The organism is Kiloniella sp. (assembly GCF_048259265.1).
Lineage (GTDB): Bacteria > Pseudomonadota > Alphaproteobacteria > Kiloniellales > Kiloniellaceae > Kiloniella.
The window spans coordinates 1-57,671 of sequence record NZ_JBLXHT010000006.1 but is presented as its reverse complement, the minus strand read 5'-3'; the positions used below and the strand labels follow the sequence as shown (position 1 = coordinate 57,671).

Annotated in this window: 42 protein-coding genes and 1 pseudogene; 25 read left to right on the top strand and 18 right to left on the bottom strand. The window is 46.6% G+C overall.

Annotated features, from left to right (window positions below; genetic code table 11):
- Nucleotides 1-16: 16 nt before the first annotated feature.
- Together ACN0QW_RS11085 and bcp are read left to right on the top strand one after the other, a co-directional pair.
- Entirely contained in the window at nucleotides 17-2,974 is a 2,958-nt protein-coding gene (locus tag ACN0QW_RS11085; protein WP_417431468.1) for a bifunctional [glutamine synthetase] adenylyltransferase/[glutamine synthetase]-adenylyl-L-tyrosine phosphorylase, read from the top strand.
- Nucleotides 2,975-3,079: 105 nt separating this feature from the next.
- Nucleotides 3,080-3,550 (top strand): thioredoxin-dependent thiol peroxidase, encoded by a 471-nt coding sequence (gene bcp, locus ACN0QW_RS11080; RefSeq protein ID WP_417431466.1) that lies wholly within the window; start codon nucleotides 3,080-3,082, stop codon nucleotides 3,548-3,550.
- 78 nt (nucleotides 3,551-3,628) lie between these two features.
- Here bcp and ACN0QW_RS11075 read toward each other — a convergent pair whose 3' ends face one another.
- Nucleotides 3,629-4,342 (bottom strand): hypothetical protein, encoded by a 714-nt coding sequence (locus tag ACN0QW_RS11075; protein ID WP_417431464.1) that lies wholly within the window; start codon nucleotides 4,340-4,342, stop codon nucleotides 3,629-3,631.
- A 246-nt stretch (nucleotides 4,343-4,588) separates the two neighbouring features.
- Between ACN0QW_RS11075 and ACN0QW_RS11070 the strand changes: the two genes are divergently transcribed.
- A complete protein-coding gene (locus ACN0QW_RS11070) occupies nucleotides 4,589-5,398 on the top strand; it encodes a ferritin-like domain-containing protein (RefSeq protein ID WP_417431462.1) in 810 nt (269 codons plus the stop codon).
- 102 nt (nucleotides 5,399-5,500) lie between these two features.
- Here the strand turns inward: ACN0QW_RS11070 and ACN0QW_RS11065 are convergent, their stop codons facing one another.
- The 3 genes from ACN0QW_RS11065 to dctP form a co-directional block, all read right to left on the bottom strand.
- On the bottom strand, nucleotides 5,501-7,066 hold the full coding sequence (locus ACN0QW_RS11065; RefSeq protein WP_417431460.1) for a TRAP transporter large permease: 1,566 nt from the start codon (nucleotides 7,064-7,066) through the stop codon (nucleotides 5,501-5,503).
- Nucleotides 7,059-7,757 carry a TRAP transporter small permease subunit gene (locus ACN0QW_RS11060; protein ID WP_299373466.1) on the bottom strand — a complete coding sequence of 233 codons (699 nt, stop codon included), beginning with the start codon at nucleotides 7,755-7,757 and terminating at the stop codon, nucleotides 7,059-7,061. The genes ACN0QW_RS11065 and ACN0QW_RS11060 overlap by 8 nt, the downstream gene beginning before the upstream one ends.
- Before the next feature lie 136 nt (nucleotides 7,758-7,893).
- Nucleotides 7,894-9,057, bottom strand: a complete 1,164-nt coding sequence (gene dctP / locus ACN0QW_RS11055; protein WP_417431457.1) for a TRAP transporter substrate-binding protein DctP — start codon at nucleotides 9,055-9,057, stop codon at nucleotides 7,894-7,896.
- A 516-nt stretch (nucleotides 9,058-9,573) separates the two neighbouring features.
- Between dctP and ACN0QW_RS11050 the strand changes: the two genes are divergently transcribed.
- The 4 genes from ACN0QW_RS11050 to ACN0QW_RS11035 all read left to right on the top strand — a co-directional run bounded on the left by ACN0QW_RS11050 (nucleotide 9,574) and on the right by ACN0QW_RS11035 (nucleotide 15,982).
- Nucleotides 9,574-10,971: an MATE family efflux transporter gene (locus ACN0QW_RS11050; RefSeq protein WP_417431455.1), complete on the top strand. Its 1,398-nt coding sequence runs from the start codon at nucleotides 9,574-9,576 to the stop codon at nucleotides 10,969-10,971.
- A 172-nt stretch (nucleotides 10,972-11,143) separates the two neighbouring features.
- Nucleotides 11,144-12,685 (top strand): PAS domain-containing sensor histidine kinase, encoded by a 1,542-nt coding sequence (locus ACN0QW_RS11045; protein WP_417431453.1) that lies wholly within the window; start codon nucleotides 11,144-11,146, stop codon nucleotides 12,683-12,685.
- A gap of 246 nt (nucleotides 12,686-12,931) precedes the next feature.
- On the top strand, nucleotides 12,932-15,421 hold the full coding sequence (locus ACN0QW_RS11040; RefSeq protein WP_417431451.1) for a cation:proton antiporter: 2,490 nt from the start codon (nucleotides 12,932-12,934) through the stop codon (nucleotides 15,419-15,421).
- Nucleotides 15,422-15,469: 48 nt separating this feature from the next.
- Nucleotides 15,470-15,982, top strand: coding sequence for an MATE family efflux transporter (locus tag ACN0QW_RS11035; RefSeq protein WP_417431449.1), 513 nt, complete (start codon nucleotides 15,470-15,472; stop codon nucleotides 15,980-15,982).
- Nucleotides 15,983-16,375: 393 nt separating this feature from the next.
- Here the strand turns inward: ACN0QW_RS11035 and ACN0QW_RS11030 are convergent, their stop codons facing one another.
- From ACN0QW_RS11030 to ACN0QW_RS11020, 3 genes are all read right to left on the bottom strand, one after another.
- Nucleotides 16,376-17,047 (bottom strand): hypothetical protein, encoded by a 672-nt coding sequence (locus ACN0QW_RS11030; protein WP_417431447.1) that lies wholly within the window; start codon nucleotides 17,045-17,047, stop codon nucleotides 16,376-16,378.
- A gap of 145 nt (nucleotides 17,048-17,192) precedes the next feature.
- Nucleotides 17,193-17,999, bottom strand: coding sequence for a DUF3800 domain-containing protein (locus ACN0QW_RS11025; RefSeq protein ID WP_417431445.1), 807 nt, complete (start codon nucleotides 17,997-17,999; stop codon nucleotides 17,193-17,195).
- A gap of 289 nt (nucleotides 18,000-18,288) precedes the next feature.
- Nucleotides 18,289-19,155 (bottom strand): LysR family transcriptional regulator, encoded by an 867-nt coding sequence (locus tag ACN0QW_RS11020; protein WP_417431443.1) that lies wholly within the window; start codon nucleotides 19,153-19,155, stop codon nucleotides 18,289-18,291.
- Nucleotides 19,156-19,320: 165 nt separating this feature from the next.
- Between ACN0QW_RS11020 and ACN0QW_RS11015 the strand changes: the two genes are divergently transcribed.
- Nucleotides 19,321-19,629 carry a hypothetical protein gene (locus ACN0QW_RS11015; RefSeq protein ID WP_417431441.1) on the top strand — a complete coding sequence of 103 codons (309 nt, stop codon included), beginning with the start codon at nucleotides 19,321-19,323 and terminating at the stop codon, nucleotides 19,627-19,629.
- A 282-nt stretch (nucleotides 19,630-19,911) separates the two neighbouring features.
- On the opposite strand, the gene prfB is transcribed toward ACN0QW_RS11015, so the two are convergent.
- The 3 genes from prfB to ACN0QW_RS11000 form a co-directional block, all read right to left on the bottom strand.
- Nucleotides 19,912-21,049 (bottom strand): peptide chain release factor 2 gene (prfB, locus tag ACN0QW_RS11010; protein WP_417431439.1). Its coding sequence is split into 2 segments (ribosomal slippage): nucleotides 19,912-20,979 and nucleotides 20,981-21,049, totalling 1,137 coding nucleotides; the frame shifts between segments, so codons are not numbered across the junction.
- 87 nt (nucleotides 21,050-21,136) lie between these two features.
- Nucleotides 21,137-23,575 (bottom strand): penicillin-binding protein 1A, encoded by a 2,439-nt coding sequence (locus ACN0QW_RS11005; protein ID WP_417431437.1) that lies wholly within the window; start codon nucleotides 23,573-23,575, stop codon nucleotides 21,137-21,139.
- 176 nt (nucleotides 23,576-23,751) lie between these two features.
- A complete protein-coding gene (locus ACN0QW_RS11000) occupies nucleotides 23,752-24,993 on the bottom strand; it encodes an N-acetylmuramoyl-L-alanine amidase (RefSeq protein ID WP_417431435.1) in 1,242 nt (413 codons plus the stop codon).
- A gap of 555 nt (nucleotides 24,994-25,548) precedes the next feature.
- On the opposite strand from ACN0QW_RS11000, the gene ACN0QW_RS10995 reads away from it, so the two are divergent.
- Nucleotides 25,549-28,503: an Rne/Rng family ribonuclease gene (locus ACN0QW_RS10995; protein ID WP_417431433.1), complete on the top strand. Its 2,955-nt coding sequence runs from the start codon at nucleotides 25,549-25,551 to the stop codon at nucleotides 28,501-28,503.
- 103 nt (nucleotides 28,504-28,606) lie between these two features.
- Here the strand turns inward: ACN0QW_RS10995 and ACN0QW_RS10990 are convergent, their stop codons facing one another.
- Nucleotides 28,607-29,749: a pyridoxal phosphate-dependent aminotransferase gene (locus tag ACN0QW_RS10990; RefSeq protein WP_417431431.1), complete on the bottom strand. Its 1,143-nt coding sequence runs from the start codon at nucleotides 29,747-29,749 to the stop codon at nucleotides 28,607-28,609.
- Nucleotides 29,750-29,758: 9 nt separating this feature from the next.
- Entirely contained in the window at nucleotides 29,759-31,366 is a 1,608-nt protein-coding gene (locus ACN0QW_RS10985; RefSeq protein ID WP_417431429.1) for a gamma-glutamyltransferase, read from the bottom strand.
- Nucleotides 31,367-31,426: 60 nt separating this feature from the next.
- On the opposite strand from ACN0QW_RS10985, the gene ACN0QW_RS10980 reads away from it, so the two are divergent.
- The 6 genes from ACN0QW_RS10980 (at nucleotide 31,427) to aat (ending at nucleotide 37,066) form a co-directional block, all read left to right on the top strand.
- Nucleotides 31,427-32,791, top strand: coding sequence for a M48 family metalloprotease (locus tag ACN0QW_RS10980; RefSeq protein WP_417431427.1), 1,365 nt, complete (start codon nucleotides 31,427-31,429; stop codon nucleotides 32,789-32,791).
- Between the two features lie 145 nt (nucleotides 32,792-32,936).
- Complete coding sequence (locus ACN0QW_RS10975; RefSeq protein ID WP_417431425.1) at nucleotides 32,937-33,761, top strand: DsbA family protein; 825 nt, start codon at nucleotides 32,937-32,939, stop codon at nucleotides 33,759-33,761.
- A 302-nt stretch (nucleotides 33,762-34,063) separates the two neighbouring features.
- A complete protein-coding gene (gene aroQ / locus ACN0QW_RS10970) occupies nucleotides 34,064-34,519 on the top strand; it encodes a type II 3-dehydroquinate dehydratase (RefSeq protein ID WP_417431804.1) in 456 nt (151 codons plus the stop codon).
- Complete coding sequence (gene accB, locus ACN0QW_RS10965; RefSeq protein ID WP_417431423.1) at nucleotides 34,519-34,965, top strand: acetyl-CoA carboxylase biotin carboxyl carrier protein; 447 nt, start codon at nucleotides 34,519-34,521, stop codon at nucleotides 34,963-34,965. The genes aroQ and accB overlap by 1 nt, the downstream gene beginning before the upstream one ends.
- 21 nt (nucleotides 34,966-34,986) lie before the next feature.
- On the top strand, nucleotides 34,987-36,336 hold the full coding sequence (gene accC / locus ACN0QW_RS10960; RefSeq protein ID WP_299381041.1) for an acetyl-CoA carboxylase biotin carboxylase subunit: 1,350 nt from the start codon (nucleotides 34,987-34,989) through the stop codon (nucleotides 36,334-36,336).
- Between the two features lie 61 nt (nucleotides 36,337-36,397).
- The gene (gene aat / locus ACN0QW_RS10955; RefSeq protein ID WP_417431421.1) at nucleotides 36,398-37,066 is read left to right on the top strand and encodes a leucyl/phenylalanyl-tRNA--protein transferase; all 669 of its coding nucleotides are present in this window, start codon (nucleotides 36,398-36,400) and stop codon (nucleotides 37,064-37,066) included.
- Between the two features lie 190 nt (nucleotides 37,067-37,256).
- Here aat and ACN0QW_RS10950 read toward each other — a convergent pair whose 3' ends face one another.
- Nucleotides 37,257-38,156, bottom strand: a complete 900-nt coding sequence (locus ACN0QW_RS10950; protein WP_417431419.1) for a DMT family transporter — start codon at nucleotides 38,154-38,156, stop codon at nucleotides 37,257-37,259.
- Between the two features lie 157 nt (nucleotides 38,157-38,313).
- Between ACN0QW_RS10950 and ACN0QW_RS10945 the strand changes: the two genes are divergently transcribed.
- Nucleotides 38,314-39,210, top strand: coding sequence for a LysR substrate-binding domain-containing protein (locus ACN0QW_RS10945; RefSeq protein WP_417431417.1), 897 nt, complete (start codon nucleotides 38,314-38,316; stop codon nucleotides 39,208-39,210).
- A 191-nt stretch (nucleotides 39,211-39,401) separates the two neighbouring features.
- On the opposite strand, the gene ACN0QW_RS10940 is transcribed toward ACN0QW_RS10945, so the two are convergent.
- The 5 genes from ACN0QW_RS10940 to ACN0QW_RS10920 form a co-directional block, all read right to left on the bottom strand.
- Nucleotides 39,402-39,902 (bottom strand): DUF2155 domain-containing protein, encoded by a 501-nt coding sequence (locus ACN0QW_RS10940; protein WP_417431415.1) that lies wholly within the window; start codon nucleotides 39,900-39,902, stop codon nucleotides 39,402-39,404.
- A 27-nt stretch (nucleotides 39,903-39,929) separates the two neighbouring features.
- Entirely contained in the window at nucleotides 39,930-40,160 is a 231-nt protein-coding gene (locus tag ACN0QW_RS10935) for a hypothetical protein (RefSeq protein ID WP_417431413.1), read from the bottom strand.
- Between the two features lie 42 nt (nucleotides 40,161-40,202).
- Entirely contained in the window at nucleotides 40,203-40,652 is a 450-nt protein-coding gene (gene mlaD, locus ACN0QW_RS10930; protein WP_299381045.1) for an outer membrane lipid asymmetry maintenance protein MlaD, read from the bottom strand.
- Between the two features lie 82 nt (nucleotides 40,653-40,734).
- Entirely contained in the window at nucleotides 40,735-41,115 is a 381-nt protein-coding gene (locus ACN0QW_RS10925) for an NADH:ubiquinone oxidoreductase subunit NDUFA12 (RefSeq protein ID WP_299381046.1), read from the bottom strand.
- Nucleotides 41,116-41,314: 199 nt separating this feature from the next.
- Complete coding sequence (locus ACN0QW_RS10920; RefSeq protein ID WP_417431410.1) at nucleotides 41,315-42,154, bottom strand: hypothetical protein; 840 nt, start codon at nucleotides 42,152-42,154, stop codon at nucleotides 41,315-41,317.
- A 305-nt stretch (nucleotides 42,155-42,459) separates the two neighbouring features.
- On the opposite strand from ACN0QW_RS10920, the gene ACN0QW_RS10915 reads away from it, so the two are divergent.
- From ACN0QW_RS10915 to ACN0QW_RS10875, 9 genes and pseudogenes are all read left to right on the top strand, one after another.
- Nucleotides 42,460-43,365, top strand: coding sequence for a DMT family transporter (locus ACN0QW_RS10915; RefSeq protein WP_417431408.1), 906 nt, complete (start codon nucleotides 42,460-42,462; stop codon nucleotides 43,363-43,365).
- Nucleotides 43,366-43,978: 613 nt separating this feature from the next.
- On the top strand, nucleotides 43,979-47,635 hold the full coding sequence (locus ACN0QW_RS10910; protein WP_417431406.1) for a vitamin B12-dependent ribonucleotide reductase: 3,657 nt from the start codon (nucleotides 43,979-43,981) through the stop codon (nucleotides 47,633-47,635).
- Nucleotides 47,636-47,768: 133 nt separating this feature from the next.
- Nucleotides 47,769-49,043 (top strand): tyrosine-type recombinase/integrase, encoded by a 1,275-nt coding sequence (locus ACN0QW_RS10905; protein ID WP_417431404.1) that lies wholly within the window; start codon nucleotides 47,769-47,771, stop codon nucleotides 49,041-49,043.
- Nucleotides 49,043-51,094, top strand: a complete 2,052-nt coding sequence (locus ACN0QW_RS10900) for a hypothetical protein (RefSeq protein ID WP_417431402.1) — start codon at nucleotides 49,043-49,045, stop codon at nucleotides 51,092-51,094. The genes ACN0QW_RS10905 and ACN0QW_RS10900 overlap by 1 nt, the downstream gene beginning before the upstream one ends.
- Nucleotides 51,091-53,100 carry a tyrosine-type recombinase/integrase gene (locus tag ACN0QW_RS10895; RefSeq protein ID WP_417431400.1) on the top strand — a complete coding sequence of 670 codons (2,010 nt, stop codon included), beginning with the start codon at nucleotides 51,091-51,093 and terminating at the stop codon, nucleotides 53,098-53,100. Before ACN0QW_RS10900 ends, ACN0QW_RS10895 begins: the two co-directional genes overlap by 4 nt.
- The gene (locus tag ACN0QW_RS10890) at nucleotides 53,097-53,597 is read left to right on the top strand and encodes a hypothetical protein (protein ID WP_417431398.1); all 501 of its coding nucleotides are present in this window, start codon (nucleotides 53,097-53,099) and stop codon (nucleotides 53,595-53,597) included. The genes ACN0QW_RS10895 and ACN0QW_RS10890 overlap by 4 nt, the downstream gene beginning before the upstream one ends.
- Before the next feature lie 31 nt (nucleotides 53,598-53,628).
- The gene (locus ACN0QW_RS10885) at nucleotides 53,629-54,015 is read left to right on the top strand and encodes a DUF6262 family protein (RefSeq protein WP_417431396.1); all 387 of its coding nucleotides are present in this window, start codon (nucleotides 53,629-53,631) and stop codon (nucleotides 54,013-54,015) included.
- Complete coding sequence (locus ACN0QW_RS10880; RefSeq protein WP_417431394.1) at nucleotides 54,012-56,105, top strand: AAA family ATPase; 2,094 nt, start codon at nucleotides 54,012-54,014, stop codon at nucleotides 56,103-56,105. Before ACN0QW_RS10885 ends, ACN0QW_RS10880 begins: the two co-directional genes overlap by 4 nt.
- Nucleotides 56,106-56,369: 264 nt before the next feature.
- Nucleotides 56,370-57,467 (top strand): annotated as a pseudogene (locus ACN0QW_RS10875) (IS3 family transposase).
- Nucleotides 57,468-57,671 lie beyond the last annotated feature (204 nt).

Sequence of the window (57,671 nt, the reverse complement as noted above, 5' to 3'; positions counted from 1 at the left end):
CAAGCTAGCGGCGCTCATGATACTTTCATTTTCCTATTCCGAAGAAACTTTACCCAAAATATCCTGTTCCAACAGGGCCGAACGCGGCTTCTCTAACTGGAATGAACGTATCGAGCGCATCGAAAATTCTGATTTAAAGCAGGATCTTATCCACTTCCAAGAGATTCCGAAAGTGAAATCGCTGCTTGCAGCTATCTTCTCAAACAGCCCTTATCTTTCCGATTGCCTTCTGGGAGATATGGAATTCCTCTGCCAGCTTTTAAAGCAGGGACCTGAAAAAAGTCTGACAACTATTCATCACGACCTTTTACAGAAAGTGGCAATTTCGACGGACCGTCAACAGGTTATGGGGGAACTCCGTCGGGCAAAAAAAAGAGCATCGTTAGCCATTGGGTTCGCAGATATCACAGGACAATGGACCGATCGGCGTGTTGTAGAGGAACTTACCGGCTTTGCATCGACAGCCATTTCAACCGCAATTTCCCATTTGTTGTTGGAACTGCACGAACGCGGACAAATTGAACTTAAAAATACTGACCTACCCGAAGACGATTGTGGGTATGTTGTCATGGCCATGGGAAAGTTGGGCGCTTGGGAGCTAAACTATTCGTCAGATATTGACCTCATCATCCTCTATGATCCCGAAAAAATCAGCTATCTTCACCATCGCGGCGTACAAGAAGGAATGGTGCGAATGACGAGGGATTTGGTGCGTTGTCTGGATGATCGAACCAAAGACGGCTATGTTTTCCGAACCGACCTTCGTCTCAGACCAGACCCCAGCGCTACGCCTTTGGCCCTCTCGTTCAATGCTGCTATGACCTACTATGAAACGACAGGCCTCAATTGGGAACGTTGCGCCATGATCAAGGCCAACCCTATCGCCGGAGATGAAGAACTCGGTCAGCGCTTTATCAATGAAATCAAACCCTTTGTCTGGCGCAAGCACCTCGACTTTGCTGCCATCAACGATATCCACGCGATCAAAAGGCAAATTTATGCCCACAAAGGGGGCAGCAAAATTGCGATCAAAGGGCACAACATCAAACTTGGCCGGGGTGGTATTCGCGAAATAGAGTTTTTTGCGCAGACCCAACAGCTTATTTGGGGGGGCCGCAATCAGGATTTACGAAGCAAATCAACAGTGTTCGCTTTGGAACAACTTCACAAAGCCCATCTGATTTCGCTTAAAGTGCTTCAAGATATGACTGAAGCTTACTGGTTTCTACGCCGTGTCGAAAATAGGTTACAGATGGTAGATGACCAACAAACCCAATTTTTACCAGATACAGACGAAGAACTAGCTGATATCGCTGCTTTCTTGGGGTACGATAATGCAGATGAATTCAGCGAAGAATTATCAAATCACCTTCATGTCGTCGAAAATTATTACGCAGCTCTGTTTGAAGAAGATCATACCCAGCACGACACCACAAAAAATCTGGTCTTTACAGGACAAGAAGCAACACCAGTGTTACTTACAGAATTGGAAAATATCGGCTTTCAAGATGGCGTGCGTGTTTTTCAAATCATCACAAAGTGGAAACAGGGAAAATATCGGGCTGTACGATCCGAACGTTCTCGACGATTGATCACGGAAATTGTTCCGGTTCTGTTAGAAGCATTTGGAAAATCTTCGGCACCGGATACCGCTTTAAACAAGTTTGATGACTTCTTGTCTGGTCTGCCAACCGGGGTTCAGCTTTTCTCTATGCTGCAAACAAATCCCAATCTACTGGATCTATTAGCAGAAATCATGGGGTCTGCCCCTGCTCTCGCAGATCGTCTCAGCAATTCCCCTGCCCTGTTGGAAGCCGTTTTAAGCGACGATTTTTTTGCTCCCTTACCAGAATTACCTGACTTACAAAATCAACTGGAACATTTATTGGAAGAGGCTAGGGATTTTCAAGACATTCTCGATGAGACCCGTCGATGGGCAAATGATCAAAAGTTCCGTATCGGACTTCAGATTCTCAGAACAACTTGTTCCATCGAACGTTCCAGTAAAGACCTTTCCAACATTGCCGAAACCAGTATTACGTCGTTACTGCCGCACGTCCAAAGCGAACTGCAAAAAAGGCACGGCGAAATACCCAAAAGCAATTTTGCCATTCTGGCCATGGGTAAACTTGGTTCGCAGGAAATGACCGTCACATCAGACCTAGATCTGATTAGCCTCTATAATCTTAAAGAAAAAGATAGCCATTCTAACGGGGACCGTCCGCTTGATCCAACACAATACTTTGCCCGCCTGACCCAGCGCTTTACTAACTCTTTGAACGTCATGACACCCGAGGGGCGTCTGTATGAAATCGATATGCGCTTACGCCCTTCTGGCGGTTCTGGACCGTTGGCTTTATCGCTAGAAGCTTTTGAGAAATACCAACGGAACGAAGCTTGGACATGGGAACATATGGCCCTGACCCGCGCCCGATCCGTTGGACACAATCAAGTGTTTTGTGATCAGATCAACAACGTCATCAAATCAATACTCTGCACTGAAAGAGACCCACAAAAATTGGTCGATGACATTGCCAACATGCGTCAACGTATCGCCAAAGAAAAACCAGCGAAAAGCCAATGGGATATCAAACTCGTCGAAGGCGGACTAATTGATCTCGAGTTTCTGTCACAATATCTGCAATTAAGATATGCTCATGCTGATCCATCTGTATTGGACACGAACACCAAACAAGCTTTCAAACGCTTGGGCAAGGCCGGTTTTATCAACTCTGCTGACACATCCGACCTATGTGATGCCTTTGACCTATACCATCAACTGCAAAACCTGTTCCGCTTGACCACAGGCGAATATCTGAACGAAGATAAAACACCCTCCGAAGTTTTATTCCGCCTGGCAAAAGCCTGTAACGAGCCCGGATTCCCAGAACTGAAAGAACGATACTTTCAGACAAAAGACCATGTCTCGAGAATTTATAAGCAGACGATAGCTGAAAGAGCAGCACAAGCATGAGCAACTAAACCTGTTTCATAATCACTCAACTTGAAAGAGCAAACCTTGTCATGATGGAATACAGACGATAATCATCACACAACATAATTTAAAAGGATCACCAGTATGACGCTCGAAATTGGCGATATTGCCCCAGATTTTACCGCTCCTATTCAAGGTAATGGCGAACTAACGCTTAGCTTGCTCAAAGGTCAGGCTGTTGTTCTTTATTTCTATCCCAAAGATTCCACCCCTGGCTGCACCACAGAGGCGTGTGATTTTCGCGATGCGCAGTCCGATTTTGCAAAACTGAACGCAAAGGTCATTGGTGTTTCAAAGGATAGCATCAAACGCCACGATAACTTTATTGCCAAAAATACCTTGAACTTTGATCTTGTCGCAGATCTCGACGGAGAAATTTGTGAAGCTTACGGCGTATGGGTTCTGAAGAAACTCTATGGTCGAGAATACATGGGTATCGAACGCGCAACTTTTTTGATTGATGCTCAAGGTGTCGTGCAGAAAATCTGGCGTAAGGTAAAGGTGAAAAACCACGTCGCGGAAGTCAAAGCAGCCTTGGAAGAGTTGGCTTATTAGCAGATCAAATATCATTCCCCCCAATAAGATAAGGGTGTCAATAAATCGCCTACATCTTATTGAGGGAAATTTATAGTGTTATTTTAAAACGCTATCTGGAGAAAACCCACACCAAGCTGCCATTTTACGATAGGCCGCAGAAAACCCGCTCAGGGAACCAACGTACAAATCACCTCCAGAATAGTCATCCAGCAAGACCACTTTGTCTCCCTTGGCAAATCCGCGTAAAATATCTTGTTCTTGCCCATTTCCACTGACATTTGCATAGGGAATTCCCTCTTCATCTATGCCAACGTAAGCTGAGGATTCATAACTGCGGTTCGTGTCCCCACTGTTAATGACCCAAAGAACAATCTGATTTTTTTGAAGATACGTTGGGTATCCCCGTGCCGTAGCTTCTTGATATTCCACATAGGGCATCGCATTAGGGGGCAAAGCATCCCCGTCGGATATAGAGACAGTAATAGAATCATCGCCGTCCCCACCGGTGCGGATAGAACAAATGGTTCTCAGCTCCCCATCTTCGGTAACAAATGTCTCCGCGTTTGCCTGCCAGTCTTTGTATTGTTCATACAAAAAACCTTCTTTGGTCGGGCGTTCACCTTTGTAAGCGACAGAAATTGCAGCTCCAGAGGTTCGAGAATTGGCTGCTGTCATTTCCGGAGCTGCTTCGACGATAGCATCAAACAGCTTATGGGCGACTAATCCTTCTGCGAAGACAGGCGTGGTCAGACCTGAAACTCCCATAACTGAACTCAATAAGACTGTATATATTGTCAACGACATCTTCATACGCACATCCCCCTGATTGCCTGCCCCAATAATTACATAACCAATAGATTACACGATCACTCGATTACGTGAAGGGTGATCTAACTCTCTTACAATAGCGTTAATGAGAGAGTTCTCATCAGACTAGAACAAGCCACAGCCAAGCCTCATAAAGCAAAGGTCATTTTTTGCTTTCAACGATTTGTCTATCCAATGTTTTTCTGCCATTTTCCCTGCAAACAATGTCGTAAACATAGCAGGTACCTGATGGCTAATATCCCCACCACACTCTCAGAAGCAGCCCGTATTGCCTTAACGACAGCCAATTCCATCGAAAAGGCAAAACTTAGTCGTCGCTTTGCCTTAGCTTGGCAACAAGGTGACATCAAAAATATCGGTAACGCCGAGATTCCAAAAGAGCCCGCGCGAGAAGAAGCCCCCATCCTTGTCCCTCCGCAAGAGGTTCCCAGAAGAAAGATTACCCCCGAAGTAGAAGGTCGTGTCGCCCTACTTCACGCCCTGACACATATAGAGCTTCATGCGATAAACTTGTGTTGGGATATCATCGTTCGCTTTGCCTCGACGGAAATGCCCAAAGGCTTTTACGATGATTGGGTTTCCGTCGCAGACGATGAAGCACGGCATCATCTGTTGCTTTGTGAAAGACTTGACCAACTGGGGTCCCATTATGGGGCGTTACCTGCCCATGCCGGGTTATGGCAAGGTGCAGAAGTCACAGAACACAACCTCAAAGCCCGCTTGGCCGTTGTTCCCATGGTACTGGAAGCCCGCGGAATTGATGTCACACCCGACATGATCGACAAGCTTAAGCTCGTCAAAGATTATGAAAGTGCGGGCCGCCTACAGGTCATATATGACGATGAGATCACCCATGTTGCCAAGGGTAAACGCTGGTTTGAATATCTGTGTCAACAAGACAATGAGGACCCGGTTGAAAGCTGGCAAAACATTATCCTGACACTCTTCAAAGGGCGGGTAAAATCACCCTTTAATGTCGAAGGACGCAATCAGGCTGATTTTCCAATCGATTTTTACGGCCCCATCGCCGATCTGTAGATTTGCCATAGAAATTAGTCCTAATCCAATACCGTACAAATCCATGAACTTTGGCTCCATGTACTGAGAGAAACGCCTCTCAGCACATGAAAACCAGCCAGATTATCCGTAAACTAATTCTGGCAACCACGTCACAATTGCCGGGAACAGGATACACAGCACCAGCCCCACAACCTGTAAAGCAAGGAAAGCAAGCGATGATCTAAAGATTGTCGCCATTGATATTTCTTTTGGCGCAACACCTTTTATATAAAACAAGGCATAGCCAAACGGGGGACTTAAAAAGGACATCTGCATATTAATCAGATACAGAACCCCAAACCACAACGCGACCTTGTCTCCCTCGACAGCAGGAAACCCAAACAGACCATCAAAGGTCAAACTTTTGATGATAGGCACAAAAATCGGAACCGCGAGTAATAGAATACCAACCCAGTCCAAAAACATCCCCAAGATGACCAAAAGCACCATCATTACAAATAGAATGCCATAAGGGGATAAGCCCGACCCTAAAATTGCATCATTGATAAACGCCTGACCTCCTTGAAGGATATAAAACCCGACAAAGATAGAAGCTCCAAAAATAATCCAGAGAACCATTGCCGAGGCTTTAACAGTTGTCACTGATGCTTCTCTCAAAGCAATCAGATCAAAGCGACCATGCATAATCGCAACGATTATAGCCCCGAAAGATCCAATACCTGCAGCCTCTACAGGGGTTGCAATTCCAGCAAACAAAAGTCCCAGAACAACAACAATAAGTGATAACGGCGCGACCAGCTTTAACAACAGACGCATTTTTTCAGACAGGCTTAACCTTTCGTTCTCGGGTATTGCGCGCCCCAAATCTGGCTTCAAATAAGATCGAAGCAAGACATAGCCAATATAAAGGCCGGACAATAACAAGCCAGGAGCCAACGCACCGAGATAGAGTTCTCCCACAGATTGCTGAGCAACAACCGCATAGAGAATAGCCAGAATAGATGGCGGGATTAGAATACCCAGCGTCCCACCGGCCATAATAGACCCCAAGGCAATTTCAGGATCATAATTCCTTTTAAGCATCGCAGGCAGGGCAATGATACCCATTGTAACAACCGCAGCACCAATGACCCCAACCATCGCGGCCAATATTGTCGACGCAAGAATGGTTGCAGCAGCCAACCCACCATTAAGCCCGCCCATCCACTTATAGACAACATCGAACATCTCTTCGATCAAGCCGGCACGTTCTAGCATCGAAGCCATGAAGATGAACAAGGGTATTGCCGCCAAATCAGAGTTCGTCATCATGGGGAAAATACGTGACGGGATAATGTTCAGCATGATCTGATCACCAACCAGATATACAAAAACAACCCCAAGACCCCCGGTAACAAAGGCCAAAGGCAGCCCCATCATCAACAGAACAAACAGACTGCCAAACATAATGTAGGTTAGTGTGCTGATATCCGTATCAGCCAAAATTCCCGCAGAACGGAAAAGGAAATATTCATCTTCATAAGGATCAAAGAAGAGAATATTAACGAGCTCCACACCTAATACACAGAACGCCGCAAGGGTTGAAACCACCATAAATATGGTGCCATAGCGCCCGATTGAATTGTTAAGTGGCGAAGGTGCACCCATTTTATTTTGCTGTGAAGAAATACCGTTAACATCAGCCATTAAGCTGCCCTCCCTGCCCTAATGAGCGAAAGGTCATGATGTCTTTTGTCAGTTTAGCGATACCAGCAAATAAAATCAGTACCCCACCCAACAACATCATTGCTTTCACAGGCCAATACTGGATTGCCCATGTTTCAACGGTTGTTTCATTCATTTGATAAGACTGTTCAAAGAACGTCGCTGACGTACCAACCAGTGCAAGGATAAAAACAAAGAAAAAGACGGATGTGAAAATATCCATCCCGACACGCCCTCTCAATGGAAGCTTGATATAAAGAACATCCACCCGGACATGCCCCTCTTCTTTCAACGTAAATGCGCCAGATATCAGATATTGCATGCCAAATAAAAGAAAGCTGGCTTCATGCACCCAGATGGTCGGCATGTTAAAAAGATAGCGCATAATAACTTCGTAAAAATACGCAATGACCGCGTTCACAGTCCAAAAAGCACAAAGATATCCCGAGGCAACGCTGATTTTATCTATAGTACGGGTAAAAGCATTTTCTTTATACTGAATGACCCCCGCCTCGTCCTGAGGAAGACTAACTCCATCTGTGTCTTGTCGTGGTTTTCCTTTGTGCTTTTCCTGTACATTTGCCCAGTAAATCAAGACCAGCGGCATTACAGCCAACCACGTCCAGTAAAGCCAATGCGGCAACACGAAACCAAAATCTGGTCCGTCCGTCATGGGTACCTCCCAAATACTTCTGATAAAATGACGAGCTGATAATCATGCCTGTGCGAACGAACAGAATAGTTGGCCCTTCAGAACCAACTATTCTGTCGTCTGCATTGTCAGCAAGGATGACAAACTTAAATTAAGATTACAGGCTCTGCCCTTTAATATCAGAGGGAGAAATATACCCCATAATACCGTTCATCATATAATCGAGCTGAATCTTGAACACAGCAGATGCATCAGCATCTTTTTTCGCCCACTTATACCAAATCGGGATCGCTGCTTGACGGAATTTGTCCAGATCGGCCTGTCCCATACGAGACACAGAACTGCCACTGTCTGTGAATTTCTTTAGAGCCTCTACATTACGTTTTTGGATAGAAACATAATGATCAAGGGAATAGGTTTTAACCTGATCTTCTACAAACTGTTGCATGGCAGGAGAAAGCTTGTCCCAAGCCCGTTTATTAACAGTCAAATCCATCAAGTCAACGGGCTGATAAACAGACATCAATCCCGGAGGGCCAAACAGGATATGTTTTGTAACCTGCCCAAAACCTAGATCCCAGTTGACCGCAGGCCCGACATAATCAGCCGCATCAATTGTACCTTTTTCCAGCGCCGGGAAGATATCAGACCCTGGTAAGCTTACAGTGCTAGCCCCAAAAGACTGGAACACTTCTGAAACCATGCCACCGGGAACCCTTAGCTTCAGCCCCTTGAAATCTTCGACACTACTGACAGGCACTTTAGAATGAATAATATTTGCGTCATGTTGAATAGGCCCGACATAGACCAAACCAAACTTGGCATAGATCTCTCTTGCCTTTTCCAACATCCCCAATCCATAGAACATCGTGTCCCACTGTGCGGGTTGGTCTGGACCAACAGGATAAGAGGATAAGAAAACAGAGGCCGGGATTTTCCCTGCCCAATAGAGCGTAAAGGGGTTCATTCCCTGTAGAACCCCGTTACGAACTGAATCAAACAAGGCATTATTATCTGCAGCGACAGATTTTGCAGCAAAAGGCTTAATAGATAATTCACCACCAGAACGTTCTTCAAAACTCTTACACCACTCTTCAAACAAGGTGTAACCAGTCGTCCCCGCATCCCAAGTGGATTGTACTTTCCACTTGTGTCCAGCGGCTGCATTCGCATCGCTGATAAAAGGTGCTGATAGCGTAGCCCCACCCGCAACAGCAGCCGTGGTGCCCGCAAACTTTAAAAAGGAACGCCGGGTTGAAGTATTTTGGGTATCAGATGTTTTTCCCTTTGGTGACAGGTCTTTATTGATCTTATTGTTCACTTGTTAGTCCTCCCATTGATTCAGTTCAATTTTATTAGTTGCTTTTATAAATAATGTACTGAGCTTCATTTTTTTAAATAAAGACTAGTATACCCACCTATAAATAGCTAGAAGAGAGCGACCTTGCACAAACAATAAGATTCAACAAAAAATATCTAAGATTTTGCAATTTACTATTAATAAAATAAATAGAATATAGCGTTAATAAAAATAGGATTTTTTTCTAATCCGAACTATTTTAATTACAAATAAACCTCTGATATAACTTAAAATTTAAAAATTTATTATTTGACACTTAAAATCAAATAATATGTGCCAAACATTCTCAAATAATGTTAATCAATACACATACTCAAATTTATGCATGCCTTTTGATCTTCGGAAATCGTCCCATGAAAGCAATTCTGATCAAAACATACCTGTCAAATTGGGTATAATTAGCAATACGCAAACCCTTGTTTTCTATATGTAAAGCTTCACCGATTATAAATATTCTATTCCTCAAAGGATTTCCCTGTGAGCAACGCTTCTCAACCCCAGAAAAATTTCTTTCTCTCTGGTTCTTTGCCTCTTTTATTCGTTAAAACAGCAACCCCAATTATTCTGGTCATGCTGGTTAACGGCCTCTTTACAGTGGTCGACGCTTATTTTCTCGGTGAATTTGTGGGGGCCGACGCCCTGACAGCAGTCACCATGATGTTCCCCGTTTTCATGCTCATTGTCGCACTATCAACATGGGTATCAGGTGGTTTCTCCTCTGTCCTTGCCCGTCTACTGGGGGCCAGAGAATTTGGCAAAGCCAGCACAGCTTTTACCAGCGCCTATATGCTTTCCGGGGTTGTCTGTCTTATTCTTATCGCCATTTTTAGCTTTGGCGGCGATCAGATGATCCAGTGGGTCACCAAGGGGTCTGAGACATTAAGCGCGATGGGGTATACCTATATATCCATTCTTATTTATGGATCCCCGCTCATCTTTATCCTAACCATCAGTGTCGATGCTTTCAGGTGCGAAGGCAAACTCGGCTTCATGACCTTTATCTCGGTTCTCTCGACCTTGTTAAATGTGCTGTTTAACTACCTGCTTATTGTCCAAATGGATCTGGGGGTCGCTGGCTCTGCTTATGGCACCTTGCTCGCGCAAACGCTTTCATTGATCGCGGTTATTCTTTATCGCTACAACACATCATCAGCTATTTCCCTTATATTTTCACCCGTCGAAAGAATTACATCCTTTTGGCGCGACTTCCTTGCCTTGGGTGCCCCGCAAAGCCTTTCCTATCTAGGAATTTCCTTGTCATCCGGCGCGGTATTTTATTCGCTTCAAAAGTGGGGCGGCAGCAATTACGAAGCCACTGTTACGGCTTATGGCATCACAACACGTATCCTCACATTCAGCTTCCTACCATTACTTGGCTTGAACCTTGGTTTTCAAACCATTGCCGGGAACAACCAGGGCGCGCAAATATTCCCACGCGTCAACAACAGTCTGAAAATTGCAATCGTCACAGCATTCAGCTACTGCCTGTCATTACAACTGGTTTTCCATTTCATGGCAGGGCCTTTGGGATCAATATTTGTCGATGACCCCAAAATTATTGCCGAAACAGCACGTATACTACCGCTAATCACCCTGTTTTATTTCGCGTTCGGGCCCAGCTTGATTCTATCCGGTTTTTTCCAAGCTATTGGGGACGCAAAAAGATCTGCCCTTATCAGCCTGACGAGAACCTACTTTTTCTCTATTCCGCTAACCTTTGTGCTTCCCTTGTATTTTGGCGAAGTGGGGATCTGGTATGTCGGGCCTGTGACTGAAATTCTCATGACAATTCTGACCCTGTTCATACTTTCCCACAATGCAACACGAACAGGATACAAGTTGGGGTTATTCAGAACAGATCCCGCACCTTCATAGGTTGAAATCAAGTACAAAATATTTAATTTTAATCCAACAAGGGGAGCGCAATTATTTGCGTTCCCCTTGTAACTTCTGCTACGTTTTATTTTCTTATTTAAACACAAGCTCTTCAAAATAAATCAATCAAGAACAGAGCTTTAAAAAGTTTGTTGCTATAAGAGGACGAGAATTGCCAACCCCGGAATTTTTATTCACGGACTTCAAGCTTGATTCAGCAGAACTTCTGGAAGCCATTTTCTCTGCTTCAGGGACTTATTTTGTCATCACCGATCCCCAAACTGGTCTAATCCACGCCATTAGTGATGCCTGGCTTAAAACCCTGAAGTACAAAAGGGAAGAGGTCGTGGGGCGAACATCTCAGGAGCTTAATATCTGGTTAGGGCCGGAAAAACGGGCCGAGATGATCCGACGTATAAAAACTGATAAGCCTGTGAGCCGCTTTCATGCATGTCTAAGGGGCAAAGACGGTTCATTGCATGATTTTTCAGTATCTATTCAATCCGTTGTTCTTAAGAATAAAAACTACCTCTTGTTTTGCGGGTATGACATTACCGAAGAAATAAAAGTTAAAAATTCGGCGGTATCTTCCCGAAAAATGCTGGTCGACGCGCTGGAGGCAATGAGCGAAGGTTTTGTCCTCTACGACCCCAATGGGATTCTAGTCATTTGCAACAGCAAGTTTAAAGAATTTTATGGCTACAGCGACGACGAAGCAAAACAGGGGGTCGTAGGTTACGATCTTGGTAAGCTGGACATAGAAAGAGGCACCGTCAATGTTATCGAAGGCGATGAACAGGACTATATAAATCGACGGACGGATCTTGATAAAGGACCGCCAAAATCAACGGTCGTGAAGCTTCGGGATGGGCGGTATCTTCTTTTAAGTGATCGTGTCACCGAAGACGGCTATATCGTCAGTATACAAAAAGACATTACCGATATTAAAGAAGCAGAGTTCGCCTTGATGCGGGCAAGAGACGAAGCCCACATTGCCAACAATACCAAGTCTGAATTCTTGGCACACATGAGCCATGAATTGCGAACACCATTGAATTCCATCCTTGGCTTTACCCAAGTCATGCGAGATGAATTGCTTGGTGATCTTGGACACCCCAGATATCGGGAATACATCAATGACGTCCACCATTCCGGCGAACACCTTCTTAATTTGATCAACGACGTTCTGGATATATCCAAAGTTGAATCAGGGAAGTTTGAGCTGAATGAAGATGTACTGGATCTGAAAGATACCATTTCGGCCTGTATGCAAATCATCCGAGGGCGGCCCGATGCTGCGGCCCTGAATATCGAAGTAACAGCCCCCAAAGAAAAAGTTTATTTTCGCGGGGATGAACGCATCATGCGTCAGATCCTGCTCAACCTGCTTACCAATGCCGTAAAATTCACCCCGAGTGACGGTAAAGTTCTTCTCGATCTTAAGAAGAACAGTGATCACAGTATCAAACTGATCATCAATGATACAGGCTGCGGTATTGAAGAAAACGATATCCCGATCGTACTTGCCCCCTTTGGCCAAGCCCGCATTAATGCCCGTACGGCACACGAAGGAACTGGTCTGGGCCTTTCCCTCAGCAAGATGCTGACAGAACTGCACGACGGAACGCTGTCGCTGACAAGTAAAGTCGGAAAGGGCACACAGATTACATTGGACTTTCCTGTCGAAAGATACGTTGATCCTGCATCAATTTGAGGGTTGGTTGAGACGAGACAAAGGTTTGGGTAAGTTCTGGTTAAGAGAGTTGGAGTCCGCTTAAAGGTTACCTCAGCCCAACCCAAGGCTTGGAAAACTCCCCTCGTTTGTCCCCAATAGCTGTGTCAACCAAATAAAAATGCACTTGTTTGTTGATTATTTGCAGAAAAACTTGGGGCAAATTGTAAAGCGACATATATAGTTACTTTAGAAAATACAAATGCCTAACGTCACGGATAACAGCGCTTGCCAGTTTCAGATATTGTCCTAACCATTTCAGCCCTTCTTATCGTCATCGCCTGTACCCAGCCGTTGGCCAGAAGAACAGGTTTGCCCTTTACCGTGGTACTAGGTTTTATCGGTGTCATTATTGCCTCTGGCGCAAGCTGGCTTCTCCACACTCGCCTGACGGATCAGTTTAACGAAGTCGCCGCACTGGTCGTCAACATCCCGGTCTCATCGGCAACTTTTTTGGATGTTTTACTGCCGATCTTGCTCTTTCAAGGGGCGATCACCATTGATGTCAGGCGGCTGGCAAAAGATACTGTCCCCGTTATCTTCCTTGCCGTTTTGGGCGTTTTTGTCGCTATAGCCTTAATCGGCGGCGCTGTATCCCTGGTATCCAGCGCGCCACTTGTGGTCTGCCTTTTGTTCGGGGCCATTGTTGCCACAACCGACCCCAGCGCGGTTATCAGTCTTTTTCGAGACCTCGGTGCTCCTGAACGTCTGACCCGATTGGTCGAAGGCGAAAGCCTTTTAAATGATGCCACGGCCATTGCCGCCTTTGGTGCATTTCTAACTCTTATTATTTCAGGGGGTGGCTATGAATTCGGTCTTCTCGTCCAACAACTTGGGTTTGCGTTTCTTGGCGGGATAATCACAGGTACAATCTGTGGCCGCATAGCGATCTCTCTGATTTCTTGGCTTAGCTCTTTTCGTTCTGCCCAGCTAACAATTACCGTCGCCTTACCTTTTGTAATCTATATTCTGGCCAAGAACTATATCGAGATATCCGGTGTTGTCGCCGTGGTCACCAGCGGCCTTGTCCTCAGCGCCATGGCACGTCCCCGGTTTGAACCGGAAACCTTCAAGTTCTTTCAAGAAACCTTAGAACAACTGGCATGGTGGGCAACCGGTCTGGTTTTTATTCTTGCCGCCCTTGTTGTGCCGGATCTGTTATCGGATTTTGCTTTTGCCGACCTATTGATTATTCTCACCGCAGTCATCGCGGCACTGGTTGCAAGGGCCTTGATCCTGTTTGGGTTTTTTCCATTTTTAACAGCGTTAAAAATCACACAACCAGTTGATAACCCCACAAAAACGGTCATTGTCTGGGGGGGACTACGCGGTGCTGTTACACTTGCCCTTGCCTTGTCCGTCACAGAAAACCCATTGATAGATCGTGAAACACAGCGCTTCATTGCAATCCAGGCCACTGGTTTTGCTCTATTTACCCTATTGATACAGGGGCCAACATTAACGGCCTTGATGAAATGGCTAAAACTTGACCAGCTCGCCCCGATCGAACGCGCCTTTCGGGTCCAAGTCTTAACTCAATCCCTGTCAACGGTACAATCCAGCCTAAATAGTTTTGCCAGCCGTTTTCAACTGGATCCAAAATTGACCCGGCAAACAGCCGAACAATATATCAACCGCTTATCACGCATCGCAGATGACAAATCATATGAACACGAAATTAACGACAACGATAGACTGATCATTGGCCTGGTGGCCTTAACCAATCAAGAAAAGTCGCTTTTGTTTGATCAACGAATAAGCGGCATTCTCCGCCATGACCTTGTCGATAGATATTTACTTGTCATCGAAGACATGATCGATGCGTCAAGGGAAAGCGGTCGCGAAGGATATATTTCAGCCGCAAAAAAACCTTACCGGCACAGCACACGGTTCAAGTTGTTAAGCTGGGCACATACCCATCTGGACTTTAATCGTCCAATAGCATCGCATATTGGTAAACACTTTCATTTTTTACTAATCAACCGCATTCTTGTATTAGAACTGAAAAGCTTCCTTGATCGAAGACTTCAAAGTCTGTTGGGAACACAGACCGTTACGCTGTTACAGGAAATCCTTGATCAACGATTGGGCAGCATTGAACGGCACTTGGCCGCATTACGTCTGCAATATCCTAAATTTGCCCGAACCCTTGATCGACGAATATTGGAACGCATCGCTTACAGGGATGAATTGGAACAAATAAAAAACCTTCGCGAAGCCGGAATAATAAGTATCGACTTGGCACGAAGCCTGACAAGCGAAGCAAATTTCTTTCATGCCACAAGGCGATCGCAAACCCATGTTGATATCAAGGCAAAAACTGTCGAGCTTTTAACATCTTTTCCAGTGTTCAAAGATCTGGACGTTTCTGAATTATCCCAAGTAACGAAAGAGCTACAAACCCGCGTTCTCGCCGATGGAGCCTACGTCTTCAAAAAAGGAGACCGCGCCGATGGTCTCTATTTCATCGAAAGTGGCGCAGTTGAGATTAGTGTAGGGGACGAGATTCACCGCCTTGGTTATGGCGATTTCTTTGGCGAAATGGCCCTTCTCAACGAAACCAGTAGAAGTGCATCAGTTAAATCCATTAGCTATTCCCACCTACTATTTCTGGAAAAAGATACATTTCACGATTTGGCCCGTGCCCATCCGGATTGGCGAAGCACCCTTACCCAGATTGCGGATAAAAGAAGAATGATGAACCAAGGAAAGAAATAAACTGACCTGTGGAATAAATCCTATTTGAAATAATCAGAAAGTTTCCCCGTGGCCCAAGCCAGTACAAAAAGCACTAAAAAGCCCCGGGAAAGAAACCTCGTTCGCGGCAGTATTCCCGACCATTTCAAAGCCTTGGCAATACCCGCTGGCATCGGGATGATGCTCATCGGCGCGCTGTTACTCCTGCTCGGCGGCAAGTTCTTGCTGGGCCTCTTCACTCAGGACCCAGACGTCATCTCCACCGGATTTGACTACCTACTCCTCGCCGCCCCCATGCTACCCGCCTACCTGACCCTCTTTGCCATGATGTCCTTTTTCCAAGGCATCAAACGCCCGATCTGGACCGTATGGATCGGGGTTTACAGACAAATCTTCGCCTCAGCAGGGTTCGCCGCGCTCTTCATCTACGTCTTGAACTGGGGCACATGGGGCGTCTGGGCCGCCGTCTTCACCGCCGTCTGGAGCGGCCTGCTGCTCTCCACGATTATCCTGATCATCGTTGCAAGAAAAAGCATTCAAGGGTTGGGCGGACCGGGGATATTGAGGACGTATGAGAGTTAGGTAGATCTAGAGTTTGATTTAGCCGCTTTGTGCCAGAAGCGGGCATTAAATAACAAGGTCGTAAAACGCTTATGGTAATTTCCACGTAAGAATAATCACTAACCAAGTATATATAATCTTCCTTAATTACTTTTCTTTATTGGCTTGATATACATCCCATGACCATCACATTTTTCATTTTTACATTTAGATTCTATCGTCATTTCTTTGCAAATTGGGCACATAACTTCTTTAGATTTTTCCATGATAATTCCTTTATTCAGATTAAGTGCTTATTTAGACAAAAGCGGCGATTAAATTGGCCCTAAACTGACTTTTAATACACTGGGTTCTGTTCGTAGTTACTGCAAAATTTATTACTTAGTTGGTTTTAGCTCTTGTACTAACCTCGGCTTAGAGCTGTTTCTGCAATACTTCACAAACACGCTTTTCCATCTCTGTTTTATAGTCAGGATTACTGTCAGGCCAATTAAGTTCAACCCATGCTCCACTTTCTGCCATTTCTGAAGATACGTTGAAGTAAATACCTCTAGTGATCAATGCATCCAAAAGGTATTCGGCACCATCAATGTCCTCATAATAATTGCATGCATGAAGCCCCCAGCATTCATTAATGAATGGATCAACTACTTCATAGATAAATTCGAGCGCTAAGTCGTCATATCTAAGACCATCCTTTGGAAGAAAATGCTGAATACTATTTCGAATACACCCAAACTCATCAAACTTCTCTCTATTTGAAAGAGTATTTCCTGTTGTAGACAATAATTTATCGGGAAGAGCGCTATATTGAGTTGTCCTGCCGTGCCTATAGAGATTATCCATATTTAAGGATGGGCCATTAGTGGAGTTTTTCGGTAGCTTCTCGAAAATCAGTAATGGATTTTCTTGAGCTATACGAGCTTTGATCAATATTTCAGCAGCGTGTGCAGCCTGTAGAACCGACAACTCGGGCCATCGATCATTATCCATACTCATATACATGGCATGATGGGTCGCATGAGCGAGAGCACCCAATCCAAGATCCAGCATATGAGACGAGATTGCGTTGTTATCAAGTTCCATTTTGTTCCTTTAAAGTAAGAATGTTCTCGACTAATTCACTATAAACTCTTACATAAAAGAATTATGAATAAGGTCACTAGTCGCATGTTCGAAGAGGTTTGGGGATGAAGAGCTCGTTATAACCAATTAGTAAAATAAATTAAATTTATACTTCAAACAGGCTTTCACCGCGAAAATCATTTAGAAGTTCTTTTACCTCGTCAGGAACTTGGGCTCTTTCAAGACCATCTATAACTTTGAACCCATAGTTATATAGTTCTTTGGTATCAGGGTGGTGATAAAAACGCTTGTGTAATTCAATAAAATACTGCGGCTCAGGAATATTAAAAAAGCTGTCGTTTATATCTACAGCTCGAAAAAGGGCATGGGCAACTAGGTCAGAGATTTGAAAAAGCGGTTCATCTTCTTTAGTAACCGCTCGAATTTTTCTTGCGGCAATATTTCTTAGTAGTTTGTTTCCTGGATAATAAGCATTCGCCTGGCAATATCTTACATAGTTGCCCAATCCCTTATAATCGAAAGGTCCTTTTTCAAAAAGAATGTCTACATCATTTGGTTCAATTCCCTGGCTTGCAAGGTATTCACCTACGCATTCCAATAAGTAACCAGCACACTTATTGTGAAACCTCATCACATCTGCATCGATATATTCTTTATACCCCCCTAACGTCGATTTCCTAGAAATTAGACCGAACAACATTATGGGTTGTCGAGCAATTGTCCGGGCGAAATATTTCTTTTGGGCGTGATTAAGCCTATTACAATGCAAAAAATCTGTTTTAAATGAACTTGAAATATCCGTAATTACATTACTAAGTTCTTCGTAAGTGTCGTTTTTAATTAAAGTAGCACCAAAAACAAAATAAGGTGTAGCGCCACTTTGAGTGTCATCTCGAACCCTCTCGATCCCAGCATCACCACTTTCATCCACGAAAAGGGTATAATCTGACATTTATTGCCTCCGTATCCTATTGCAATATTATTGATGACGCCGGTCTGGACATTGTTTTCTCATAAATGATTGAACTCTACTAATTTAAACGTCTGCTTTGGGTCGATAGCGGAAGCTCCAATAACAAATTAAACATTATATAAAATAGCCCAATGCACAACCTTAAGTGTTATTGAAACATCTTTTTAAACAATAATCTTCTTGCGCCTAAACAGGTTGATCCAGCTATAGCGATTTCCAAAATTGAATCGGTACAGCTTTAAACTATCATCTGAACGGCCCACTCCCCTTACCCTCCAAAAGCACCACGGATATAGGTCGCCAGTTCTTCTGCCAGGACTTTGTTCGGGCCGTCGGCAAGGTACATGTTGATGCTGCATCGGGGTAGGGTTGGGAGTTCGCCACGGTGGTCGATGACTTCGATGCTAGGGTCACTGAAGGTTGAGAGTTCGGGGCGGATTGCGAAGTCTGCCGCGACAGCCACCGAGGTGGAATCTTCGCTGTCCGTATCGACCGCGTCCAGCCAGGGAATATTGGCCTTTTCCAAGGCATCAATCATGGACCGCCGAAAGGCGCAGCCGCGCACCATCGCGACAGGTAAAGGACGCGCCATCCATGCATGGCCCTTTACAGCCCCCGTCCATAACAGAGGCTGCACAGTCAACAGTTCACCATTCGCGGGCAGTTTCTGGTCTTTGTCATAGACCTCTGTTGTTATAATCAAATCTTGCTGGCCGTGTTCGATTTCAGTGGCCAGATCAATTGATCCCGCCGTTTTCAGTTTGACCTGCACGCGGGGAAAGTCACGGTTGAACTGTTTAAGAACACTTGGAATATGCGGCCTGATGACATCGCCCGGCACACCAAGGCAGATACTACCTTCGTATTTGGGGGCTGTTAATCTTCCCCAGATTTCATCGTTCAATTCCAGCATGGACCGGGCATAGCCAAGCAACTGGTCGCCCTCTGCTGTTGGCCGGATGCCACGTCCGCTATTACGATCCAGCAAGGGCAGACCAACACTTTCTTCCAATCGTTTGATCTGCATACTGATCGTCGACTGCGTCATATGCAGCTTGTTCGCCGCCGCTGTCATACCGCCGGTTTCACTAACAGCGATAAAGCTGCGTAATGTTCCAAGGTCAAAATTTCTCAATCTACTGCCTTTCCCGTGTTCGTCTGATATCAGAAAATCACGCTATCAATTTTTGTGATGATATCCATCAACACTATTCACTTCCATAATACTAAATCCGTGACAATATATCAATAACATTGATCACAAACACCAAGGCCATCACATTTTGTAATGGAGGATAAAATGCTAAAACAAACCGGTCATAGCTTGAGCACATGTCATACTGTGGGCACCAACGGCGCTTGCGGGGCTTCTTTTTCTCAGGATCAAAAGACCTTCTCATCAAGCACAAAAGAAGCGGCAACAGTATTAGATCGCCTCCTTGCCCGAACTCGTAACTGGTTGGCAACGGCTTTTGAAGTTCGGAAAGAGCGCCGCGTTTTGGCTGACCTGACATCCGAGCAACGAGAAGATGTCGGCTTGAGTAAAGAACAGGTTCGTCAGGAAAGTAGCCGTGCCTATTGGGACCTACCAACGGATCGTGTGGAATAAACCCTTTATCATCAACGCACGATAAAAGAATTAGATCGCACTGCTTTCTTTGCGCTTAATGTCAGAGAGAACAGAGTGATCTAATCGGGAACAAGCGTTAAGTTTAACAGGCAATACCTTGCCTTACCTTGCTTCAGCTTGTTTTTGGGCTAAACAAACCTGCTGTTTGATTATGCTAAAACAAAACCCGATAGGATTTCTCCTATCGGGTTTTTCTCAATATAAACGGTATCGAAAACATCAAGCTTTAATCAACTGGCTTTAGGAACTCGCCGAATTTGATTAAAGAAGCTCGTCGTGATCTTCGTCTTCTGTCGTACCGCCTTTGAGCTTGGATGCCAAAGATGCTTCAAGGAACATATCAATATCACCGTTTAGCACAGCGCCAGAATTACTGGTTTCCGCCCCTGTACGCAGGTCTTTCACCATTTGATATGGCTGTAGAACGTAAGATCTGATCTGTCGTCCCCAACCAATTTCGGTTTTTGAATCTGCTTCGGCCTGTGCAACTTCTTCACGCTTTTGCATTTCGTGTTCGAACAAGCGCGATTTCAACATGTTCATCGCGGTTGCGCGGTTTTTATGCTGAGAACGGTCATTCTGACACTGTACAACGATACCCGTGGGCTCGTGGACAATACGGATTGCTGAATCAGTGGTGTTCACGTGCTGCCCACCCGCGCCGGAAGCACGGAAGGTATCAACGCGAATATCCTTGTCCAGAATTTCGATATCAAAGCTGTCATCAATAACCGGATAAACCCACGCAGAGCTAAAAGATGTATGACGACGGGCTTGTGAATCATAAGGGGAAATCCGCACAAGGCGATGAACGCCAGCTTCGGTTTTCAACCAACCATAGGCATTATGGCCCTTGATCATTACCGTCGCGGATTTTAAGCCAGCTTCTTCACCGCTGCTTTCTTCCAGCCATTCAACTTTATAGCCATGCTGTTCAGACCAACGCGTGTACATGCGCAAAAGCATTTCAGCCCAATCCTGCGCCTCTGTCCCGCCAGCACCAGCATTAACCTGTAGATAACAATCATTGGCATCGGCTTCGCCAGACAGCAAGCTTTCCAGCTGCTTCTTATCCGCCAGTTCTTTCAGGGCGAAAATCTGGCTTTCACCTTCATCAACAGAATCCTGATCGCCCTCGTCATCGCCCATCTCGATCAGCAAGGTGGCTTCTTCCACGTCGCTTTCGATCTTGCGCACAGCGGCAATCGACTGTTCCAGATGGGTACGCTCTTTCATCAGCGCTTGGGCAAGCTGCTGATCATTCCAGAGTTCAGGGTCTTCAGCACGAACATTAAGTTCGTCTAATCGTCTAAGTGCGGCATCCCAGTCAAAGATGCCTCCTCAGCAGGATCAGCGACTGTTCAATATCGCTAACCGCCGCTTCGATCTCGGCGCGCATGTTTATACGGCCTCCTCATCAGCTAATTTTTAAAATAAATAGTTCGGTTTTTTCCAACCGTTTCGTCTTCTACCTGTTTCAGGCGGGTTAGTACAACCCCTCGGTTGTTAATCCATCGGTCACAGACAAAAGCGGATTGTCATTCTCTTCGCCAGCACCTGAGAAATTAGGCGATGGCACGTTTCCCGGCTTGAAAGCCTCAACGATGACATTGCTATCATTTGCCCCGGCAAGACGGCCTGTTTCAGCGTTAATTCTGACCAGTCTGATACCCGCCGGAACACGGAAAGGCGTTGCAGGGGCATCTTTCAAGGCTTCTTCCATAAAGGACTTGAAGATTGGCGCGGCAGCACTTGCGCCCTGTTCTCTGGCCCCCAGCGTTTTGGGGTTATCAAAGCCCACATAGGCCCCGACTGCCAAATCCGGAGAGAAACCAAGGAACCAGGCATCAAAGCTTTTATTGGTTGTCCCCGTTTTCCCGCCAAGCGGCTTGCCAATAGATTTAATTCTGCGCCCTGTACCACGTTGCACCACACCTTCAAGCATAGACACAACCTGATATGCGGATGCGGGATCAACGATCTGTTCGCGCGTATCCGGCAATGTGGGAACAGATTGATTCTGCCACTCACCATCGCTGACACAGGGTATACAATTTCGGGAATCGTGTCTGAAAACCGTTTTCCCACGCCGATCTTGAATGCGATCAACCAGTGTTGGTTCAATCCGCTTACCGCCATTAACCAGCATGGCATAAGCCGTGGTCATCTGTAGCAAGGATGTTTCCCCGGCCCCCAACGACATGGACAGCACAGGTTTCATATTGTTCTCAATGCCAAAACGTCTGACATATTCGACAATTTTGTCCATGCCAACATTCTGGGCCAGACGAACTGTCATCAGGTTTCGGGATTTTTCCAAACCAACCCGCATACGGGTCGGGCCATAGAACTTTTTGGTATAGTTCGCTGGTTTCCATTTACCAAGACCTGCCCCCTGATCTAAGGAGAACGGTGCATCCTGTATAAGCGTTGCAGGGGTATAGCCATTATCCAGACCGGTGAGGTAAATAAACGGTTTAATCGCAGAACCCGGCTGTCTAATCGCCTGTGTTGCGCGGTTGAATGAACTCCGCGAAAAGGAAAAGCCACCCGACATGGCTAAAACTCTGCCCGTGTGCGGATCAATGGCGATAAGCCCACCGTTCACATCCGGAATTTGACGCAAGGCAAAAGTATTTTCGGGATAGTCATTCCCCTTTGGTGTTTTGCTAACACCCTCAACAAGAACAACATCCCCCAGTGACAACACATGCCCCGGTGTACTCGGCACGCCGCCGAAGCGTTGATTTTTGAGCCACTTACGCGCCCATTTCAACTCGCTCATGGGAATAGTGCCACGGGTGCCGTCAACAAGACCGATGGAAACGGATTTTTTACCAACTTCCAAAACCGCAGCAAGCTGCCAAGGCTCTGCCCCCTTGGGTGTGGGGATCGCTTCCAGCTGTATTTTCCATCCGTCCGGCGATTCCGGGTCATAAGTCGCAACCGGACCTCGCCACCCATGACGGCGATCGTATTCAATCAATCCATCGCGCAAACTTTTCTGCGCAATCTTTTGCAGCCTTGGCTGCAACGTCGTGCGAACAGACAACCCGCCTTCGTAAAGCCCGTCTTCCCCATAAAGGTCGATCAACTCACGGCGCACTTCTTCTGAAAAATAAGGTGCGTCAATAACTTCGGTTCGATCCCGCTTGATCACCTTTAACGGGGATTGCCATGCAGTTTCAGCTTCGACCTGGGTAATCTTGCCGTTTTCAAGCATACGCCCGATAACCCAGTTACGCCGTGCGAGGGCTGCGCCGTGACGACGTACAGGGTGATAGTTGGACGGTGCTTTTGGTAGCGCAGCCAGATAGGCAGCTTCTGCAATTGTTAGCTCATCAAGGGATTTGTTGAAATAGTTCAGCGAAGCCGCCGCGACACCATAAGATCGATAGCCAAGAAAGATCTCGTTCAGATACAAATCCAGAATACGCTCTTTTTCAAAAGCATGTTCAATTCGATAGGTCAGGATCGCTTCTTTGATTTTACGTTCATAAGAAACTTCGTTGGTCAGCAAAAAGTTCTTTGCGACCTGTTGCGTAATCGTCGACGCACCGATCAACCGTTTGCCTGACCCAATATTTTTGATGTTGGTCAGCATGGCACGGGCAAGCGAGAAATAATTCAACCCACCGTGGGTATAAAAGTCTTTATCTTCCGCAGAAAGAAAGGCGTCTTTAACACGGGTCGGAACCGCTGTGATAGGAACATAAATACGCTTTTCCTTGGCGTATTCTTCCATCAAACGACCATCACCCGCATGGACACGGGTTACGGTTGGCGGATCGTAATCTTTAAGATCTGTATGTTCCGGCAGACCTTTGCCATATTCGTAAAAGGCATAGAGAACCACGCCCCCGCCAGCAATTGCCATCACAATTCCCAAGCCAAACAAATAGCCTAATATCTTCAGAAACTTCACGCCTTAAATCCTAACCAGCATCAATGCATACTCGGCAAATCTGCCTCAAAACTATGACAATCATATGGCAAAACAGACAATCGCCTGCCACACTTTTTGCCCCCACAACGTCAAATTGGAACGATCATGGGATAAATTCTTTCCTGTTATTATAACAGAAAGCACAGAGAAGCCAGTTATTGCGCGTTATAACTTTCCAGTTTACCGAAATATTGATCGACTGCCCGGCCAATTGCGGCCACCAATTTTTCCTTGTGCTTGTCGCTTCTCAGTAATCGCTCTTCCTGTCTGTTCGACATGTACCCAAGCTCGACCAATACAGATGGAATTATGGGTGATTTCAACACGGCAAAACCTGCTGAGCGATGGGGACGTCCCAACAGCTTGGCTTCCCTTTTCATCTCACCAACCAAAACGTTTGCAAACTGCTTGCCTTGATTGTTGGTTTCGCGTTGCGCAAGATCGATTAAAATTTTGCTGACATCTGCGGATTGCTCACTCAAATCAAAGCCTATGATAATATCAGCTTTGTTCTCTTTTGCGGCCAAGGCTTCGGCTTCTTTATCCGACCCGTTTTCAGACAGGCTATAAACCGAGAAACCGCGAACCCGGCTCGACGGATGCTTGTTCGCATGCAGAGAGATAAAAAGATCTCCATGGGCTTTTTGTGCGATTCCAACCCGTTGTCGAAGGGCCAAAGATGTATCCGTGCTCCGGGTCATAACAACCTTGTAACGCCCTTTACTCTCCAGGTTTTTTTTCAGGCTTTTTGCATAACTCAGGGCGAGCTTCTTTTCTTGTATACCCGACACACCAATAGCACCGGGATCAACGCCCCCATGGCCGGCATCAACAACGATGATTTTTTTTGCGTTCTTCGGTTTTTTAGGTGCGGTCAAAGCGGGTGCAATCGGCGTTGCCGCCACCTGTGTTTCTTCCTTTAGCGGCGTCGCAGATGTCAGCTGACGTTTCTGTTCACCCGATGACTTATAGGTTGCCGCGGTAATACGTTTGATATCCACGACCAGTCGATGTTTATGCCCGTCTTTTGGCGGTAGCAAAAAGGCCGAGGTAATAGAAACAGGATATCGTGCATCCAGAACCACGCGACTAATATTCGGTTCAAACAAACCAAAACGGAGTGCCTGTACAGCCCCTGTTGCCCTAGGAACCTTGTTCTTAGGCACCTTCCAGTTCAATTTGGGAAGGTCAATAACAATGCGGTACGGATCTGGAAGCGTGAAAATCCGATAAGCCGGTTCTTCGGATAATTCCATCACAAAACGGGTTTTATCCGGATGCTTTCCGATTCGTATCGCATCCAGATCAGAACTCTGTGCACCTACTGTTACGAAAAGAGCAACCAAGGTCAGGAAAAGTCCCGCCAGTCTGGTACAGCTAAAAAACCTAACGTTCATGCGCTCTTTATCTCAAATATCACTGTTTAACACCAAGCTATTTTCGGTTTGATTCAAGTATGTTACTCGAAAAACATACTCAAAACAGACCCCTATTATCACGCAATTTTAAAATGAATCCAAAAAAGTGAAATTACCTTCTAGCACAGAGGGAGCGGTCCTGTTAGTCTACAGGCAGAAAATTCTACGCTGATAGCGGGACAATATCCCAACTTACAGCGTGTACTAATGCCTCAGGAGGCTCTGTTAGCCAGAAGCTTCAGATTTCGGTCTTTATAAAAGACGCCCTGAGAAGCAAGTACAACAAGCCAAACTGATGGGGCAAGGTTTTACAAAAACAACTACCCCCTCAACACTTTTTAACTTAATCGAATCACCTGAATTTTATGGGTGATTCTCAAGCGAGAGCGTTCCCGTTCTAAACTACGGATACGCAGGATAAAGAAACGGTAATGAACGCTCTTGGTCATATAAATTCATCGACAATGATGTTCCGTGCGCCGCCTTTGATACGGCTTACCAAAGGCGCAGGCCGCACGCTGGAGTTACTCACGAATGGCAAAGCGTATGCTAATCGATGCCACCCACCCGGAAGAAGTCCGGGTAGTGGTACACAACGAAAACAAACTTGAAGACTTTGATTTTGAAACCCAATCCAAGAAACAATTAAAAGGAAATATCTACCTCGCTCGTGTAACCCGTGTTGAACCATCTCTCCAAGCTGCATTCGTAGAATACGGTGGAAACAGACATGGTTTTCTTCCCTTCAGCGAAATCCATCCGGACTATTATCGTGTTCCGGTTGCCGATCGCGATAGCATCATGGCTGAAGAAGCTGTTATTGATGTTCAGGAAGAAGATGAGAGCAATACGCCACCAGCAGAAGAAGATACTTCTGATGTTTCTTCAACCTCCCTCGAGAGTGTAGAAAAGCAACAAGACGACACCATTGAAGAAATCGCCGGGGAAACCTCTGTCGATAGCATCAATGAAGACGAGTCTGACTTTGAAATAAAAACAAAGTCTCGCGTAAACCTCATGAAGCGTTATAAAATTCAAGAGGTCATCAAGCGTCGTCAGGTTATTCTGGTTCAGGTCGCAAAAGAAGAGCGTGGCAACAAAGGCGCTGCGCTAACCACATACCTGTCACTTGCTGGTAGATATTCGGTTCTGATGCCCAACACCAACAAAGGTGGCGGGATTAGTCGTAAAATAAGCAATCCAAATGACCGTAAGCGTCTAAAAGATATTCTTTCCGAATTAAAGATTCCCGAAGGGATTGCTGTGATCGTTCGTACTGCTGGTAGCCAGCGTACGAAAATGGAAATCAAACGCGATTACGAATACCTTATTCGCCTTTGGAATGAAATTCGCGAAAACACGCTAAAATCCGAAGCGCCAAGCCTGATTTACGAAGAAGCGAACCTGATTAAACGGGCGATGCGCGATCTCTATACCAGTGATATGGAAGAGATTTTGGTCGAAGGTGACCGCGGATACAAAATGGCCAAAAGCTGTATGCGTTCTTTGATGCCAAGCCATGCCAAGAAGGTTAAGCACTACAAGGGCATGCAGGTTCCGCTCTACCACCGTTTTCAGGTAGAGACACAGATTGATGCCATGCATAACCCGATTGTACAGCTAAAATCAGGTGGATATCTGGTTATCAACCCAACCGAAGCGTTGGTGGCCGTCGATGTTAACTCTGGCCGTGCAACCAAAGAGCGTCATATCGAAGAAACTGCTTTCAAAACCAACCAGGAAGCAGCTGATGAAGTCGCACGACAGGTACGCCTGCGTGATCTAGCCGGACTTCTGGTTATTGACTTCATCGATATGGATGACCAAAAACACAACCGCGAAGTTGAACGGCGTCTAAAAGACGCCATGCAAGCAGATCGGGCACGTATCCAGTTGGGGCGGATCAGCCCCTTTGGATTGTTGGAAATGTCCCGCCAACGGCTGCGCCCAAGCATTGTTGAAAATTCAACTGTAGCTTGCCCGCACTGTGACGGGATAGGAACAGTCAGAACCACAGAATCTGCTGCCCTTCATGCGCTTCGTGCTCTGGAAGAAGACGGCATCCGTAAAGGCAGCGGCAAAATTGCTCTCTACGTTCCGACCGAAGTTGCACTTTACATTCTGAATCAAAAACGTTCACGTCTGATAGACATTGAACAACGATATAACTTTGCCGTTGATATCAATGCTGATGACAGTATCGTCATTCCGAACTTCCGTTTGGAACGACTAGTTGCAAATAACGACGGACCAGTTGATGAAATCATGCCGCTTGAGCCTGTAAAATCGACACAGGTAAAATCGACAAGAAAGCTTGATGAAGAACGTTCGGAACGCCCAGAACGTAATAACGACCGTCAAGATGGAGACCTTAAGCGTCGCCGTCGCCGCCGTCGCCGCAAAGACCGTCCTGAATCTTCGGATGCTGACGGCGAAATTAATCTGGATTCAACCCTCGACGCCGCCCAGACGGATAGCCAGACCGCTGATAGCGATCAGGATACCGCACGTAACGAGGACGGATTTGACGATGATGGACGTCCACGCAAGCGTCGTCGCCGCGGGAAACGTGGTGGACGCAGAAGAACCAGACGTCCTGAGGGTGAAGAAGAACTGCAAGACGGATCTGAAGCCCAGGAAAATGCAGGCGCTGTAGAATCAGACACCAATCAGGATACAGAGAACTCGTCCGAGGTTAGCGCAGAAGCAACAGACGAAGCTACTGCTTCTACCGAAGACAAACCGTCTGATAACGAAAAACCAAAACGTCGTCGCGGTCCTCGTCGCAGAAAACCCACATCAACGGACACATCTGCAAAAGAAGATGCACCGCAAAACAGTGTAGCCACATCAGAACACTCTGCGTCTGATGCTGCATCAACTGATACAGCATCTTCTGGCAAGGACGTCAGCGAAAACGCTTCTTCTGACGAAGCACAGCCAGCTTCCGATGCTGAAGAAAAGCCAAAGAAGCCTCGTGCGCCACGCAAACGGGCTACAACGACAAGGCGGCCTCGCAAGAAGGTCGAAGCTGAAGCCGCAGATACGCCAGTAGAGACAACAGCAGATACAGCAACTGAAGTGACACCGGAACCAACCGTTGCCGCAGAAGAAAAAGAGACTGTTGCTGCCGCCGCTGCTGTAAAATCAGAAAAGACATCAGAGGACGCGCCAAAGGCTAAACCACGAACCCGGGCAAAAGCCACAACAAAAACTGGACGTCCCGTTGGACGCCCCAGAAAGAAAGCAGCTCCAGCAACCAAGGCAACGACAGAGAAGACAACAAAATCTTCTTCTAAAGTCAAAACCATTCCGATTGAAACACCCGTTTCAAAACCGGAAACCAAGTCAGAGCCTAAAGCTTCAGAACCCAAACCTGTCGCAGAAGCTGCCGTAAAGAGCCCCCCCGCTAAAGCGGAGACTGCCGTACCTGCTCAGCCCACCGGCCCCAAGAAAAAAGGCTGGTGGAGCAGAATAACTGGTAACTAATTCCAGTTAGCGCTAACACATAGAAAAAGCCCCGGATTAATTAATCCGGGGCTTTTTATTTTCTGGTTATTTTCTGATTATTTCAGGTAACGGAACAAACAGCTTATCGCCAGCTTTTAAGGCGCTTCACTGCTTCAAGCATTGTTTGTTCCGTTCCGGCAAAAGAGAACCGCATAAAGTGGCTTCCATTAAAAGGGTCAAAATCAACCCCTGGCGTCGCCGCTATACCTGTTTCAGCCAAAAGGCGTGAACAGAAAGACTGACTGTCATTGGTACGCTTGCTGATATCGGCATAGATATAGAACCCACCGTCAGCTGGTGCCAAATTATCAAAACCGACACTTGGAAGCTCGTTCAACAATATTTCCCGATTACGGGCGTATTGTGCCACATAACTCTCGAGAACATCATAGCACTTAAAGACTGTAGCACCCGCTATTTGAGATAATGTCGGCGGGGATATAAAGAAATTCTGAGCAAGACATTCCTCTGCACGCAACATGTCTTCGGGTAGGATCATCCACCCCAGCCGCCATCCTGTCATAGAGAAATACTTAGAAAAGGAGTTGATGATAAATGCATCATCGGTAAATTTCAGAGCTGTCGTTTCCTGCGTCCCATAACTAATACCGTGATATATCTCATCAGAAATCAACCGGACCTCATTCGCATCACAGTAATCTATAATACTTTTCAAAGCCTCTTCACTCAGCATTGTACCTGCCGGATTAGACGGGCTGGCAATAATAACACCATCCAATTCGCCTTGCGCTGCCAACAGCTCGGCCGTTGGCTGAAAGCGTTCTTTTGGACCGACCTCGATCAGGACAGGTTCAATATCCAGCGCGACGAGGATATTACGATATGCAGGATATCCCGGTGCTGCTAATGCAACCCGGTCGCCGGGGTTAAACGCAGCAAGAAAAGACAACAGGAAACCCGCCGAAGATCCCGTCGTCACCATGACACGTCTGGGATCAACCTTTTGCTTGTACAAATGCATATAGTGATCTGCGATTCCCTGTCGTAACTCGGGAATCCCCATCGCATCTGTATAGCCAATCATCTCAGTATCTAGGGCTGATTTGACTGTCTCGAGAACATAATCAGGAGCTGGTGTTGCTGGTTGACCAAGAGAAAGATGAAGAATGTCTTCACCCGCCGCAGCACGTTCATTTGCTGCGCGTAAAACATCCATCACGATAAAGGGAGGAATATCCCCCCTGTTCGAAAGCTTCAATGCCATACTTCTGTCCTATCGTGCCAAACGGCTCAAGCCATACCCGCGTTTATCCGCGGCAGAACTACAGGTTTCAGGATTAAACTTTAAACTTTTTGCACAATGGCTAGAATTAACACGGCCAAATTCCGGGGCTGGTCTTGCATCATGACCTTTGCTTTTAAGGCTTTCAATGATGTCACTTGAACTATCTTTCTCGTAAAACACAACATCCGGCTTACCGCTATGGTGTAATCGGGCAGAAGACTCAGCTTCTCTTAGCGCGACTTCCCCCAACAAGGTATCCGCCATGACTTTCCCCAATGCAGAGGCACTGACAGCTCCGCCCGCAGATGTACCGGCATATCGGGAAAAAGTGGTTGGATCGTTTGCAACAACAACACTAACAACGGTATCTAGACCATCCGCAGCAGACCTAGGTGGTGCGGGCAAAACAACCCCCATGTCCTGAAGCATGCGGCCGGAACCGAACAGGCCGTTCAATGTAAAGCTACAGGCAATAGCATTGTTATATTTATCGATAACAGAGAAACCAGCTGCATAGGGGTTTCCAGACGCAGCTATTGGCTGAAATGGCAATGCAGATACTGGTGTCGAGTTACCTGAACTATAGCTTTCAAATACATTTTCCAGCGCTTCTTCTCCAAGGGTTGCCTCTACAGGAATCTGCCCCGAGACTACACCAGCACGTACAACGTGCGCTCTTTTCAATGCTTCGACAAACATGTGCGCTCTCTCACCTTGAGAAGCATCAACGTAGTTATCGCTCACATGTAGTTGCCCCAGCAAGTTTGCAGTCACAAGCGCGCTTCCGGAATAGTCACCAGAAAAATAGGCCAAATCGTCTTTGACTTGTACGGTAAGTGGCTCTTCAAAAGTTGGTAGGTAATTTCGAATTTCATCACTAGTTAAGGGCAGACCTGCGTTTGTTGACGCCTCGGCATAGCGTCGGGTCAACGCCCCGGCATACAAATATCCTGCCCCCTGAGCTCTCAATCCCCCAAGAAGTCCTGATAATTCAGCTTGAACAAGCTTATCGCCTTCGCGTGGTAGCTTGCCATCTTCGCGTGCAAACTTACTCAAAAGTTCTGCATTAACCCCAAGTCGTTGATTAGCAAGGGCCAGATCATAAGCAAAGGAACGGCTAACAGGGTTTCCAAAGCGCGCCAGATTCTCTCCGTATGCAACAAGCTGCTGCCAACGAACAGCCCCGTATTTAGCATGCAACGCAGCCATTACACGGGGTGCTTTTGGAATAACACCGCCAGACGCAGACGATTTCGGAAGAAAATTCAAGGCAACAGCTTTGTTTTCTTCCTTGTCATAATAAGAACACGCCCCGCCCGCAGCGATACCAACACGCGATGGCATGGTAACAGCCATGGTAAAATACATTGCAACAGCGGTATCAGCAGCCGTCGCACCATTTCCCAACAGCTCGCGTCCAACCTGAGCAGCCCTTGGTTCATCAGCTGATACAACGCCAGCAAAACCTTCGACAACCTGAAGATTTCCTTTTGCAGTTTCATCCGCAGTTTCACAAGCTGAGAGTAGCATTCCCCCCAAACATGCTGTTAAGATAGCGGAGTGAAGTTTTGTTTTACCGAAAAAGGTGTCTTGCATTACTGACGCTTTGCCCCCAATTGACTATACGAAATCTTATAAACTTGTGAGAACTGTCCGTTGAATGAACGACCAGCCCGCCTGATTTTACGCATCATTGCTTTTATTGCCACTGTTACTTTTACCTTTCCAGCAAAAGCACAGGGATTGAACCTGATCCGTGACGCTGAAACAGAACACGCTCTGAGGGTTTATTCCACCCCAATCTTTCAGGCTGCTGGTATCAGCCCGCAAAGTGTAAGTATTTTCATCGTCAATGACAAAAGCCTTAATGCTTTTGTTACATCAGGTAACAGGATGTTTATCAATACGGGCCTGTTAATCAAGGCCAAAACGCCTTCGGAAGTCATTGGTGTGATTGCGCACGAAACCGGACACCTTGCCGGTGGGCACGTTGCTTTTCGTGGCGACAGTGTCGACAAAGCGCTGGTTACAACCTTTGCCAGTTACTTGCTGGGTGTTGGGGCCGCACTGGCCACAGGCAAAAGTGAAGCAGCTGGCGTTATAATCGGTGCAGGGCAATCATTAGCCCTTAGAAATTTTCTGAGCTACACTCGCCAACAGGAATCCGCCGCTGATCAGGCTGCTGTGAAGTATCTGCGCGCCACAGAACAGTCTGCCGCTGGCCTGCGCGATTTCATGGGGGTGCTGCGGGGACAGGAAGTACTGCTCAGCCAAAATCAGGATCCCTATCTGCGCAGTCACCCCCTGTCACAACAAAGATACAACTTTTTGGATAATGAAGTTCTGAAGTCACCATATTCCGATAAAACCGATTCGCTCGAGATTATCCAACTCCACAAACGGATTGTTGCCAAACTTGTCGGCTTTTTAGATTCTTCAGCAAAAGTACTCAGAAAATACCCGCGGGAAGACATGTCGCAAGAAGGGCGATATGCCCGTGCTATTTCATATTACCGATCTACGGATATAGACAATGCCCTGCGGGAGCTCGACAGCTTGCTGGTTGATTATCCGAACGACCCATATTTTCTGGAACTCAAAGGTCAAATCCTGTTTGAATTTGCCCGTGGCAAGGAAGCAGCCCCCTATCTTCAAAAGGCTGTAGAACTGGCCCCGGATGCAGCCCCCATAAAAACGTTGTACGTGCGCGTCCTTGTTGAAGAAAATACCCCCGAAAAAGACACGATAGCTCTGGAACATATTCAAACCATTCTGGCACAGGAACCGAATAACGCAGGCGTTTGGCGACAGGCGGCAATCATCTATGGACGCCGGGGTGACAAGGGCATGACAACACTGGCCCTCGCCGAAGCCGCCTATGGCAGAGGAAAATATGCCGAAGCCGTTATCCAGTCAGGACGCGCACGCGATTTACTCCCCAAAGGATCACCTGCTTGGTTACGTGCTTCGGATCTGAACAGCACAGCAGAACGTAAAGATAAGAAGCGTAAAAACAATTAACCGAATTCAAATATCCTCACGCACAAGCGTAGAACGTAATCGTTCACATTAAAGTTCTTTGCCATTCACGGGAAAGTTCTTTGCATATTCGTAGGAATTTCATCATTATAGCCACATTATGTGCCATTAAAAAAAGTCGAAACCAATGCTCCTAAGTAAAAAAAATCATACGTCCTATAACTGGGCAACTCTTCGCAAGTCAGTTTTAGCGGGCAGTATTGCCCTATCCACAACAGTTGCCTTGGGAACAATTGGTCACGCACAGGACGCCACAGATAGTTCAACGGTTTTTCCCTTGAAAACAGAAGAACAGACAAAGGCCTTTGAAGAAGCTGTCAAAGAGTATCTCTTGCAAAACCCAGAGGTCATAATCGACTCTCTGACCCGCTATCAAGAGCTACAGGCCCAACGCGAAGAAGAGCAAAAGCAGCTTGCGATTACCAGCAACCTAGAAGATCTCCACAACTCCCCGACGTCTCCCGTCTTAGGGAACCCTGATGGTGATGTTGTGCTTGTTGAATTCTTTGATTACCGCTGCCCCTATTGCCACAAAGCAGCCTCTATCGTTAAACAACTTGTCGAGGATGATCCCAATCTGAAAGTTGTCATGAAAGAGTTTCCGATCCTCAGCCCGGAATCCATGATTGCCGCCCGTGCTGCACTGGCCGCGATGAAACAGGGGAAATACGACGCATATCACTTTGCCTTAATGGACAGTGCGTCGGACCTTTCCCAAGAAAGACTTTTTGCCTTGGCGGAAGATCTTGATCTGGACTTAGATCAATTCAAAGATGACATGAAAGCCGAAGAAGTTGGGCAGGAAATCCTTAACACCCGTGCTCTAGCACAACGAATTGGCGCGAACGGTACCCCCGCATTCATCGTCGGAACAACAAGCGTCCCACCGAACACCTCCTTCGAAGAATTCAAAGCACTCATACAGAGTATCCGCGCAAAAAAAGCCAGCTAACACCGCATTAATGACACCCCTCCCCGTTAAGGGGAGCATCTCACGGGAAGTTTGCCCGAATAACCACCCGAGGGGAATTCGGTCAGAGGTTTTTCCTGTGACCGCCCCCAAAACCATACGGGACACATACAGAAACCACTCTGAAATTCGTATGGGCAGCCACACCCGATTTTTGTTTTCTCTCTTACGGTTAAGGCAATCTTACGGATTGAAAAAAAGCGATAACAATTGACGCAATTGATTGCACGATCTGCACTGCTATGTTACCCCTAATCAATTCATTTAACTGAAATGAATGGTGCATACCTTTGCCGTCAGTGTTGCTTTTAAACGGACCCAATTTGAATTTGCTGGGTACCCGCGAACCAGAAATTTATGGTTCTGAAACCTTAGAAGACCTCAATACGCTTTGTCACAAACGTGCCAAAGCTCTTGGGCTTTCTTTGGCGTGCAAGCAATCCAATTGGGAAGGTCAGCTTATTGACTGGATCCACGACGCGCGTGATACACACGAAGGTATCATCATCAATCCGGGTGCACTTACCCATACATCAATCGGATTACTGGATGCCCTAAAGGGTGTCGGGCTACCCGTTATTGAGGTACATATCTCTAACATCCATCGTCGCGAAAGCTTTCGACATCAATCCTATGTATCACAAGCCGCCCTTGGGGTTATTTGTGGTTTGGGACGTCAGGGCTATCTTTTGGCTATGGATGCGATGGCTAACGTTTTAAACAGCGAACAAGATTTATAATGTCTAAACTTGAAGTAAATGAGAAGGTTATCCGTACCCTCGCCGGCTTGCTGGATGAAACGGACCTGAGCGAAATTGAATATGAAGCAGACGGTCACCGTATCCGCTTAGTCCGAGGCGGAACCGTTGTTCACGCTGCAGCCCCCGCAGCGGTTGCACCCGCTGCGGCCCCTGCCGCTGCACCTGCGGCAAGTGATGCTGGCGGCATACCTGCTAACGCCATTACCTCACCAATGGTCGGGACAGCTTATCTCTCTGGAGAACCTGGTGCCCCAACTTTTGTAAAGGTAGGTGACAGCGTAACAGAGGGACAGACGCTTCTTATTCTCGAAGCAATGAAAGTCATGAACCCGCTGCCTAGCCCTAAATCAGGCGTCGTAAAACAGATCCTCGTCAGTGACGGTCAGCCAATCGAATTTGGTGAGCCACTGATGGTTATTGAATAATAGCTGACACAAGAAGGCTTCATGTTCAAAAAGATCCTCATTGCCAATCGCGGCGAAATTGCCCTTAGAATTCTTCGGGCTTGTCGCGATATGGGCATCGAAACTGTTGCAGTCCATTCCACAATAGATTCCGACGCAATGCACGTTCGCCTTGCTGATGAGTCCGTTTGCATTGGTCCTGCACCAAGTAAAGACAGTTACCTCAACATTCCAGCAATTCTTTCTGCTGCAACAATGACGGGCGCTGATGCTATTCATCCCGGCGTTGGCTTTCTTTCCGAGAATGCTGGCTTCGCCGAAATGGTAGAAGAACACGGCTTTACCTTTATCGGTCCCTCCCCCGAACACATTCGGATTATGGGCGATAAAGTTGCCGCGAAGGAAACAGCTATCAAGCTTGGTATCCCGGTTGTTCCAGGATCCGACGGTGCACTGGAAAGTGCCGAAGACGGCATTAAAATTGCCAAGGAAATCGGCTACCCCGTCCTGATCAAAGCCCGTTCTGGTGGCGGTGGTCGCGGCATGAAAGTCGCCAATAACGATGATGAACTTCGTCAAGGTTTCCGACTAGCACGTACCGAAGCCAAGTCTGCCTTTGGTGATGATGTTGTCTATATGGAAAAATATCTGGGGACACCCCGGCATATCGAGATCCAGTTACTAGGCGACGGTCAAGGTGGCGCAATCCACGTGGGCGAGCGAGATTGCTCTCTTCAACGGCGTCATCAAAAAGTGCTAGAAGAAGCGCCATCGCCAATGCTAACGGACGAAGAACGTAATCGTATTGGTAAAATTTCTGCCGATGCGATGTTAGGATTTGGCTATAAAAGTGCTGGTACCATTGAATATCTCTATGAAAATGGTGAATTCTATTTCATCGAGATGAATACACGTATTCAGGTCGAGCACACTATTTCAGAAGCGATCAGTGGCATTGATCTTATGCGCGAAATGATCCGCGTTGCTGCTGGCGAAAAGCTGAGCCACACTCAAGAAGAAGTTGTCCTGAAAGGGCACGCGATTGAGTGCCGGATCAACGCTGAGCACCCCTTCAACTTTATGCCATCCCCAGGCCTGATCAAAGGCTACCATGCTCCGGGCGGTCTTGGCATTCGCGTTGATGCTGCCATTTATGCCGGATATAAAATTCCACCAACGTATGATAGCATGATTGCCAAGCTGATTGTCCATGGAGACGATCGTGCCGATTGTATCATGAAAACAAGGCGTGCCCTGCAAGAGTACGTGATTGATGGTGTAAACACGTCAATTCCACTACATATGGAATTGGTAAATAACGAAGAGTTTCAATCCGGTGTCTATGATATTCACTGGTTGGAAAAATTTGTTGATAGCTTAAATAAAGGGTAAAAACTGGACAGGAATTCCCCGAATAAAGTGTTGAAGCATAATTTTCTGGGCATAGGTGTTCATGGAGATCACAGCAGATCTACTCTTAAAAGCATATACCATTGGCGTCTTTCCAATGGCGGAAAGTCATGATTCTCTGGATTTACATTGGATAGATCCAGAGAATCGCGGCATTCTTCCTCTAGATAAAATCCATATCTCTCGCTCCTTGCGAAAAGCGCTGAAAAAAAAACCTTTCGAAGTCCGCTGTAATACGTCTTTTTCTGATGTCTTGGAAATGTGCGCAGCAACAACCTCGCAGCGACCAGATACCTGGATCAATCCCCTTATCAAGAAAATATATACTCAACTTCACGAACGTGGATTTGCGCATTCTGTGGAATGTTGGCTTGATGATAAGCTTGTTGGCGGCCTTTATGGCGTCTCACTCGGTGGCGCATTTTTTGGTGAAAGCATGTTCTCTCGCCGCAGTAATGCCAGCAAAATTGCTCTTATTCATCTGGCAGCCCGCCTTGTGAAGGGAAACTATACCCTGCTGGACACACAGTTCACGACCGAGCATCTAAGCCAATTTGGCACTATTGAAATAGATCGTGAGATTTATAAAAAATGCCTATTTGAAGCAATGCAAGCCCCCGCGCGCTTTCCTTTGGAACTTTCAGAGAGTGAACTGTCAGACTTTATTGAAAGCTGCAAAGGCAATCGCCCAGCCATTTATACAGACGAATAATCCCATTCATCATAATTGAAAACACCTATCCCTAACTTTAGATGGCTATTATCTCAGTAGGATAAGTCCTACCCTTGGAACCAAGTTGAAAAAAATGAAGACTGCCAATTTTGCCAAAAATACAGAGATGCCCTCACACAGGTAAAATAATAGCAACCACTTCCTCTGCAAGAAGTTTGATTGCGATAGGTTATTTATTCAACTGTGGTGTATTTGGCGTTTTTTTGTTCACGAGCATAACAGCCAAAAAGATTAATCCAGTAGCGAAATAATCAATTACTCGAATATCTTCACCTACGATTACAGCCCCGATAATTAAAGCAACCACGGGCGGAATATAAGTTACAGAAGACGCAGAAATGGCTCCCAATTTATCGATGATGTAATAATAAATAAGATAGGCAAGGCCCGTTCCAAGCAAGCCCAGACCAACAACCAGACCAACTGTTACATGTAGATCACTACGAATATTTCCAATACCTTCATAATCTGTAATCGCACACAGGACCAGCAATGCCACCCCTAACTGATAAGTAGTTAATGCCGCTGAAGATATCTTGAGTGGCAATACGTATTTTTTTGCATAAACAAAAGATGCCCCGATGCTCAGTGACCCAAAAACCATGTAAAATACACCTTCAATATTCGTTGAAGCCAGATCACCAGAAAAAGGGTTCGCAATGAGGAATACACTAAGTAACCCTGCGAACAGGCCAATGGTCCTATTCACTGAAATACGCTCTTCGGAAATAAAGAACAGTCCTAATAAGAGTGAGAAAATAGGAATCGTCCCACTAAGTGCACCAGCCACACCGGAAAGCAGAAGAGACGCCCCTTTGGCGAAGCCATAGTAATAGGCTACTGTTGCCAATAATGACATCACAAAAAAATGTCCTATGTGTTTCATATGAGATAGTTTTATTGCTTTTGTGACATAGGCATAAAAGAAAATTGGCAGGAACCCAAACAAGACCCTTAACAGAACAATTTGTGAAGAAGTAATCAGCTCAGAAGCCATTTTCATATAAATAAAATTACTCCCCCAAATAACCCCTAGTGCCAGAAAAGCTAACATAGGCAAATATTTCATACACCTCTCCTCAATGACTCATCAAGAATCATTCACACTGTTGGAATTGTCCTCACTTTTATAGATTTGCAGAATTACGACAAACGATTTATTCTACCTTATAAAATAGTTTTTCTATTTTATTTTTAGAGCTAAAGAACACATGATACACAAGTCAATGCCTCCACTAAGATCTCTCGTTGCCTTCGAAGCAGCTGTTCGACACGCAAGCTTTAAGCTGGCCGCAGAAGAGATGTGCATCACACCAGGAGCAGTGTCCCAACAGGTTCAAAAATTGGAACATTGGCTAGGACATCGGTTGTTTGTGCGTGAAATCCGCCAACTAAAAGTAACTGACCAAGGCATGAGCTATTACAGTCGTATTGCTCCGGCGTTAGAACAGATAAACACAGCCAGCAAGAGCTTTCGAGAGAAGCAGTCAAATACTGTTTGCCTATCTTTATCGCAAACTTTGGCTGCGAAATGGTTAGGACCTCGTTTAGAGGATTTTGTCAGTCGACATCCCAACATTGAAGTCCACATCAATGCCTCAAATACCCCTGTAAACTTCAATGAAGAACCCGTAGATTTAGCGATAAGGCATTTTGACGGAAAGGATTCATCGCTGAATATACAACTAGTTCATGACGATGAAGTGAGATTATTTTGCACCCCCCAATACCGTGAAACGGTTGGACTGAAACACTTAAACCAGCTGACCAAAACAACAATTATCATTACCAGCCCTTATCCATTCTGGGACGATTGGTTAACCGCGTTTACATCTATTGATACAGAGGCCAGAAAAGAAATCACAGCATTACATTTTGACCAAACGTTATTGGCCATTGATGCGGCTAAACGAAGCCAAGGAGTGATCTTAAGTAATGCTTTGATGGTACAAGACGAATTGAAGCAGGGGGAGTTAATCGAGCCCTTTCCACAAAGACTTTCATTGGAAAAAAGCTACTACCTCGTTCATCCGGATAATCCGCCGCTTAGTAATACAGGTTGCGCACTCAAAAATTGGTTGCTTGAAAAATTTTCCGCATCAGATGCAAACAAAGGTCTCTGAGCCAATTTGGCACAACTACTTAAGTAGATTAGTAACCTGCCCCCAAAAGCGACAAAAATAATAATTACTGCATACGTTGAGTGTCAACTTACCTGACAAAGCAATACAGAAACCACGCGATACACGGAGGTTTCACCTCTCAATCATCGACAAAAACGTATTACGATCAAAGATATTATCGGCTGAAGCGACTATTCAGTAGTCTGAATGCCTTCCGCCTTACCTTCTTCTTCAGCCTTTTTTGCTTCAGCGGCCCGTGCTTCATCTAATGACATACAGTTCACCACCCATATATCGTAAACCGGGTGCTCCATTGCCGACACGGCAGGGGATGACGCAAACATCCATCCGGTAAACATCCGTGTGGCTTCGACATTTTCTTTATGATCATCAATTTCAAGGAAGGATGCTGATTCAGGCATTTCTTCCGGCCGGCTTTTACGACACTCTCTTGCTGTAATCTCGAGAGACCCAAACCGTACTGGCTGATTTACTGGCACATGCAATTCTGAAACGCGCGCAGTAATCTTGTTAAGGCCTTGTAAGACAGCAACTTCATGAGAAATCATTTCAGCACGTGCAGATAGAGGCGACAGCCCTATGACTGTTGCGACAATTGCACCGCTTAAGGATGTTATAGCTGACAGGGACGCAATTCGAACCGTCGTTATTTTTTTCGCGATCTGTAACAAGCTACAAATTTCCCTCTGCTGATCCTATCAGTGTTTTTTTGAGGCGTAAGGATTAACCAGATCATCAACAATTGCCCTTAAGACTTCTCGAAGTTGATCTTCATCCCCTCCCATAAGAACCGCGTCTTCCAACGCATCTTGTGAAAGTTCTCTTATTTCTTCGAGATTTTCATTCAAGACTTTGATCTTTTCAAGGCAAGAAAGAGGCTCTCCGTCGGGTTGACGCCAGACAGTTGTCGATTTTCTCTTATCCGTCATGCTGAAATTCCCTCAGGATATCCCTTGAGATACTGACCGTTTTTAATTGTTGTCGGCCGAAGAAAAAACAAAACGACCGAGAAGATCCATAAGATTTACAGATCCCTGGGTATCGATAATAAGGCCACCTGCTTCGATGTAATCATCCTCACCGCCGGGCTCAAGACTGACAAAATTTCCACCTAAAAGACTATCAGATAGAATACGCGCAGAGGTCCCCTTGGGAAGCTTAACATCTTCATCGATCAAAAGTGTGACAACAGCAAAATACGTATCTTTATCCAGTTCCTGACGAAGAACTGTCCCAACCTTTACACCCGCAATTTCGACATCTGTGCCCGAAACCAAACCATTGGCATTATCGAATTCGGCAACCACCTCGTATCCAGTAGAAGAGCCGCCAGAACTACTGCTAAAGGCATAGAAGCCAAAGGAAACAGCAACAAGCAAGACAAGCCCGCCAATAATCGTTTCAACAATACTTCTATTCATCAAGCTCACCTACAGGGGAAAGTTAAGTTAATAAGTTAGAGACCATATCAATTGGATCTCTACCTAAATTAAGGACCAGAGTTTATTCAGGCTGCCAAGCATCGTAATCACTAGAAACCCGCGGACGCTCACCAGCTTTTAGCATACTGCCTTTTGGGCGGTAAGCTTCGGCTGTTCCAGTTTTATTTGGCTGATGCTCTTGCTGCCATTCATGTTTGGCATAACCACCTTCAGGTGGAAGTTCATCCGTTGTATGATGAATCCAGGCATGCCAGTCAGCAGAAACGCGACTGGCTTCTGGTTCACCATTATAAATAACCCAGCGACGTTCGGACCGCAGGCTATTTTTATGCACTTCACTGCCACCCTTGGTGCGATAGAACTTGTTGCCGTCCTGATCTTGCCCAACCAGCTCGCCTTTGAGCCATGTGAACAGACGAGTTCCAAGAGGAGTTCCAGCCATATCTCTTCCTTAATTGAATTGGGTTCAACCCTATTCTTATATATCTGTCTTATGAACAGCTACTTAAGGTAACTGATCTTTTTTGGTAAAAAATAAGTAGCGCCATCAAAACGCGACTTATCTTTCTGCGCTGAATATTACACTGCAACCCCTTTCAGTCCAGTCCAAAGGGCGCAAAAATGACGTAATTTTTACTCAGCTACGCCTCTTGGTCATCTTTTGGGACGACAGTAAGCCCTTCAGGTTCACAAATAGCTTTCCAGTCCCCCTCTTCAACCTGATAACCTTCGTCGGCAATATCCTGATTTCTTGCGATCTGATCGGCGGGGTTAAATAGCCTTGCTGGTACAGAGGAAACACCAGCCTCAAGAGCTTTGATCATATCAGGGTAAAGCTGTGGCAGATCTAAAACCAGTATTGTACAGCCTGGGACCTGTTTGTCCGTTTTGGTTAAGGCACTCACAACCAGTTCACCAATATTCCCCGGTGTAATGCCTTGTACAAAGGCGTCATGACTGACAGGAAGACCATACAGTTCAATATACAAATCTTCTTCGGCTCCGGGAACGCCAACAATCCCTCTGCTACTGCCATAAAGCTCTGTCAGGATCTGACCTTCGTCAGAAACCGGATCGACAACAAAGGTAGCAAAACAGGCCAAGCCATCTTCCACAGCATCTTCAACAAGTTGACCTAACCCGACGAGATCACAAACATTTGTGATAACGGCAAGTCCCATTCCCTGTTCACGTGCTTTGTGTGTTGCCTTCTCAACAGCCTGAATACCCGCGACTGCCAGCGACTGCCCACTCGCATCAAGAAACGCAGCATTATCTTTCTCGGACAGCAATTCAATCTTTGTCATGTCTGTCTGGCTATAAGCGAATTTATTTTTAGCCAGAAAGCGAATACCACACCGATGAAGGCGCTCAGCCCATTGCACCATAGCAGCGGCACGATCAAGTGTGATTTCCTGCGCGCCTCTGGCTTCCAGACAATCTTCAAGCCTGTCACGAAAATCTGATAAACTAACTCTCATTCAGTCGTCTTTCATCCCGGTCTTTGGACCTTATTAATACCCTGTTTTTATCTCAGCCCTAAATAACATAGAGCGTCAAACGATACACGCCTCTATATTGAGTTAAAAAAATGCTCCCCCCCAAAATGCCGCCCAAAGGCGTTTATTTAGCGGATTTAACTTTCCACAACGACTTTTCCCTGACCTAATAATGATGAAAACATGCCATGACCAAGAAAAGTATCAAACGAAGACTTTCTAGGGTTAAATCATATACCTTTACCCTAACGCCTCATAAACACTGACAGAATCTGAAGAGCAGAACCGTGAGCAACATAGCAATAAAAAAACCTCCCCTCTTCGGGATCGTCACAGGCCTTGTTGGCGGGACGTCTTTTGGATTGATTACACCCATTTTTCCCTTTGCTCACACAATCGGGGTAACAGCCAGTAGCGCAACCATCATTAGGTTTGTTTTGGGCAGTATAATCATGGTCACAATCCTGCTTGCCAGCAAAACGATATTTTCCGTGCCCAGAAATAAAATAATCCCACTCTGCATGATGGGCCTTTTTATCTTCAGCGTCACAGTCTGCTATCTTTCAGCAGTCATTTATATCCCGGTGAGCTTGGCTGCGATCCTCTTTTATACCTACCCGGTGATTGTCACCGTTATCGACCCGCTTTTGCAACGGCGGTGGCCCAACCCTGTACAGCTGGGACTTTCTCTTCTTGCTTTTATCGGGATTACAATTGCATTAGGGCCAAACATCAATGATCTGGATTGGCGCGGAGTTTTCTTCGTTCTTGGCGCATCCCTGTCTATAACAGGAACTCTAATTGTCAGCAGATCAGTCGTCACGCACGTTCCGAACCTGACAATTGTCTTCTATGTCAATATCGTCGCAACCGCGCTGACCTGCCTGTACCTTCTTGTTGATGACAATATCACCTTACCGCACGAGTGGACAAACCTGACAGTTGGCTGGTCTTTGTCCATTGCAATTGCCCTGCTTTATCTTTTGGCCACCCTAGGACAAATCGCGACGGTCAATTTTGTCGGTCCGTCCCGGACAGCGATGCTCTTTAATGTAGAACCTGTTGTTTCGATTATTACAGCAGTTCTTATTTTGAACGAAACGTTAAACCTGTCTCAAATTATAGGGTCTATTCTTGTTTTAGCAGCCGTTGTTATTTCCTGTTACCGCCCCGTCAGAATTCCCACGGCTTAGGCTATATACCAAACACTTCTAATCACAGGCACCCAATCTTCTCACCAAAGCTATTCACTTAAATTTTATGTAATTACAACCTATTGGCATTAGCTAGAAAATTCAGATGTTTATCACTTACCGGGCCAAGAACAGATAATTCGCAAACAAACGTAATCTTATATTTTTCTTTTTACCGACACGAATCGGTAATGAAAAAACGTTACAAATTTTTCTCAATTAAGCGACTTAGATTCGAAGTTGCCAGAGATCTTTTTTGCACATTTTTAAATAAATAAAATAGCATTTTAGATATCCTTCAAAGAGTTTGATTTTCCCGCCACTTTTCAGCCACAGTAGATTTTCTCCTCTACTCATCAACAGATTTATCCACAGGCTTATGCCAGACCGTCGGCACAAAAAATAGTGTGTCAATACGCAAAATACGGGTGACGACAACCAAATATTGTGGTTAAATCACTTCAGATCAACAAAATGTGCTTTTACTCGCAGAAACCCGCAGAGTCCTAGACTTGCGGGCAACGCGATACGAGTGAGCTTCGGGATAGGATATCAACACCCCTATCTTCGGGATTTTGTCAATGAGTTTTGTATTATTAAAAGGGGATACGGCATGCGCATCGCACGTCGCTTTACAGAAGCCGGAAAAGACGTCTACGACGCAATTGAATTTCGCTATACAACCAGTGAAATCAAAAATCCGGATGGCTCTATCGTCTTCCAGGCTAAGGATATTGAGGTTCCGGCCAGTTGGAGCCAAGTGGCTTGTGATATTATTGCGCAAAAATACTTCCGCAAGCGCGGTATTCCCCAAAAACTAAAAAGAATAGAAGAAAACTCTGTCCCGTCATGGTTGTGGCGCTCAGAACCTGATCATGATGCAATGTCTGACATCCCCGAAGACGAACGCATCATTGGCGAAACTTCTGCCAAACAGGTTTTTGACCGCCTTGCAGGCACCTGGACTTACTGGGGCTGGAAAGGTGGATACTTCGACAGCGAAGAAGACGCCCGTACATATTTTGATGAAATGCGCTATATGCTCACCAATCAAATGACCGCGCCAAACTCTCCACAGTGGTTCAATACAGGCTTGCATTGGGCCTATGGCATTGATGGCCCCGGACAGGGCCACCACTATGTAGATTACAAGTCAGGCAAACTCACCAAATCAAAGTCATCATACGAGCATCCACAGCCACATGCCTGTTTCATTCAATCAGTTGATGATGATCTCGTAAATGAAAACGGCATCATGGACCTATGGGTTCGTGAAGCGCGTCTGTTTAAATACGGTTCGGGTACTGGCACAAACTTCTCACGCGTTCGTGGCTCGGCAGAACCTCTATCTGGTGGCGGAAAATCTTCTGGCCTGATGAGCTTCCTGAAAATTGGTGACCGCGCCGCGGGTGCAATCAAATCCGGTGGCACCACACGACGTGCTGCCAAGATGGTAACCGTTGATCTGGACCACCCGGATATCGAAGAGTACATCAACTGGAAAGTTGTCGAAGAACAGAAAGTTGCTGCGCTAGTTGCTGGTTCTAAAATCTGTCAGACACACCTGACCAAGATTATGGCTGCCTGCAATACAGATCAACTCTCAGGCAAAGACCGTGTTGATCCGCGCAAGAACACCACCCTGAAAGCAGCCATTAAAGCAGCACGCAGTCACGAAGTGCCCATGAGCTACGTTCAGCGTGTGCTTCAGTTTGCGGGGCAAGGCTTCTCAAACATTGAGTTTGAAACTTACAACACAGACTGGGATTCTGATGCTTATCTAACAGTATCTGGCCAGAACTCCAATAACTCTGTGCGTGTTGCCAACGGATTCTTCCAAAAGCTAGAAGAAGACAGTGACTGGGACCTTATCCGCCGTTCTGATGGAAAAGTACAAAAAACCGTCAAAGCCCGCGATCTTTGGGACCAGATTTCACACGCAGCTTGGGCCTGTGCCGATCCTGGCATCCAGTACGACACCACGATTAACGAGTGGCATACCTGCCCTAAATCTGGTCGCATCAACGGCTCTAACCCTTGTTCCGAATACATGTTCCTGGATGATACTGCCTGTAATCTCGCGTCCATGAACCTGATGACCTTCCTGCGCGAAGACGGTAGCTTTGATATCGAAGCTTACACCCACACAACACGTCTGTGGACCATCGCGTTGGAAATCTCTGTTTTGATGGCCCAGTTCCCATCAAAAGCCATCGCGCAATATTCTTATGAATTCCGTACTCTGGGCCTTGGCTTTGCCAACATCGGCGGCATGTTAATGTCCACAGGCGTTTCCTATGATTCAGACGAAGGGCGCGCCATCTGCGCAACCCTAAGTGCGATCATGACCGGTACAGCCTATGCCACATCGGCTGAAATGGCGGGTGAGCTCGGTGCGTTCAAACGTTATGATCTTAACAAAAAAGACATGCTCCGTGTGATGCGCAACCACCGTCGCGCAGCTTATGGCGAAGCAGCTGGCTATGAAGAGCTCGAAGTTCTGCCTGTGCCAATCGTTGCCAAGAACTGCCCGGATCAAAACATGGTCGAAGCTGCAAAAGCAGCTTGGGATCAAGCATTAGAGCTTGGTGAAAAACACGGTTATCGTAATGCACAGACAACTGTGATTGCGCCGACAGGCACAATCGGTCTTGTTATGGATTGCGATACCACAGGCATCGAGCCTGATTTCGCCCTCGTGAAGTTCAAAAAACTTGCTGGCGGTGGTTATTTCAAAATCATTAACCGTACAGTACCAGGTGCCCTAAGCAACCTTGGTTATAGCGACGAACAAATTGATGAAATCATCAAGTTCGCTGTTGGACATGGTACACTGAAAGATGCACCAGGCATCAACCACGACAGTCTGAAAGCCAAAGGCTTCACAGACGAAGCCATCGCAGCGGTCGAATCTGGTCTTGGCAGTGCCTTTGACATCAAGTTCATTTTCAATAAGTGGACCCTTGGTGACGATCTTTGCAAAAACGTATTGGGCTTCAAAGAAGAACAGCTCAACGACATGAATTTTGACATGCTTGTTGAACTTGGCTTCAGCCGCAAAGACATTGATGCTGCAAACATCCATTGCACAGGGTCAATGACTCTCGAAGGGGCACCGCACCTAAAAGATGAGCATCTGCCAATTTTCGATTGCGCGAACCCATGTGGAAAAACCGGCAAGCGTTTCCTTTCTGCTGAAAGCCACATTCGTATGATGGCGGCATCCCAGCCGTTTATTTCTGGTGCGATTTCCAAAACAATCAACATGCCGGCAAATGCTGTTATTGACGATTGTAAAGACGCTTACATGCTGTCTTGGAAACTCGGCCTAAAAGCCAATGCGCTGTACCGCGATGGCTCCAAACTGTCTCAGCCGCTTTCTTCTGGCGTTCTTCTTGAACTCGATGAAGATGAGCAAGACGCAATGGAAGAAGCATCTTCTTCAAAACGTGTTGAAATCGTTGCCGAGCGCATCATCGAACGTGTTATCGAAAAGACCATTACCGAGCGCAAGAAGCTGCCATCACGCCGTAAGGGCTACACACAAAAAGCCATCGTTGGTGGTCACAAGGTGTATCTCCGTACAGGTGAGTACGAAGATGGTGCCTTGGGTGAAATCTTTGTCGATATGCACAAAGAAGGCGCGGCCTTCCGCAGCTTGATGAACAACTTCGCCATCGCGATTTCTATCGGCCTGCAATACGGTGTTCCGTTGGAAGAGTATGTCGAAGCCTACACCTTCACTCGCTTTGAGCCATCAGGCATGGTTGAAGGCAACGATGTGATCAAAATGGCAACGTCCATCCTTGATTACCTCTTCCGTGAACTGGCTGTTTCCTATCTTGGCCGTAACGATCTCGCCCATGTGGAACCGGCAGATATTATGCCCGATACGCTAGGCAAAGGTGATGGCGAAAGCACTCCGCCAAAGCCGGAAGATGCCGTTGCAGAAACTGTCCGTCGCGTGGCTTCAACCGGATATGTTCGCAACAAATTGGTTGTTGTGAACGGTGGTCGTCCAACCGAAGAACTCGTGGCCTCTGCGGCAACAGCCGAAGTAACTCAGGAAGTGGCGGCCCCGGCGCATACAGAAACTGTTGTGCAAACCACCACGACAAAATCTGCCAACCCGCGTATGGAAAAGGTTCGTGAAGCCCGCATGAAAGGCTACGAAGGCGACTCTTGCCCTGAGTGTGGAAACTTTACTCTTGTCCGTAACGGTACCTGCCTGAAATGCGATACCTGCGGATCCACGACTGGGTGCTCATAGTATGCCAACAACAATAATATAGCACTTCAACTATTTACAAAAGGGAGCCCGGAAGGCTCCCTTTTGTAAATCAACAACCCCATTGAAATGTACACCAACATAAAGTAGGTTGAATTTCAACGGAGTTTGTAAAATGGCAAGCATTTTTCTACCAAGCAGTATTCGTTTGAGTGATCTGGGCTATCATTCTGTAGCCCACGTACCTGTGATTTTCGATTCAGAACACAGATATATTAGAGAAGTAAATCGTTACCTTCGTGAGCGTGCCACACTCGACTGGCACCCAAGCTTTCCTCGCGGAAAAAACCAGGCGACGGTTCAACGCCGAAAATTAAACTACCCTTCTCAAAGCACCCTTAAAACAACCGCCTACCGTCTTAAAAACTTCATCGAATGGTGTGACGCAGTGAACCTTGACTGGCGCGAGGCCACCTATCTCGAACATCTCATGAAATATCGGGAACACATGGCGTCAGGGGTATGGTCACAGGATGGAGATCCACTTGCCAGTGGCACAATCGAACTCCGCATTGATTCAGCATGTGAGTTTTTGATCTGGGGCACAGACCGATGGATTCGCTCGGAATTCAAAATGGTCACGGGAACGGTTGCAGTTTCAATGAAAACTGGCACCGGGAAAAACTCCTCACGCTCCGTAACCCACAGAGCGGGGCGCAAACGTCAAGCTCCGGCTTCTCTACGCCTGCCTGAGATGGATGAAATCAACTTTTGGCTGAAATCCATCAAAACGAAAAAAGGCTACAGCAAATGGCTGCTCTGCCGCTTTGTGCTCCAAACAGGTTGTCGTGCCGCTGAAGCCGTTTTATTCCGATCCGAATCCCTTCCACCTCGAGAAGATTGGAATCTCATTGGCAATCAAGTCACCGTCCGCCTGAAACACGGCACAAAAGGTGGCAAAGAACGTGACATTCGCATACCCGTCGACTTCGCCATCGAGCTTGATAACTATCGATCTGGAAGACGCCTCAAGTCTCTCTCTAAACTTCTGAAGGAAAACAAAAAATCACCTCACCCTCCAGAGCTTTTTCTCTCTGAGTATGACGGCAAACCATTTTCGACAACAACTCTGCAAAGAACCTGGAAAATCGGCGCTCCTTACAGCGCCTGGAGCCCTCACCTAGGTCGGCACAGCTGGGCCTGCCTGACCCTGCTCGAACACATGGAAGGCGAAGCCCAAAAGTACGATGAGGGCAACCTGGCAGGCATGCCAGAAGCCTTTCTCTGGGAAGCAGGGCGCAACGCTGTACAGCTCCATATCCAGCCACAACTGGGGCACGTCTCAGATGAAACCACAACTCAATATCTGAGATGGGCGATCGCTGTCGTCGCATCGAAAGATCACCATACCTCTTGGCATGATGAATTAAACGAAAGGGAGTCTTCCTAATGGCCGACCCGACGAGAAACAGGCTCGCATCCAAAAAGCTTCCCGCGTTAAATTTGGACTTAGAAGAGACCCAATTCTCACCGCTTCGTATCTTTATCAACCCAGAAAAAGAGGCCTCCTTTGAAGCCGATTTCACGGCCTTTGCGGAAGGCCAGACAGCAGAAAACCTGCGCGCAACCAACGCATTGGCTTGGACAGGTGATATTAGCCCACGCCCTGTTCTGATCAATGAACTCATGCCCGTGATTCGCACTCGCTACGGGGCCTCGCCAAAAGACACGGTAAAGAATATTCGCCATGCAATGAGAGACTTTTGGCGCTATCTGGACCACGAACAAGAGGCTCTGCCGGTTCTGTCTCTCACAGATCTTACGGATGCCCACGGAGTGCGCTTCAAACGCTGGCTTTATGACAAAAATAAATCAGCTACTGTCTACAAAACCGCAAAAACACTGCTCAACGCAGCCAGAATCTATCACGACCACAAAATGCTTTATTGGGCAGGCGTAAGCCACAAAAAGCCCAAGGGAAAAGACACTCCCGGTCCCGAAGCGGTCAAAAAGCTACACAAGGCACTGATTGCTGAAGCTAAGCAAATCAAAGAGATGTTCGAAGAGGGGCAGCGCCTTGCGGAAACGGGCAGCGATCCTCGAGGTGAACAATCTGCATCAGGATCTGCAGCATGGCATCTTCGAGAAAATCATGCTTGGATCGTAAAAGAGCTTACTCAAGACTCTGTCGCCCCCAAGGCCTGGTTTTATGAAAACCAGGCCCGTGGGCTGAACAAAGCCAATAAGGTTGAGCAAGACCACAAGGGCCCCGCATACCTCGCCCCAGCGCAAGAACAAAGAGCACGAGAAGGCATTGTTGGAAAGCTGCGCTGGTTCCATCCTTCTCTCCACGATACCATCATATTTCTTTTGATATATCAGCTGCATACTGGATGGAACCTTTCAACCGTCTGTGCCCTTGACATAAGCGATGAAGAAAAATGGTGCAGCAATCATCCCATCCGGAAAGACCTCAAGGTCCTGACCTCGTGGAAAGAGCGATCTGGCTCGTTCCAGACCGCAGTTTCTGAGATTGAACCAGAATATTCTCCTTACCAAATCATACGCTTCATGATTGAACGCACAAAACCAATGCGCGAAACTCTGAAGCACCAAATCTCTCTGCTGACTCATGAAATCTCAAAGACAGCACCAGGCGTTCAGCTCAAGAAATTGGAAGCCCAAAAAAGCAAACTTGAGTATCAAGTGAAGTCTCCCTGGCTCTATCACGTTGTCAACAAAGTGGGACAGGTTTCAGCGATTCCACACAGCTATTCAAAGCATATCAACGATGTCATTCGCGCAACACTAAGCCGCCATGATCTCGGTATTTACGCAGAGCAATTGGAAGGCTTCACGACCAAGGAGTTCAGAGATTCCTGGATCGGATCCGTTTATCAAAATTCAGGAAAACAATGGCTTGTAGCACAAATGGCAGCCGGACACACAAGTCCGGAAACCCTGAGACACTACCTCAACCAAACACGCTGGCGAAAGCACGGTGAAAAGCAGGTACGCAAGCTCCAGGACGCGATCATGCATGAAATTCGGGAGCGTAGAATCATCGATGGGGCCGCTCTGCGTATACTGGTTGAGCACGGTGAAATCACTCAAGAACAGAGACAGAGACTTGAGGATTATCGAATGCGGACACGCCTTCAGACAGGCTGCCTGGATCCAAGAAATCCACCGAAACATATCGCCAGTAACCACCCTGAAAACAAGCTCTGTAGAACCCAGCGCTGCACCCTATGTCGCCATGCGATCGTCTTCGAAGACAGCCTGCAGGGAATTGCTAAACGCAAAGCAGAACTGACGCTGATCCAAGAGAAAACGCCTCTCACCGTCTGGGAAGAGTCGAGTTATCCGACCGAACTGGAAGCAACGGACTTCACCTTAAGCCTCTTCGACGAAAAAGACGTTCAGCAAGCAATTGTTGAACAGATGAGAGAAGTAAAATCATCTGGCCTACTCTTTGAAACTCCTGGAGTATTCTCATGATTGGAGAAACGTCAAAAATAATATCGTTCGAAGATTGGCGCTCTCAACTTCAAGCAACAAACAATTATTTACCTGACGAGATTCAAGACCTTTGGGATTTTCCAATCACACCAATTTCTAAGCTCGGAGACGAACAGATCATCATTCCCGAGCACTGGATGCCCGCGGGTTCAACTCAAAGCTTAAACTTACGATCTATTACAATAAATAATGCTGTTCCAGTAGGCTTGAACCTTGATAATTTCCATGAGCGACTGAACTCGCTGCGTAAAGCGATTCTCTGCCTCTTTCTTTACCCTCGATATACAAAGACTGGAGTTCGCCAACTAAAGCCTGCGAGCCTTTTGATGTACTCAAAAGAGCTGCTCAAAATGGCACGAGACGCCATGCAAAGTTACCCTAATCCCGAGGGAAAAGTCGTTTTTTCTCATCTGGATGAAGGACAGGTCGCTGAGATCATAGAGCTCGCCACCAACAACCACGCGGCCCTCGATCGACAGGTCATATTTTCGGCAATTACACAATACCGAGAACGAGGATACCTTGAAGATGCTCCTTCCTGGAAGGATGATGTTTTAAAGGTCTCGGAGCGTCAAAGAAAAGACCAACCTGCACAAAAAAATACCCAAAACAAAGACAATAAATGGGCCCCTTTTCCCGACAAATTCGTCTCCGAAATTGGCTGGAGAAGCCTCTGGCTTGTTGAAGAAATGGGCCCAACTTTGCTCGATTTCTGGGAAAAACACCACAAAGATCAACGAGACAAATCCTCCAAGTTCCCCACCGTGATTGAAGAAAGAAGAGAGTTAATTCAATCGCATAACTGGACAGACAAGCGCGGAAAGACGCTTGAATCCCTTCCCTTCGAAATCGCACTGAAGTCTGGCAAAACAACCAAACTTGTCCAGTCATGGCCTCCGGAAAACTGGGGCCATGTTTCCGGAATGATCGTCGCGCTTCAGCTGGCGCACTTAACGCTTGTTTTTGCATCCACCGGCGCCCGTTGGTCCGAAGTCGCAGCAGCGACACTTGGCTCAGTCGAAGAGCTCCCGGACGGCGGTGGCCGCTGGTATGGAACAACCTGGAAACTTGCCGACGATCACACGGGCGAAGATCGGGAGTGGCCCCTGCCGCCCGAGGCCGTGCGAGCCATAAAGCAACAGGAACGTCTGGCGAAAATCATGCACCATAGCCCAGACAACCGACATCTCTGGGTAACGATGAAAGCAAGCAGAGATCGGCCAGCAGGCAGCCCGCTACACCGCTTTAACGAGCCCTACAATGGCTTTGTTAGGCATCTCGGACTAGATCACCAGCTCGATAATAAAAATGCACACTCTCACCGCTGGAGAAAGACACTGGCCCGTCTTGCCGCCATGGCGCTCTTAGGCGCTCCGAAAATCCTCATGGATCTCTTTGGGCACAAACAGATAGAGATGACTTTACGCTACATTCTCACGAATGCTGACGTTGTTGCTGAGATAGAAGAAGCCTCTAGAGCCTACCTCTACGCGACGAACAAAGAATACATCAATGCAGAAGATCTGGGTGAACTGACAGGAGAAGGCGCAGAACGTGTTCAGGCTGTTTCAGAGTGGTTGAAAACACGCCACGCTAACGATGATTTCGGTTTTGACGACATCGATGAAGCGACTGAAATTCTGACCGTCACAGGGCAAGAATTCAGGATTGTACGGCAAGGTGTCTTGTGTACAAAAACAAAAGACGAAACAGCACCTTGCACTCAAGACACAAACAGTATCAACGCGAGTAATTGCTCAAAATGTAAGTTCAAAGCCTGTACGTTTGGAGCACAAAACGATGCTGATGAGGTCATCACTAGTCTGGTGAACAAACTCAATTCTCTCGACAGTGAAAACATTATGATTGAAGAGGCCTACAAGGGGCAAATCCTGGCCCATCTGCAGTCATTTGAAGCCCTACGAGAAAAATGGATTCCTCATCCCCTTGTTGCCGAGATCTGGGCAGAAGGAGAAGCAATATGACAGACGAACACAAGCCCTCTGCATTGGTGGACTACGCTCGACAGAAACACGAAGAAACAGTCCAAAAGCTTAGAAACGCAATGCGTAGCATTGAAGCAGACATTGAAAACAACAACGGCATCTATCCCTATTCTTCCGGGCGTCTCTCTCAAGCTGAAATTTGCCGGAGAGCGGGCATTGACCGCAAGACCTTGCAAAAGCCCAAACACCGGCAGACACGCGATGAAGTATCAGCCTGGTTGCGAGAGGTAAAAAGCAAGATCAAACAGGGCTCAAAAGTCGTCAGGAAAGTTGTCACAGATCGCGTTGACAAAATGAAAGACGCCTACAACGAGATCGCACAGCGCTACGCAGAGGCCGAGCTCGAATATGCCGATATGCAGGCAGAAAACAAAAAGCTAAAAGCCCGAAACAAGGCCTTGGAGAAAGAAAACAGGGAACTCAAAAAAGAGCTTTCTGAGCATAAGGTTGTCGACCTTTCCAAGCACAAAAAATAACGACAAACTGCAAACGGAACGGAGGTAAAAAATGGCTAAATCAGGAAAACAGGCCGGCGAAGAAAATGTTGAAAAGCTACGTCACTACCTCAACGCAATCGATGCCGTTCCCGAACGCTCTGGAAAGGCGAATATCAGCGCGATTGCAGAGGCCTGTGGCTTTCAACGCCAAGTCCTTTACAAGAACCCTGCAGCTAAGGAATTACTTGAAAAAGCTATAGCTGAAAAAGGCTTGAAGGGCATCTCCAAAGGCGAAGAGGGAAAAGACCAGGAACGACTACTACTCGACAGCAAGATCAATCGCTTGGAACAAAGCAATGCAGCTTTAAACGCTGAAGTCTTTGAATTGCGCCGAAAACTCGAACAGTACTCCCATATCGAAGAAATGCTGGAACGCGGGAAGAGAGTTGATCTATGACCCAAACTGTCATTATCGAAAGCGTGCTCTTTGCTTCGGATTTCGGTGGATCCATTTTCAGTGGATCAACAGAGGATGGCTCAAGACATCGCTTTGTCAGCTCAAACACAGCCATGCCGCGAGCCCCCACACCTGGTGAACTATGGGAGATCACGGGAACGATAAAAAACCATCCCCAATACGGCCCCCAGGTTAAAACCAAAACGGCGATCCTGGTACGGCCAAGTGGGCGTCTGATCATCAACCTATTGACGAAATCCTCGCTCTTTCCTGGTATTGGAAAAGCAAGGTCAGAGGCGCTTTGGGATCGCTTTGGAGAAGAGCTCTACAGCTTGCTAGACGATCAAGATTCCGAAACGCTGGAGGAAGAAATTGGTAGGGATCTGGCAAAATCCCTGCTTGAGGGCTGGCAGAAAGTAACACTCGAAGCAGAGATCTACCGCTGGCTCGACAGGCATGCTGTTTCCCTCTCGATCGCATCCAAAATCATCAAAATCTACGGCAAGGAGACAATCGAAAAGCTCGACGAAAATCCTTATCGCTTGCTCGCATTTTCCTCCTGGAAACAAGCGGATACGGTGGGTAGTTCAATGGGGCTTGATAAGGAGGATCCACGCCGCTTAATCGCCGCAGCAGATGCCGTTGTTTACCAAAGACTGAGCTATTCCCACACATTAACGAGTGAAGAACAGTTTATCGAAAGCCTGAAAAAACTTCTTAATTCCACAACCGAAGTCGCCGAAAAAGCCTTGGTACACGCCTTAAAAGCCGCTGCGCTCGTCAAAACAGATGGAAGCCTGCAAGGACTTGGCCCTGCCAGCATGGAGCAATATATCTCTGGTAGAGCCAAAAAAATGGCCGCTGGTGAGTTTCTAGCTACTCAGGGCTCCCTTAGGACCAAAATGAACGAAGAGCGTCTCAGGGCCATTTTTAACGATATTGAAACCCTTGAAGGCTTCAAACTCAATTCCGAACAGAAAAAAGCTGTCGAAATGGCCAGCTCCGCTCCGATCAGCGTACTCACCGGTGGAGCCGGAGTTGGGAAAACAACTGTACTCAAAGCGATCCATCTGGCTTGTCAGAAAACTGGTTGCCATATTTTTCAAATGGCGCTAGCCGGTCGCGCTGCAACACGCATGACAGAAGCAACAGAGCGCCCTGCAACAACAATCATGAAGTTTCTCAACACCGTAGATCAGGGAAAGATTGAACTGGACCGCGAACCTTTGATTGTAATCGATGAAAGTTCCATGGTTGATCTCCCAACAATGTACAAGATCATGAGAAGGATGAAAGCAGGTTGTCGTTTGCTGCTTGTTGGCGATCCTGCTCAATTACCCCCAATTGGTTTTGGACTTGTATTCCACGAGTTTTGCAAGTCTGCAAAAATTCCAAAAATCGAATTGACGGAAGTCCACCGACAAACCGCTTCAACCGGTATTCCCGGGTTCTCCGCATCAATCAGGAATGGTACTCCTCCAGCACTCGGAAAATACGAAGGAAAGCGCCCTGGAGTGACTTTTATCGACGCAGAAAAGGATGATGCAGTCGAGAGAATTCTGGACATTGTGAATGATCTTGGTGGAATGCACGAAAGCCGGGTAATTGGAGCCATTAAAGGTGGCCCAGCAGGCACCAAAACAATTAACAAGGTCTTTCACGAATTGCTTACGCCAGGAAAGCCAGAGACAGCAGGTTTTGCGCAAGGAGAACCGGTTATCTGGACAGAAAATAACTACGATCTTTGCTTGATGAACGGATCCTTGGGAACTGTCACCGATGCCTCTTTTACAGGCTCAATTAAGGTCAATTTTGAGGGCGAAGACAAAATGATTCCAGAAGAAGAATACGATGTCTTGGAGCACGCATACGCCATCACATGCCACAAATCTCAAGGCTCTCAATTCAAGCGAGTAATCATCCCCATTTACAGTAGTAAACTCCTAGATAGAACCCTTCTTTACACAGCCGTTACTCGTGCACAAGAACAAGTTGTTTTAATTGGTGACAGAGACGCCTTTGAAGCCGCTGTGAAAGCCCTACCAAACCCTTCACTTCGTGAAACTGGTTTACATGAATATCTCATGTAAATCTGCCCCTCGGCGAGAGCGGGGGTAGCGAAATCAAGTGAGGCACAGGGGCCCCGTCTGCAAAGAGCAACGCGAGAGAAGATGGGGTGGCCGCAGCTTTATTGAGTGAGGGGCGGAGCCCATTCAAAATACTTCTACACAATAACAAATTTAGGAGTTTTATTCAAAATCATCTTTAAGAAATGGTCCTAGGGTAATCCCCCCGAAAAATGGTTGTGTTGAAAACTAGAATTTTTGCGGCACTATAAGCCAAGGAGATTCACTATGAAGAAATCACGGTATTCAGAGGCTCAGATTGTCTCGATCTTAAAGGAAGCAGAAAGCGGCGTACCCGTTCCGGAGCTTTGCCGAACGCACGGAATGAGCAGTGCCGCGTTTTACCAATGGAGCTCAAAGTATGGCGGCATGGATGCATCTCTAATTTCTGAGATGAAGCAGCTGCAGGCCGAGAACGCCCGCCTCAAGCGGATGTATGCAGACGTGAGTATGCAGAACGAGTTGATCAAGGATGCCCTAGCAAAAAAGTAACAAGGCCGTCTCAGAGACGAGAGATGGCTATTTACTCAATTGCCACACGTGGTGTTAGCGTTGCTGTGGCGTGTCGGGCTTTTGATCTCAGCCAGCGTTGTTTTCGATACCAGCGGATTTTGGGCTGTGAGAATGCCGAGATCGCAGACTGGCTGCTGGCTTTGACGAATGCGCGGCGGAACTGGGGGTTCGGTTTGTGCTTTTTGTATCTGCGCAACGTTAAGGGGTTTGGCTGGAACCACAAAAGGGTTTACCGGATTTATTACGAACTGGAGTTAAATTTGCGAATTAAGCCTAAAAAACGACTAAAGCGTGACCGCCCAGACCCCTTGTCAGTGCCAGACCAGCCCAATCAGGTATGGTCAATGGACTTTATGGCTGACCAGCTGTGGAATGGAAAGTCCTTCAGAACGTTGAATATTTTGGATGACTTCAACCGCGAGGGTTTGGCGATCGAAGTGGACTTTTCTTTGCCGTCTTCGCGGGTTGTGCGCAGCTTGGACCAAATCATTCAGTGGCGAGGAAAACCGACAACCATCAGAGTTGACAATGGCCCAGAATATGTCAGCGGCACCCTCATAAATTGGGCTTCCAAAAACCAGATTACGCTGAGTTATATCCAACCTGGGAAACCCCGGCAAAACGCCTATGTCGAGCGATACAATCGAACCGTTCGAAACGAATGGCTGGGAACTCATATTTTTCACACAATTCAGGAGGTCCAAAATCACGCCACAAAATGGCTATGGACATACAACAACGACCGCCCCAATATGGGCATCGGCGGCATTACCACCCGCAATGAAACTGAACCAGTACCAAGTGGCTGCATAATTCTAGTTTCAACGACCTCCATAAATGGGGGGATTACCCTAGTTTTTTCATATCTATATTCCGATATTTTGCTTCTTCTGCTGTTCTCCCCCAAACTTGATTCATTTAGGAGTTAGTGTTTTTCTCGATTTAATCGGAGGCACTAATGAAACGAAGATATTCAGATGAGCAAATTATTGGCATTCTAAAGGAACATGAGGCCGG

Bases quoted from the DNA above. Each gene is read 5' to 3' on its own strand.
- ACN0QW_RS11085 (WP_417431468.1), top strand. From the start codon at position 17: ATGATACTTTCATTTTCCTATTCCGAAGAAACTTTACCCAAAATATCC.
- bcp (WP_417431466.1), top strand. From the start codon at position 3,080: ATGACGCTCGAAATTGGCGATATTGCCCCAGATTTTACCGCTCCTATT.
- ACN0QW_RS11075 (WP_417431464.1), bottom strand. From the start codon at position 4,342: ATGAAGATGTCGTTGACAATATATACAGTCTTATTGAGTTCAGTTATG.
- ACN0QW_RS11070 (WP_417431462.1), top strand. From the start codon at position 4,589: ATGGCTAATATCCCCACCACACTCTCAGAAGCAGCCCGTATTGCCTTA.
- ACN0QW_RS11065 (WP_417431460.1), bottom strand. From the start codon at position 7,066: ATGGCTGATGTTAACGGTATTTCTTCACAGCAAAATAAAATGGGTGCA.
- ACN0QW_RS11060 (WP_299373466.1), bottom strand. From the start codon at position 7,757: ATGACGGACGGACCAGATTTTGGTTTCGTGTTGCCGCATTGGCTTTAC.
- ACN0QW_RS11030 (WP_417431447.1), bottom strand. From the start codon at position 17,047: ATGGAACTTGATAACAACGCAATCTCGTCTCATATGCTGGATCTTGGA.
- ACN0QW_RS11025 (WP_417431445.1), bottom strand. From the start codon at position 17,999: ATGTCAGATTATACCCTTTTCGTGGATGAAAGTGGTGATGCTGGGATC.
- ACN0QW_RS11015 (WP_417431441.1), top strand. From the start codon at position 19,321: ATGCTAAAACAAACCGGTCATAGCTTGAGCACATGTCATACTGTGGGC.
- ACN0QW_RS11000 (WP_417431435.1), bottom strand. From the start codon at position 24,993: ATGAACGTTAGGTTTTTTAGCTGTACCAGACTGGCGGGACTTTTCCTG.
- ACN0QW_RS10995 (WP_417431433.1), top strand. From the start codon at position 25,549: ATGGCAAAGCGTATGCTAATCGATGCCACCCACCCGGAAGAAGTCCGG.
- ACN0QW_RS10990 (WP_417431431.1), bottom strand. From the start codon at position 29,749: ATGGCATTGAAGCTTTCGAACAGGGGGGATATTCCTCCCTTTATCGTG.
- ACN0QW_RS10985 (WP_417431429.1), bottom strand. From the start codon at position 31,366: ATGCAAGACACCTTTTTCGGTAAAACAAAACTTCACTCCGCTATCTTA.
- ACN0QW_RS10975 (WP_417431425.1), top strand. From the start codon at position 32,937: ATGCTCCTAAGTAAAAAAAATCATACGTCCTATAACTGGGCAACTCTT.
- accB (WP_417431423.1), top strand. From the start codon at position 34,519: ATGTCTAAACTTGAAGTAAATGAGAAGGTTATCCGTACCCTCGCCGGC.
- accC (WP_299381041.1), top strand. From the start codon at position 34,987: ATGTTCAAAAAGATCCTCATTGCCAATCGCGGCGAAATTGCCCTTAGA.
- aat (WP_417431421.1), top strand. From the start codon at position 36,398: ATGGAGATCACAGCAGATCTACTCTTAAAAGCATATACCATTGGCGTC.
- ACN0QW_RS10950 (WP_417431419.1), bottom strand. From the start codon at position 38,156: ATGAAATATTTGCCTATGTTAGCTTTTCTGGCACTAGGGGTTATTTGG.
- ACN0QW_RS10945 (WP_417431417.1), top strand. From the start codon at position 38,314: ATGCCTCCACTAAGATCTCTCGTTGCCTTCGAAGCAGCTGTTCGACAC.
- ACN0QW_RS10935 (WP_417431413.1), bottom strand. From the start codon at position 40,160: ATGACGGATAAGAGAAAATCGACAACTGTCTGGCGTCAACCCGACGGA.
- mlaD (WP_299381045.1), bottom strand. From the start codon at position 40,652: ATGAATAGAAGTATTGTTGAAACGATTATTGGCGGGCTTGTCTTGCTT.
- ACN0QW_RS10925 (WP_299381046.1), bottom strand. From the start codon at position 41,115: ATGGCTGGAACTCCTCTTGGAACTCGTCTGTTCACATGGCTCAAAGGC.
- ACN0QW_RS10920 (WP_417431410.1), bottom strand. From the start codon at position 42,154: ATGAGAGTTAGTTTATCAGATTTTCGTGACAGGCTTGAAGATTGTCTG.
- ACN0QW_RS10910 (WP_417431406.1), top strand. From the start codon at position 43,979: ATGCGCATCGCACGTCGCTTTACAGAAGCCGGAAAAGACGTCTACGAC.
- ACN0QW_RS10905 (WP_417431404.1), top strand. From the start codon at position 47,769: ATGGCAAGCATTTTTCTACCAAGCAGTATTCGTTTGAGTGATCTGGGC.
- ACN0QW_RS10900 (WP_417431402.1), top strand. From the start codon at position 49,043: ATGGCCGACCCGACGAGAAACAGGCTCGCATCCAAAAAGCTTCCCGCG.
- ACN0QW_RS10895 (WP_417431400.1), top strand. From the start codon at position 51,091: ATGATTGGAGAAACGTCAAAAATAATATCGTTCGAAGATTGGCGCTCT.
- ACN0QW_RS10890 (WP_417431398.1), top strand. From the start codon at position 53,097: ATGACAGACGAACACAAGCCCTCTGCATTGGTGGACTACGCTCGACAG.
- ACN0QW_RS10885 (WP_417431396.1), top strand. From the start codon at position 53,629: ATGGCTAAATCAGGAAAACAGGCCGGCGAAGAAAATGTTGAAAAGCTA.
- ACN0QW_RS10880 (WP_417431394.1), top strand. From the start codon at position 54,012: ATGACCCAAACTGTCATTATCGAAAGCGTGCTCTTTGCTTCGGATTTC.